The following is a 57,671-nucleotide window of genomic DNA, read 5'->3' as shown; positions in this document are numbered from 1 at the left end:
GGTCACCGCGACCGGCTACAGCCTGCACCGCGACATCGACACCGACGCGGCCCGCGCCCGGTCCATCGGCAACGCCGAGGACCTCGACCTGCTCTTCGACCACTGAACCAAGGACCCTGATGCTCCGCTCGCTGCTCGACGCCCCCCGACAGCTCGCTCGCCCCGCCCGCGACGAGACCCCCAAGCCGCAGATCGTCAAGGCCCACAAGCGCAGGCTCGCGGCCGCCGGCGACCTCGTGCCGGTGGAAGCCATCGACCGATCCGGTCTGGTCATCACCAGCGAAGGCCAATTCGTTCGCGTTCTGGAGGTCCAGCCGCCGAACACCTCCGTAATGCCGGAGACCGACGTCGACATCCTGCTTGAGGGCCTGCGCAACATGATCGGCCGCCTCAGCGCCGGACAGACCGTGCAGATCTACACGGAGTCCCGGCCCGTCGCCCTGGACCGTGTGACGGACCCACTCACCCAGGAGATCGCGCGGATGCACGGCGAACCGCGCGAAGCCGTCGAGCGAGACGACCGCTTGGGCGTTGCGCGCTGGCAGCTCTACAGCGCCATGCACGAGGGCCTTGACCGCTGGTCCCTGAGCGTCGCCGCCGTTCGCTTCCGCACCTACGTGGTGTGCCCGTTCACCCCCAGCGACGGCCGCGTCACCAACGGCATGCGCTACATGCTCACCGGCCGCTTGAGCACCGACCGCGCGCCGCTGAACCGCCGCATCGACACCCACCGTCGCGCCGTGCAAGAGAGCCTGGCGCACACCAACGGCCTGCGAGCCGAGCTCGAAGGCCTTGGTCTCCCCGTCCGCCAGCTCGCCGGCGAGGAAGTCGCCGCGCTGCTGTGGGCCCGCTTCAACCCGTCCATGGCCGACAAGGGCCATGACGCCGGCAGCCTCAGCGCCGAGATCCTCACCGACTTCGACGGGCCGATCAGCGCCGATGCCGCCAAGGAGAGCGCGGAGCGCCTGAAGTCGCTCATCGCCGGCTCCGCCGTGGACTTCAAGCGCAGCGTGAAGCTCGCCTACGTCGACGACGACCTCGAGCAGACCATCTACACCCGCACGACCGCCAGCCAGACCATGCAGCAGTGGCTGACGGCCGCGATGTCCTCCCCGCAGCCGTTCATCAGCAGCCTCTTCGTCCATGCACTGGACCGCACCCGCGAGCAGCGCCGCGCCAACCGCAGCTACAAGGTCCTGTGGGGCGCCAACCGCACCCGTGTCGGCGCGCCCGACGTCGACCGCATCCTCGAGGAGCAGGAGAAGGCCGAGCAGGTCGCGACCATGTCCAGCAGCCCGCACGAGACCAACTTCGAGATCTCCTACTACCACACGGTCCGCCAGCCCGGGCCTCGGCCGAACGCCCAGCAGCTCGCCGCCACCGTCGCCGAAGTTGCCGAGACCATCAAGAAGCACACCAACATCGCCATCGGCAAGGGCGAGTTCGAGCAGTTCGACCTCTGGACCGCCAACCTGCCGCTGGGACGCGACATGCCCCGCAAGACCCGCAAGTACGGATCGACCAGCGCGGCCTCGATGATCCCGATGAGCGCCAGCACCTTCGGATCCCCGGGCGGCTTCCCGCTGGGCTACAGCGAGCCCATGCGCACCATGGAGAACCTCGACCCGTTCGACCGCGCCCACCCCAACCACGTGATGCTCGTCAACGGGCAGTCCGGCACGGGCAAGACCGCGACGGTCAACCTCATCCTGCAGCGCTGCCTGGCGCTCGGCGCCCGCGGCGCGATCATCGACCGCAGCGAGGGCCACTTCAAGCTCCTGACCCAGCTCGTCCCCGGCGCCCGCCACATCACCCTCGGCGCCCCCGACGAGACCGGCCGCATGCCCGCCCTCAACCCCTGGGACGTGGCCGACCCCGCGAGCGTCACCGCGGAGAAGATCGCGTTCCTCGTGCAGCTGCACTCGCTGCTGATCAGCGACCGCTGCAGCGGCATCATCACGGCGTCGGATCGCAGCCATCTCGACCAGGCGATCCGCAACGTCTACGCCATCAGCGCTCGCGCACAGGAGCGCATCCGCCGCCTGCGCCAGGAGTACGGACCCTCCCAGGACTCCGAGGACCTGCGACGCCTCACCGCCCTGGCGCAGCCGCGCGAACGGATGCTGCGCGACGAGCTCATGCGCATGGCCCGCGAAGCCGCCGAGGATCCGACAGGCGGGCAGGCGGCGCGCGAGCTGCGCGCCATCGCCCAGCGCCTGGAGATCTACTGCGACGGCAAGTCCTACTCCTGGCTGGTCGACGAGACCTCCAGCATCGACACGCAGAACCCGCCGCTGGTCGTGTTCGACACCGCCAAGATCCCCGGCGAGGTCCTCACCCCGGCGATGTTCATCCTCGTCGAGTACGTCCAGGAGCTCGTCGCGCGCAACCACGCGATGAGCCGACAGGCGACCGTCGCCGGTCAGTCCGGCGCCTTCGCCGGCAAGTTCTTCCTCGTCATCGACGAGGCATGGCACCTCGCGGCCAACCCGGCCACCGGCGAGTACCTCAACTGGCTCGCCCGCCGCTCCCGCCACACCCAGATGCTGCTGGTCGTCATCACCCAGCAGCTCACCGACCTCACGCGCACCCCGGAAGCGATCGGCCTGGTGCGCAACAGCAGCATCCAGCTGTTCCTGCACCAGACCGCCGACGAGCTCGAGAAGGTCCGCGAGGTCCTCTCACTCACCGACGCCGAGATCGCCCGCATCCACCGACTCAAGACGCTGCGAGGCCACCATGCCCGCGCCTACATGATCAGTGCGCGAGGCCGCGGCGAACTGCTCCTGCTCCAAGGCGAGCGCGAGCTGTGGATGACCACCAGCGAGGTGCCCGAGATGGCGCTGCGCGACGAGATGATCCGCCGCTGCAACGGTGACCCCTGGCGCGCCATCCACGCGCTCGCCAAGTCCCACCCGCTCTCCGCGGCCGGACGCTGAACCCCACCCGCCGCAGCGCGTGAGCACCCCGCCTGCTCCCCCCGGCGCCGCCGGGCGCATCAGCCAGACCGGCGCCACCCCGTCGGCGGGCCGCTCAACGCCCACCGCACACACCGCAGACGACGTCAGCCCCGCCCCACCACACCCGCGCCGACGCACCCGCAACGCGCTGGTCGCCGCCTACCTCAGCCTCAGCGTGCCGGCGTACATCGTCGGCGCGTTCCTGCTGTTCTTCGTCAGCCCGATCCTGCTGCTGGCCTCCAACGAGGCCAGCGGCTCCTGCGGCCCGGGCACCCCGCTCACCGAGGTCAGCGGCGGTGGCCCCGACGACGCGACCGATCTGACCACCGAGCAGATCGCGGCCAAGATCCTCGCCGAGGGGACCGCCCTGGGCGTCTCCGAGCGGCTCATCCTCTCGGCCTTCAGCGTGGCGATGGTCGAGTCCGGCGGCGGCGTGGAGATGCGCAACCTCCCCGCCGAACGCTCCGACAACGGCGCCAACCCCAACCTGCCCGGACGCACCGCCACCAGCGTCGGCGTCTTCCAGCAGCAAGACCTGCCCGAGTGGACCAACGGCGGCATCAACCGCATGAACGTCCGCGAGGCGGCCCGCAGCTACTTCCGCACGGCCCGCCGTCTGGAGAGCCGCTTCCCCGACCCCGGCGCCCTCGCCGCCGCCGTCCAGCGTCCCGCCGCCGCCTACCGCGGCCGCTACGCCGCCGCGATGCCGCGCGCCCGTCTGCTGCTCAAGGCCACCAAGCGCGCCGCCCGCACCGACGGCACACCCGCCCCGACACCCCAGCGCCCTGCCGACACCCCCGCCGACAGCAGCCTCCCGAAGCCGCGCATCGTGCGCGACTTCATCCCCTTCGACCAAGCACGCCGCAACGACATGCGCGCCTACGCCAACCGCCACTACGGCATCAACTCAAGCCGACTGGACCCCAAGGTCATCGTCGCCCACTACACCGCCGGGGGCACCTACCAATCCGCCCGCGACACGTTCCTGCCCAACCGGCCCGACCGCGAGCTCAAGGAGAAGCCCGGCGTCGTCGCGCACTTCGTCATCGACCGCGACGGCACGATCTACCAGCTCATCCCGCTCGACCTCATGGGACGACACACCGTCGGCCTCAACCACGTCTCCATCGGCGTCGAGATGGTCGGCCGCAACACCCAGGAGATCATCGAGCGCGAGGACCAGTGGGAGGCCGTCATCGAGCTCTTCGCCTGGCTCCAAGGACGCTTCTCGATCAGCCCCGAGAACGTCATCGGCCACAACCAGAACACCAGCAGCCCCCTCCACAAGGAGAACAACCCCCGCCTCGCGACCCAGACCCACAGCGACTGGACCGCGCAGGAGATGCGCACGCTGCACCGCGACCTCAACCGCTACATCGACGAACACGGCGGCCTGCGCCTGGGCGATCGCCCAGCGACCAGCAGCGACGAGCCCAGCGGCTGCGGCCCCGAAGACGACGCCCCCGACGACGGGGCAGACCCCGGCGGGCCGCTGCAGATCGTCGAAGGCACCCGAGCCCGCATCCTGGACAACGGCGACGTCGCCGCCCCCGCCGACGCTCCCGACTACGTCAAGGCCATGATCCGCGAAGGCAACCGCATCAACCGCTACCGCTACTGCTGGGGCGGCGGTCACGGCAAAGCCGGCGTGGCCACCAACGGCATCAGCGCCGGCGCACGCCCGCAGTCCAACTGCGCGGCCGGGATCGTCCAAGGCCCCGGCTTCGACTGCTCCGGGGCCACCGGCGCGGTCCTCGCCGCCGCAGGCCTCGGCGGGCCCGCACACTCAAGCGCCTTCGGCCGCGCCCCCTACCGGCCCGGCCAGGGCAAGTGGGTCACGCTCGTGTCGAGCCCCGCCCACGTCTACATCATCGTCGCGGGCGTCGCCCTGAACACCGGGTCCTCGACCGGCCGCGCCGGCAAGCCCGGCTCCGGCCCGCGCTGGGGCTCCAACCCCAGCGGCGGCATGAACGGCATGACCATCACGCACCCCAAGGCCCCCGGGAACGAGCCGTGAATCGCCAACGCCACCAGCGCCAGCTCGAGCTCTTGGCCGCCGTCGCGGGCCTCCTGGCCGCGATCCTCCTGGCGGTCGTCGTCGGCCTCCCGTCGACCTCCCCCGACCAGGCCGAGCGCCGCGAGGCGCGCGCCACCGAGCAGCAGCGCCAAGACCAACGTGCCCGCCAGCAGCAGCAGGACAACCCGCCGGAAAGGCTGCAGGGCACCGGCGGCGTGGGCGACGAGCCCCCCGATCCCATCCCCTCACGAGCCAGCGTCCGCCCAACCGACCTGCGCCCGCTGGGGTACCCCAGCCGCACCGCCGCCGCCCGCGACTTCATCCCCGCACGGTTCACCTACCAGGCGGGTGCGCGTGCCCGCGCGCTTCGCGCCCTGGGAGCGTTCACCGACCGACGCGCCTACCGCGAACTCCAACTCGCCGAGACCGACCCGCTGACCCCGCGCGTCACGCGCCAACGCGTGCGCTGCACCGCCCGCCTCCTCGCCGCCGACCTCGAGCCGCTCATCGTCCGCCAACCGCTGCCCGGCGGCACCTGGGTCTATGCCACGACCATCAGCCGCCGCTGCACACCGCAGGTACCCGAGGAACCCGACAGCGAGTACCTGACGTTCACCGTCGTGGTCGAACGCACCCCCCGACGTCGCTGGATCGTCAGCTACTGGGAGCCCCGCCAGCAGCAGAGCGCCACCACCTTCGACACAACCCGTCTCCGCAATGGGTGACCCAATGCTCACCCCCATGCAACCGTCCCCAACCGTGAGCACCACCGAAGCATCCCCGGACATGGACGCGTTCACCGACAGCCGCCTGACGCTCAAGCCCCGCCGACGGCGCACCCGCAGCGTCAGCGAGCTGGGGCTGGGAAGCGACCGGCCCGGAGGGCCGCTCATCGCCGTCGGCGCGCTGCACGGCGGAACCGGCGCGACGTTCCTGGCCCACACGCTGGCCGCCGCCGTCGCCCGCGAGTCCTCGGTCCCGATCGTCCTGGCCGACGCCAGCGGCCAGCCCGGAGCAATGGAGGCCCGCTGCGCCAGCACCAACCCCTGCGGCCTCGGAGCGATCTCCAACCTCATGGCCACGCGCCAGCCGCTCCCGCGCCCGCTCTACGGCAGCAGCGACTTCCGGCTGCGCACCATCTGCAACCCGTCCAGCAACCCGGACGTGCCGCCACACCCCGCCGCGCTTCAGCACCCGACCCGCGGGCTGCTCGCCACCCTGCGCGCCAACCACGGCGCCACGATCGTCGACTGCGCAACCGTCACGAGCCCCCTGGCCCGCGCCGTGATGCAGGCAGCCGACGTGGCCTTGTGGACCGTCAACCCCACCAACGCCGGGATCCACTCCGCGCGGATCATCTGGGGCCAGCACGTCGCCAGCTCCCCGAGCGCCCGCGTCCTTGTAGCCCGCGAGCGGCTGGGCGGCCCGACCCCCGTCAAGGCGCTGCGCGGCCTCGCCGACGCCATGGGCGCCGCGCTGCTGTCCGTCGCTCATGCGCCTGCGGCCGACCGCGCCAGCACCATCGAGGCGATCACCGAGACGCAGATCGCCCTCACCGCCCTCGCACACCGTCTCCCGATCAACGTCCCCGCATGAGCACCGCCACCGTCATCCTCACCGCGCCGCTGCGCCGATCCCGCCACCTCCTGCGCAGCAGCGTCCCGGCCGCCATGGCCGCCTGGTGGGCCCTCAACCTCAGCGCGGTCGCGATCGGTGCTCTCGCCGCGACGGCGGTCGGCCCCGCCACGACCCGCGACCTCCTCGGCTTCGGCTTCGGCGGCATCGACCACCACGGCATCGTCGGCGCCGCCCAGATCGCCGGGCACAACAGCCGCTTCGTCCTCGCCCCCTTCATCTGCCTGCTCGCCAGCCACCTGGTCCTCAACGCGAACAGCTCACGCCGCGCGCGACGTCGCTGGACCAGCGCCCTGGCCGCGATCACCCTCATCCCGGTGGCGGTCTCCATGAGCGCCGTCGGCGCCGGCATCGTCGCCTACGGCGATCGGATGATCACCTCGGTGATGCCGCACCTGCCGCTCGAAGCGTCGGCCTACGCGCTGGCATGCGCTCTGGCCCTCACCATGCCCACCCGCCGACCGCGCCCCGCGCGCATCGCCGCCGAGATCGGAGCCTGCCTGCTGCTGCTGCTCGCCAGCAACTGGCTCGAGGTCCTCAGCCACTAACCCGCCGGAGGTCCCTGTGCGCCGCATCCTCCTCACCGGTCTGCTCTCCAGCGGGCTTCTCGTCAGCGTGATCGCCGCGATCGCCGCGCTCGGCACGATCTCCAACGGCCTGGATAGCAGCGCCCGCGAACGAGACCTGGCCGCGCAAACCGCCCAGGCCACCAAGCGCCTGACCCTCGACTACGAACGCCGCTACCAGACGCCCGTGACCGTGAGCGCCGACGGCACGATCACCCTCCCGGTCGCGCCACCCGTCGACCCGACCACCCAGCTGCGCGTCGATCCGACACTCGCGGCACCCGTCCAGGCCGCGGCGCTCGAAGCTCGCGCCCGGGCCGACGAACAACGAGCCGCCGAGGACCAGCCCGGGCTCGCCGCGCGCGTCGCCGGCGCGGTCTGGGCCCCGTTCGGCTTCCTGCTGCGCTGGACACTCGTCCCGATCGTCATCGTCGGCGCGGCCGCGGCCGCTCTGGGCATCGCGCGCCTGCGACGACGCGCGTCCTACCCGATCGAGCGTTTCCCGCTGGAGATGGGCGCCGACACCGACGTGGCACCCGACGCGGTCGTGCGACTCATCGCCAACCTCCATGCGTTGCTGCGCCGCGAGTGGTGGGAGCGCGCCCTGACCTTTCAGCCGTGGATCGCGTTGGAGCTGCACCACCGCCCGTTCGACGGCCAGCCGCGCGTCGAGTGGGTCGTGGCCTGCCACCGCAGCCTCCTGCCTCAGGTCGACCGAGCGCTCGCCAGCGTCTACGCCGGCGCCCGCCTGGGCAAGACCTACGAGGGGCAGTACCGCACCCTGCAGCAGTACACGCGTACCGAGATCCACCGGCCTCGCGCCGTCCGTCGCCTGGTGAAGGACCGCTCGCTGGCGTTCGCGCTGCAGCTGCGCGGCGACGTACGCGACGAGGTCTTCGCCGACACCATCGCCCACGCGATGGGCCGCGCCCCCGGCTGCAGCGCCGTACAGCTCATCCTGACCCCGGCCAACCCCCTGGTCGCCCGTTTCGCCCGCTCCCGCTACCGCCGTCACGAGAACAAGGTCGTGCGCGCCGGCACCTACGGTCTGCCCGAGGCCGGACTCCAAGGACCGCTGGACCAGCGCGAGCTCCGCGCCGGCGCCGAACTGCACACCGGGGCCCGCCTGTGCGTCGAGATCCGCGTCGTGGCCGACGACGAGCAGTCCGCGGCCGAGATCGCCGCGACGCTCACCGCTGCCGGCGGCGACAACTCGCTGCACGAGCAGACCTTCTCGATGGCGCCGCGCCAGGGCACCCACCTGGACCGCTTCCTGGACGCCACCCCAGCGCCGCTGCCCAACGTGGTGCGCGGTGTCTACAGCGCCGCCGAGGTCGCAGTGCTGTGGAGCCTGCCCAGCAACAACCCCGAGGGCGTCCGCCACCACCGCTCGACGATCCCGCGCCTGGCGATCCCGGCCGAGATGCTGCACGTCGACCCCGAGCGACCGCCCGCGACCTTTCCCGCCGATCCGACCCGCGTCAGCCTCCCCGATCTCGGCGAGCGCCTGCGCCGCCGCATCCAGCCCGCCCGCGGGTGAACCGACCTACCGAGCGATGCTCGGGGCAGTCCCTAAGGTGGCCGGCATGCTCGCCCCGAACGCCACCGCCAGCCTGCCGGTCCCGCCCGCCGATCACCTCCCGGTCTTCTCGCAGGAGTGGGTCAGCGAGCTCGCGCGCGGCGTGGCGCCGCGGTCGATGCGCCCTCTGCGCGAGATGGCCGTGCAGATGTGCAACCTGCCGATCGCCGAAGCCGAGGACAGCGTCTTGGTCCTCGAGGACATCAAGTACCGGCGCCTCGGCACGATGCTCCCTCGGCGCCCAGGGCTCCGGCAAGACCGCCGTGATGCTGCGGCGGATCATGGCCGACTCCGCCGACCCCAACGCCGCGCTCGTGGTGCTCGACCCCAAGAACGAGGTCAGCGTCCGAGCGATGGAGTGCATCGAACGCGTCACCGGCAAGCGGGTCTGGTACCTGGACCTCGCAGACCCCGAGTTCGGTCTGTCGCCCCTGCTGATGACCGACTCTTGGGACGCGATCGCCGACAACGTCGTTGAGATGCTGCGCGACATCAACGGGCAGGACGCGCTGCAGGCGAGCTCCGCGCGGTTCCTCAAGCTCGCAACCTACGGCGTCCTGGCCTTCGCCAAGGTCAACGGGGACCGGATCCCCACGATGGAGGAGCTCTACTACCTCCTGCAGCCGTCGATGACCAACCTGCGCTCGGCCGTCGCCGACTCGCTCGCGCACTTCCCGCACCTCACCGAGGCGCACGTCTTCTTCGGCTCGCTCATGGCCGACGAGGTCGACCACTCGCGCTCCTTCCGCGACAAGCTCGACGCCCCGTCCAACAAGCTCGCCGCCGCCGTCCTGCTCCCCGCGGTCAAGAAGGTCCTGCAGCACCCCGTCCAGATCTCCCTCGAGGAGATCATCCGCCGCCGCGACATCCTCATCGTCAACGGCCGGCTCGAGTCGGTCGGCGAGAACGCCGCCCTCACCGTCCTGACCGTGATCATGCGCATGCTCAACGCCGCGATGAGCATGCAGCAGAACCTCGCCCGCGGCGACCGATTCGCGCCGATCGAGGGGGAGAGCTGGCACGAGCGGCGCGCGCGCCTGGCGGTCGCCCGCCCCCGGGTGTGCCTCTTCGTCGACGAGGCCCACATGCTCTTCACCGAGAACTTCGCGCGCATGCTCGCCGTGCACCGCGAGGCCGGCCTGGAGGTCACGGCCGCCTGGCAGTACATGGGCCAGATCCAGGAGGACGTCATCGCCGAGGGCATGTGGCAGCTGCTGCAGACCAAGTACATCTTCCGCCTGGGCGGCATCGAGGACGCCGAGAAGGTCGCGAAGTTCGCGATGCAGACGCTCTCCACGCAGCTGCGCAACGACCCGCAGAGCCGAGCGCAGATGCGCGTCGGTGCCGAGACGCTCCTCACGCTCGCCCAGCACCACGCCCTGAAGTTCGCGCCGACCCCGCGCGGGCGCAGCGCCGTCGCCGTCGTGCGCACCTTCCGCATGGACAACGCGCAGATCCACGGCGGCTACCACCGGGCGATGCAGCGCGCCCACGGCTGCTTCCCCGTGGCCCACGCCCCGCAGTACATGGATCCCAAGTTCCTGCCGTACTCCACCGACGCCTCCGCCCAGACCCACGAGGACCTCTACGAGGACCTCGACCGGCCGCTGGACGACGGCACGGCTGCCACCCTCGTGCAGAGTCTCTCCGGGGAGGGCAAGTTCGTCGCCGACGTGAGGGAGATCGCCAAGGGCGTCGCGATCGCTCCCGACTTCCGGCCGCACAACCCCTACAGCGTCGAGGACCGCGCACTGGAGCTGCAGCATCCCGAGCTGGTCCTGGCCCCGGACGCGCGCGCGACGCCGTCTCCGAGCGCCCCTACGGCAGATGCGAGCTCGACCTCACTCGGCGAGGACCTCACGCTGTCGGCACCCCCGGTCCTGACACCACCGACGCCTCCCGCGTCGATCGACCCCGCGGCGGGACCGACCGAGCCGTTGCAGGACCCGCCACTCGACTACGACATCGATCTCGGACCGGCCCCCCAGATCCCCAGCCAGCAGGCCGAGGTCCTCGTGCCGCTGCCACCAGCGCCCGAGCCAGGCCCTGCACACGTGGCCGCGCACGAACCCCGGGTGCCCACGGACCCGTCCGACGCCGAGGACCCGGTGGACTCCGTCGCCGCGGCACCGCTGCCCGCGCACGACGCCGAGCTCCCCGCCGCCTTCGAGGTCCCCGCGGCGAGCTCACCGTTCGATGACCTCGACCGGCCCGCTGCCACGACCACCCCGCCCGCGCCCGCCCCGGAGCCCCTCGCGCCCGAGCCGCTCGCGCCCGAGCCGCTCGCGCCCGAGCCGGTCGCGCCCGGGTCGCTGGCGCCGGAGCCGGTCGCGGCCGAGCTCGAGGTGACCGCACTGACCACGCCGGTCGAGCCCGAGACCACAACGCCGTTTGCCCCCGCCTACACCGAGGTCGACATCCTCGACGGCCCCGAGCCGTCATCCGGCGACGCACCGATTTCGCCGCCCGAGGCAACCACGACACCCCCGCCGTCGCCGCACACGTCGTCCGTCCCTGCGGTGAGCGCCCCGGCCGAGGATCTCCAGCAGATCGTGATCGAAGGCCTCGAGGCAGACAGCGACGCGGACCGGCCGCGCCTTCCCGAACCCGACGACCTGGCCCCGACATCGGGCGAGCTGGTGCGCCTGAGCCCGCGCCAGCTGCGCCGCTACATGGCACTGCAGCCCGACACCTACACCACCGGCGCCAGCGAGACCCTCGGGGACTTCGTCGTCGCCGACCAGCCCCCGACCGACCCCACCGCGGTCCAGCTCGGCGACCGCGACGTCGACGTCCTGTTCCTGTTGCACCGCCTGCGGTTCCTCACGATGGAGCAGATCCAGGTCGTCTTCTGGCCCGGCCGCAAGCCGGACGCTCCCGCCAACCGCATGCGCGCGCTGTTCAACGCCGGCTACGTGCAGCGGTACACCTTCCCGGTGCTGGCCGACGGCCCGGCGAAGGGATTCACCCTCACCCGGACCGGCTTCCGCGCCCTCAAGACCGCGCTCCCAACGGCCATCACCTCGCGCGAGGAGTACACGCCCTACGAGCCCAACCGCGGCTTCTGGCACACGCTCGGCGTCGCCGGCTGGATGACCGAAGCCATCGAGCACTTCGGCTGGGGCGGGCGCATGTCCCGCGCGACCAGCAAGGCCGCGCGTGCTCCGAAGGGCCAGCTGCCCCCCGGGTCGGTGAAGGTCATCGAGACCCCCAGCGACCCGCGCGGTGTGCTCGAGCCGCCGCGCGGCCCGCTGGCGACCTACGAGACGGTCCGCTCCAGCTACGGTGCCGCCAGTCGCTCCCCACTGACCGGCCCGCTGCGCGCGATCGCCCCCGACCTCACCCTCGGCCTGCGTGCCACCCCGGCCGGCAGCGACCCGATCGACCTCGACGTGCTCGTGGAGTTCGACCGCAGCACCGGCGCCCGCTCCCGCAACGGCAAGCACAACCGCGAGAAGTTCCAGAACTACGACGTCTTCTTCTCCACCTGGTGGAAGCAGCTCACCGACCCGCAGGCGACCCGCCGCCCGCGCCCGTGGAAGGTCTGCCCGCGCGTCCTGATCGTCGCCGAATCACGCCGCGCGATGACCACCCTCATGAACATCGCCGACCAGGAGATGACCATCCACGTGGTCAATCCCTCCACCGGTGTGCGCCGCTACTACGGTCGCGCGCACGTGCGCTTCACCACCGTGGAGGCCATCTTCAACGGCGAGCTGAAGTCGTTCAGCCTGCCCCAGGTGCCCCCGGCGATGCGCGACTCCCCAGAGCTCGAACCCATCCCGTCGCTCTGGGCCCCGACGGCGCTCCTGCGCGAGCCCCGATCCCCGCAGGACGCCTGAGCCCGACCCCGTCGGGCTCCCCGGCCGCCGCCGGCCCACCGTCCACCGTCACGCGCGGACTCCGCCAACGAGCGCCAGGGGCCCGCGCGTCGCGACGCCCCGCACACCCCACTGGGACGCCATGTCAGCGCGACAGTGAGGGTGTCGTGGGAAATCGGGGTTGCTCGGGTTTTGGGGGTGCCGGGCCCTGATGAATGCTGGGTTTTTTGAGGCACGACCTCGCGCGGGGTCGTGCGTGGGGTCGTGCGTGAGCGCGGGTGCTGGGGGCGAGATCCCGCATGAACACTGGTGCTCGGGGGGCTCAGGCACGAATCGACGCTGCGGAGATAACTAGGGACCGAACCCACCCCCAGGGGGAGACCAGCAACGACAGCTGCTCCACGACCGCCGCTGACCCTGCGGCGCTCCTCCACACCCGTCGCCCGCCTGCGCCCTTCGCGACTGCACCGCCACGCGAGCCGCTCACCGCCACCTTCGACACCAGACGCCAGAACGTCGGCACGTCGCCGGCTTGCACCCGTCAGCCTCCCGAGCACCAGGCCCCCTCGCACCGCACGCGACCTGGAGCCCGTAGATCCGATGGCCCTGCGCCCCGCCTGGCCTTCGCGTCTCCAGAGCTTCCGGGACGCCGAGAGAGCGGGTGGGGTTCGGTCCCGCATGCGAGCTCACGGCCGAGCTCAGGCCGCGCGGCCCTGCCCCGCTACCGACCGCTCCCCGATGCCGCGAGCTCGCAGCGCCTCCTCCTGGTGCAGCCGCCCACCCCGGAGCAGCCAGCCGTCAAGGAGCGCCCAGGCGAGGGCCTCCAGGCCGCGCAGGCGGCCCGCAAGCGCTCGCGCCACCGAGAACCACGCCGGGCCCGCAGACGGCGCCAGAGCGGCCGCAACGCACCGGCAGGGCGCGCCGGCGCACCCATGCGGAAGGCCGCCACGGCAGGCCGCTGGCCCCGGCCCCGGCGGCGGGCTTGCTTCCCGCCGCCGCACGCCCTAAAGTCGCTGGCCTATTCACACATGCATCGCTTGCGAGCGACGCTTCAGCTTTGCCCCGGAGCGAATCGGGGACCGGACATTCGGCACACGCCTACTCCGGCCGACATAGCCTCACGCTCACGCACCAGGCGCCACAAACCCTCGGCCCGCGGACCAAAACGACCAGCTTTCTGGCTGGACAACTGCGGCCAAAACCAGGGTGTCGGATCGAATAGCTCTCCACAGCGCAAGCCACAGCCACCGGGACACGAGACCACCTCGAACCCCGGACCTGAGCGCCCATCGGAGAGAACAGGAACGCGAGACTCTGATCACTGCACTGGGCGGTGAAGCGGAGCGACGAACACACCACCTGCGGGTCGAATCAGTACGTGCTCGTCGTCCACCCGATCTCGCCATCTCCACCTGGACTGTGCCTGCGGGCCACACCCCAACAGCGACCGAGTACATCGCTGCCAACGTCCAGACGGACACCTGTCACACGAGCGCACGCGACGCTCACCACCGCACCCGACCCAGACCACCCCGAACGCCGGCACCTGTACCGGCACCCGGGGTGCGAGGGTCGCGACCACGATGACGTCGTGGCCATCCCGCACGGCCCCTCGAACGCCGGCCGCCCAACCCGGGCGCACCGACAGAGCAAGGGCGCCGCATCGCCGGAGGTGCATCGCGAAGGTCCTCGCCCCTGGCAGGGCGAGGACGGCGGACCGAACCTCCCGCCGACCTCGGGGCACAACGGACTGAGGTCACCCGGCACATCCCGGGCAGCCCCAACGGACCGACCACCCCAGGGACGACCGGACCCGCCTCCCGGCGGCCCGGACGCCCCTCGGGGACACGGCCGGTCCAGACCACCACGGCCGCACGGCGCAAACGCGCGCCAGGCCAAGGGATCCACCTCGGGATCCCGCCCCCCGGCAACCCCGGGCGGGCACGTTCCTCAGACCCGGCAAGCTGCCGACGCGTCGCGTATGCGATCGGGTCAACGCAGAAGGGACACCGACCTCCACCATCAACCGGTCACGCCTCACCCCGGGAAACCCGGGGAACGTCCCGTGGGGGACGCCCACCACTGGGAGGCACAAGTCACGACCGACCGATGCCCTGGACACGGAACCAGCAGGACCCGGTACCCGAACTCCTGAGACGGAGCGCGTACCGCAGGGACCCCCGGCCGCACCCGGCTCCCTGAACGGCGCAAGACCCGTGCGACCGCCGCAGCCTCCAGCAATCGAGGCCGTGCGACGCGTCCAGTACCGCTCAGACCCAACGAGAGACTCGAGACTCTCGGTGCCACGCCCCCCGAGGACGGCTTCCTCACCGGGCGCAGCTGAGAACGGACGCGGTCCCCGACGACGGTCCCCACCCATGGGGACGCGACACGGGGAGCGGAGCATCCGGTGGAAACGCCAGCGGCGACAACGCTGGCTACCGAATGCCCCTCTGCGGTGACACCCCGCAGAACACCCCCCGCACAGCACCAGCTGTGGGGTCCCGGCTGACCTACGCCCAAGGGCGTGCACAGCCGCTGAACAGGCACCACCACCTCGACCGGATCGACGCCCGCAAGCTGACCGAGCGACGTCCCACCGGAACACCACCGTCAGCCCGCCCCGAGAGACCGCTTCCACGAACACCGGAAGGCCTCCCGCGGCGCCCCACACCGTCACGCACGCAGCGCCGACTTCGCTGCGGCACGACACCGCCATCACCAACCGCCCGGATCGCGACGCCCACGATGGGACCAACCGGCATCGCCTCCGAGCCCAACCCGACCCCGGCCCGTCCCGTGCACCCCGCCATCCCGGCGGCCACGCACCGGACCAGGCCCGGGGGCGTCCGCGCCTGACGCCGGCGCGCTGACGACTGGCACACGCCAGCTGACCGGCACCTCGGTGCCACGTCACGGGAGCGGCAGCTCCGAAACGCAGTGGGCGGCACGAGCACCCAACCGAACCCCTCAGACGCGTAGCCGCGCGCCACTACGAGGAGAGCGGACGGAGCGCTCGCACCGCCCAACCACCGTGACCGGGACGCGTCCACGGTCACCACTCATTCCATTGGAGGGTACCCCACGCCATGCGGGGTACGGACGCGCCTCCCCGACCTTCCCGAAAGGAAGGTGCCCCATGGCCACGACGTACACCACCACCACCGCGCCCGACACCGACATCACGGTGACGCGCACGGACCGCAAGGTCCGCCCGATGCGCAACGAGGACTGCCGCGAGACCCGGCAGACCGACAAGCAGCGCGCCCGCCAGCGCAAGCAGGCCCGCGCCGCGAAGCAGCGCACGGTCGGCATCACCGCCGTCCTCGTGATCGGCGCCCTGAACGCGGGCGCGACCACCCCCGAGACCGCCCAGGCGGCGACCTACCAGGTCCACCGCTGCCAGCTCGCCGGCACCACCGGCATCACCACCAGCAGCACGGGGGAGGGGAGCACCAACCTCCAGTGCACGACCTCGAGCGCGGGCACCGCGACCGCGGCGTTCCCGACCAACAGCACCCCGTCCAGCGCCGGGCGGGTCACCTTCGTGGCCCCGACCGCCCCCGGCGTGACGCTGCAGGGCTGGGAGGCCCGCCGCAGCACCACCGGCATGACCGCCGGGTCCTACGCCCGGCTCACGGTCACCGCCGGCGGGTCCGCGGTCGAGACCCTGGACGCCCGGCTGGGCGACCGCGACACCGACCGCACCATCACCGCGCCCGCGGGCGACCTCGCCTTCACGATGGGGTACGCGATGGACAAGTCCGGGCCGCGGGCCGCGGCGACCGCGCGCGTCAGCGTCCCGTGGGCGATCGCCGTCATGGACGACCCCACCAGCCCGGTGCTCGGGGGCACCGCGACCGGCCCGGTCACCCGCGGGCAGACCGGCACGCTGACCCTGCCGGTCACCGACCAGGGCTCCGGCATCAGCCGGATCACGCTGACCGTCAACGGCAGCGTGGTCGACGCCACCGTCCCGGCCGGCGAGTGCGCCGACCAGGTCCCGGAGACGACCCGCGGCGACTACCGCACCGCGGCGCCGTGCCCGCTGGAGCAGCGCGTCACGCTGAACACCGGGCCGCTGGACCCCGGCACCCACACGTGGGTGGCCGAGGCCCAGGACGCCGCCGGCAACACCGGGTCGCTGAGCAGCGGGACCATCACCGTCCCCCGGCCCACCACCCCGACCCCGACCCCGACCCCGACCCCGACGACGCCCACGGCCCCGCAGGCCCCGACGACCGCGACCCCCGAGGAGATCGTGACCCCGACCGGGCCGCTGGTGGTGCCCGCCACGACCCCGCAGAACTCCCGCGACCTCGCGCTGCAGGAGTGCGCCTCGCCGCGGCTGACCGTCTGGCTTGACCAGACCGTCCAGGGTCGCACCCCGACGGGCCGCTGGGTCGTGCTGACCCGGCACGGCCGCACCACCGTGACCCTGCCCTCCAAGACGACCTCGGCGAACCTCCGCCGGTTCCGTCTGCGGGGCAAGCTCACGTGCGTGCGAAACGGTCGCCGCGTCGGCGCCCGCGCGGGCCTGCGGGTCGAGATGAAGAGCCGCCGCGACGGCGTGACGCGGATCAAGACCGGTGCCACCACCCGCCCGGGCGGCCTGTTCACCTGGTTCAACCCGGTCACGCAGAAGACGGGCAGCGCGAAGTTCGTGTTCCGCCACGACCTCGCCAAGTCCGCGATCGCGGCCAGCCGCACGATCCGGTACCGGGTCGCCCAGCGGGTCACGTTGACCCGCACCAAGTAGCACCCGCTGACCTGTAGCACCCACCGCCTCACCCACAGGCCCCCCGCGTCCCGGTCCCGGACGCGGGGGGCCTTTCTTGTTCTCGGGACCGAAACCAGAAGGAGCACCACCATGACCATGTCCGAGCGCCTGGGCTTCACGATCGACTGGCAGGACGGCAGCGAGCCGACCGACCCCGACCAGACCCGGCTGCACGAGCCGACGGTCGTGACCGGCACGCCGGAGGACTTCCGCACCGCCCGCCGGCAGCACGCCCGCGGCGACCTGCTGGAGGACCAGCACATCACCCGCCGCTACCGCCGCACCCGGCCGTGAGCTACGGCCTGCAGTGGGCCACGGCCGACACGGCCGGGGACATCGGCCGGCTGCCCGCCGACCTCTCCCGTGAGGGGCTGACCGACCGCGCGAAGATCGCGGTGGTCCACCTCGCGCGCGGAGACCACGACAAGCAGCTCATCGGCCAGACCTTCCCTGCCCTGGCGGGGATGCTCGAGGTCAAGTTCGACCTCGACCCGCAGCACCGCTCGCGGCGCCCGACGATGGGCCAGCGGCCGCATGGCCCACGGTTCCGGATCATCGCCGAGCTCGACGCCGACATCGAGCAGGTCGCCATCTGGGCGATCGGCCCGAAGGACCCGCGGGCCTTCGCCGGCCAGCACCTCAGTGCCTTCGACCTGGCCGAGCGGCGGCTGCTCTGCGCCCGACCGGACCTCTGGAACGAGGCCTCGGCGAGCGCCCGGCGCCGACGCGCCGCCCGCAGCCGACGATGACCCTGCCCGACCTGGTCCGCCAGCTGCTGGCGGCCACCGCACACACCCTGCGCGCGAGAGGCAACCGCAGCCGCGACGAGATCAGCGACGAGTACCTGATCGACGGTCGGCCGCGCACGCCCCACGACCAGGCGCTGGAGACCCTTCAGGGCCTCCTGCACGCACCGCCGCTGCACTACCTGCCCGCGCCGGTGAACAGCAACGACCCCGGGCCCGACGGTCCGACGGTCTCCGACCGCTACCTGCGGACGGGGGTCGTGGTCACCGACCACGACCGCACGGTCCAGCAGCTCGCTCGACGACTGCACGACCAGCCCTGACCGGACGCCCAAGCCCACCGGGCTCGAGCGCTCCACCCCGACACCCAACCCCGGCCACCGCCACGGCGGACCGCGGGCCAGCCACGCGACGACCCGCTCGCGCGCGCCCACCAGCGCACGCGTCGTGACCCGCACGCGCACTCCAGCCGCCTCACCGCCTCCGCGTCGCCGGCCCGAGAGCCGGCGTGCCGCGGTGCACGGTGGCGCCCTGGAGACGCGTGCGGGCGCGCTCGAGCAGCTCGACGCTGGCTGAGCCCCGGCACGGCGTGGCCTCGGCCACCACACGAAAGGCACCACCATGACCATCGCCATCACCGACATCGCCACCGTCGACGGGCCGCAGCCGCGCCCCGAGCCCCACCGCCTGGCCCGCCGCGAGCGGCAGGCCCGCACCGCCCGGCACCGCACCCAGCAGGAGCGCCGCGCCCAGCGCGACGCGCGGCTGGCGATCCACCTGGCCCGCCGCGGCCACTCCGTCGCGTACATCCTGGACGCGTTGACGGCGCCGATCACCGACGCGCAGTTCCGCCTGGCGCAGGCCGCCCTCGCCGCGGATGCCATCTGGGCGACCGTGCGCAAGGAGTGCCCCAACGGGCGCCCGAACCTGCACCCGCTGTTCGCGGTCGTCGACGAGCTCGACCAGATCGGCCACGACGCGGCCGCCGCGGCGCTGGAGGCCGCGTGAGCACCGCTGCGACGCGGTCGCGCTCGGCACGACGTGCCACCAGGCAGCACGCCCTGGGCGTGCTCGCACAGCCTGACGGGCAGACCCCGCAGGAGCTCGCCGCGCGGATCCGGGCCGCGAGCGACCTGATGGGCGGCCGTGAGACCCTGACCGTCGAGGGCACCGTGCTGGTCGGCCGTCCGCGGCAGATCGCGCGCGCGGCGTTGCGGCACGAGATCCCGCTGCGCGCCGTCAGCTTGCAGGCCCGCAACCAGGGCCGCCCGGAGATGGCGGCTTGGCTGCGCGCCTGCGCCAGGCTCGCGCGCAGCCCGCAGGGACGCGCCGCGCTCACCGCGGTCCTCACGGACTGACCGAGCGCCACGCCCACGACGTACCGCGCCGGCCACCTGCCAGGGGCCGGCGCGGGGCTGTCGATGCTTCCCCACCGCTCCACCACCCCCGCCGTGCGGGCGTCCCGGACTGCGCTGCCCACGGCGGCAGCGCAGCCCCGGACGTCCACACACGGGGGAGAGGAGTCCGCGGTGGGCCGAGCGTCGGGCCACGCCACTCCGTGACCAGCGCCCCAACCCGCGGGCGCACCGAGGTCACCGGCAGGCTCCTTGCGTCGCTCAGGAGCCGCCAGGCGAACACGCGAGTCCCCACCAGCCTCACCGGGGGACCTCAAGCGACCAACGCAGCACGTTCCCGAGGGGGTCACCGCCGGTACCCGGGACGCCCCCGACAGGGGGAGGGTGGCTGGGGGAGGGCATGGCAGCCCCCGCCGACACGCCGCGCGCGCCAACGCCCCCACATGCGCGCCGCTCACCCCGGGTCCGGGCGTGCATGCGCTGCGCGCCGCGCTCCCCTCGCCAGGCCCCAGCGGGCGTCACGGCAGCCGCGGGCGCCGCGCCCCACGACGGTGCACGACCCTCACGCCGGGTGCTCCCGCCTGATCGGAGGACTGCTGCCGAGCTCCCGTGTTCGCCGTGGTGCCGCAGGGCACCGAGGACCCAGCGCCGTGCCGGGCCGGCCTGGCCGGCAACCGTGGCGCGCCCGCTCGAGGGCGTGCCACAGATCCACCCCTTGGATCTCCCCGCCTATCGCCGGCGGGCTGACGATCGGTTCGTCACCGACTCGGGCACGGCAGTGCCGAAAGATCCACCGCCTCACCTGACCGTGAGGCCAGGCCACCTGAAGGGAGGCCATCGCTTGACCACCACCACCCCGGCCAGGCCGCCCCGCTCGATCGCGGCGCGGCCCGCCGCACAGCCCTTGGGCCGCACCGCCTGCGGCGGGGCGATCTACGCCACGAGCGTCGGTCGCACCCGCAGCCGCCGGCACTTCGCCCGCATCTCCCAGGTCCCCCGCCAGGACGTCCGCGTGCGCCTGGTCTGGGCCCGCCCGGACCGCCGCGGCGGCTGGGCGATCACCTCGCTGCAGGACCCCGCCAGCCGCGCCGTCCTGCACGCCGCCCCGCGCACCTAGCGCCGCCCCCTCGCGCCGCCCCCTTGAGCGGGCGTCGCTGCCTGCGCCCGCGCGCGGGCGCAGCGCTGACCCCTGACCGCCACGGTGCGCACCCGCGCGATGGCGGGGGATCGCGCGCCGGGCCCGTTCACCGATTCCGAAAGGGACCCTCCTTCATGCACATCCTGATCTCCCTCGGCCGCCTGGCCGATCGCCGCCTGGTGCGGCTCAGCGAGAACGCCCTGATCGGCGCCCTGATCCTCACCGTCACCCTGCCCGCGCTCGCCGGCGTGGCGTTGCTGATCGGGCAGCCCGAGTTCGGGCTGCTCTGGCCGCTGTGGCGGTCCGTGCCCGTGGTCGGCATGGTTCTCGGGGTGCCCGCGCTGATCGTCGGCGCGGCGGCGGCCGCCGAGGATCTCTGTCGGGCCCGCCGATGAGCCGGTCGCAGGCGCGCCTGGAGCTGCGGACGGCCGTCTGTCGGTGCCCGCGCACCGGGGCGGCCCTGTACCGCGCCAGCGGACGGCACTTCGCGACGGAGGCCGCGCGCGCGTACAGCCGCCAGCACGGCATCCCGCTGTCGCACCTGGAGGTGCGGCTGGTGTACGCCCACCCCGCAGGGGGCGGGTGGCAGGTCGGTCGCGCCGACGCTCCGGGCGCGGAGCTGTTCGCCGGCGTCCTTGCGACCTGAGCGCAATAGATCAGCGAATCCAGAAAATAAGCCCCCGAGCGTTGGCGCGCTCGAGGGCTTGGGCCCCATGGCGAACCTTGAACACCGGAGGCGCGGCGGAACGTAGCAGGGATCCCTGACGTATCCAGCGGGCAGCGGGCCGACAGGACCAGTCAGAGAGGGGAGTGCGCGGCTCGTGCACAGGCGTCTGCTGCCCTGCCGCGCATGAGATCTCGCTTTCCCCTATCGCTGTTGGCCGCCGGCATGACGCTGGCCGCCGCAGCCCCGGCAACGCAGGCCGCTCCGGTCAACGTTCACCTCTGCCACATCGCCGGGACCACGACGCCGCTGGGCACCCCCAGCGGCCTGACGCCGGAGGCCTTCGACGACGCGACCGCGACGTTGGTGAACGGTGGCTGCGACTCCGCGCAGGGCCGCCTGCGCGCGGAGACCACCCGGCCCGACGCGGTCGGCGGAAGCGCCGGCGTCTGGCGCTACACCGCGCCCGCCGACACCACCATCACGGCGCTGCGGATGCGCCGGCAGACCTTCGGGCTGTCCGGGGCCGCGGGCAGCGGCGCGGCGTTCGGCCGCTACACGCTGCAGACGCACGCCTCCACGCTGGAGCTGCGCGAACCCGGTGCGGCCACCGGGGACGTCAGCGGCGAGGTCGAGTTCCCGGGCCTGTCGACCAGCAGCGTGCGGTTCACCGCGGGCTGCGCGCTGGACGGGTTTGACCGCTGCCAGAACATCGTCGCCGCCGAGGTCCCGTGGATGCGGATCACCCTCGAGGACCCGGCGGCGCCGACGGTGCAGAACGCGGCGGGGTCGCTGCTGCAGGACGCGGTCCTGAGCGGCACCGTGCGCGCCAGCTACGACGGTGCCGACGTCGGTACCGGTCTGCTGGAGAGCGTCGTCGTCGTCGACGGCGTCGATCACGCCCGCCAGCCGCTGAGCCCGGGCGTGGCCAGCTGCCAGGAGCTCACGAGCTCCGACAGCACGCGCGACTACCGCACCGGTGTGCCGTGCCTCACGGCACGCGACGGGGCGACCGTGTCGCTGGACACCACGACGATCGCCGACGGGACGCACACCGTCTCGGTGTTCGCCGTCGATGCGGCCGGGCAGCGCACGCCGCTGGCGGCTGCGCGGTCGGTCACCGTTCGCAACGCGCCGCCCTGCCGCGACGGGGTCGACAACGACGGCGACGGTCGGGTCGACACCGCGGACCCGGCGTGCCACACCGACGGCAACCCGGCCAACCCCGGCTCCTACGACCCGGGCCGGGCGGAGTCCCCGGACCCCGAGTGCGCCGACGGGCAGGACAACGACCGCGACGGTCGCGTCGACACCGCGGATCCGGCCTGCCACAGCGACGGTGACCCGGGCAACCCGGCCACCTACGTGCCTGGGGGCAAGGAGTCCCCGGACCCGGCGTGCAGCAACGGGCAGGACGATGACGGCGATGGCCTGGCCGACAGCGCCGACCCGGGCTGCCGTAACGCGCTGAACGTGTACGTGCCCGGTGACGGGGACGAGCGCAACCCCGGCCCGGTGCAGAGCACCGCCCCGGGCCCGGTGACGGTGCCCTCGCAGGGGCAGCCCAACGGTCCGGCGTGCCAGCAGGCACGGCTGCGGGTGTGGCTGGATCAGTCGGTGCGCGGGCGGGACGCCAGCGGCCGGCTGCGGGTCCTGACCCGGGCCGGGCGGTCGGTGCGCACGGTGACGCTGCCCGACACCGTGGCCTCGCCGAACCTGCGCCGCTATCGCCTGCGCGGCACGCTGCTGTGCAAGCAGGGCCGCTTCTGGGTTCGCGCGTCGCGGGCGAAGGTCGAGCTGACCAGCACCGACGCCAACGGCCGTCGGTTCAAGTCCGGCTCGACGACCCGCACCAACGGGGCGTTCACCTGGTTCAACCCGGTGAACTACCGGCCGCGGACGATCACGTTCGTGTACCGGCCGGACCTGTCCAGCAGCCGGGTCGTGGCGCGGATGTCGGTGCGCTACCGGGTCGCGCCGGGCGTGCGGTTCGTGCGCTAGGGACCGCAGCCCGCCGCCCGTGCCGCGTGGCGTGGGGGGTGCGGGTTGCAGCAGGTGTTGTGCGAGAGCGGGGCGTGCCGAGTCGGCGCGCTCCGCTCTCTTCGTTTCTCCAACCAACGAAAGGATGGGAGCCCTCGATGGGATCTCAGAACCGTCGTCCGCGGCAGCCGCTGCGGGTGACCCTCAACGACCTGGCCAGCACCGGGTCCCCGGCGCGGCTGCGCGTCGCGCACCGGGCGCTGGCGCTGATCGCCACGGGGACCGCCGAGCCGGAGGCGATCGCCCAGGCGGCCCTGGCGGAGCTGCAGGCCACGGTGGCCCAGCAGCTGCGCGACGCGGCCGCCACGCTGACCGGCGGGATCGGACAGGAGGCGCGGATGCGCAGCAGTGCGCTCTGCCGCCCGATCGACCCCACCGTCCTGGGGGACCTGGCCTGGCTGCGCCGGTCGCTGCCCGGGCCCGCGACCCGGGCCGCCGCGATCGACCGCCTCGCCCACGTGGCGCCCCAGACGATCGAGGACCTCGAGGGCACGCTGGAGCTCCTGGCCGCCCAAGACCCCGACCACGAGCACGCCGCCCACGACGAGCCGGCCACCGACCAGGCCCCCTCCGACACCCCCACCGCGCCCAACACCCCCGACACCCCCGACGCGGCCGATACCCCCGACACCCCCGACACCCCCGACGCGGCCGACATCCCCGACGCGGCAGCGGTCCAGGAGCTCGAGCGCGCGCCGGACCCGGAGGGCCAGCGGCCCGCCGCGCTGGTCACGATGGTCGGTGCCCCCGAGCCCGTCGTGCTCGCCACCCCGACGCCGCCGCCGGCCGACGCGCCGGTCATGGTCCTCGACGCGGCCGCCCCGGCCGCGCCCCAGCCCGCGGTGACCGAGCCGCTGATCGTCTCGCCCGCCCCCGCCCCCGTGGTGGCCGGGCCCGACGACGGACCGGCCAGCCGCCTGCTCGACGCCCCCGTCGTGGTCGACCTGCAGGCCCTGGCCGTGCCCCAGCCGGCGGCGCCCCCGGACCCCGCCGGCCCATGAGCGCCCCCACGCCTGGCCGCGCGGTCACCAGCCGCACCGTCGCCCAGGCCCTCGCCGCCCGCCTGCACGGCGCGCGACGCGACGCGCGTGAGGCCGCCTGCCGCGCCATCACGCGCAGCCCAGAGGACCTCCGCGCCCTCGTGCCCAAGCCCACCACCACACCCCAAGGAGCCGCACCGATGGCCAACTACTACGGCATCGCCCGCACCAACTACGTCCGCGTCACCGACGCCGACGCGCTCACCCGCGCGTTGGAGCCCTTCGACGTCAAGCTCGTGCGCCGCCCGGACGCCCCGGACACCGTCGCCATCCTCGACGACAGCGACGGCGGCGGCTGGCCCAGCGTCGCCTACGACAGCTTCGACGAGAACGACGAGGAGCTCGAGTTCGACCTCGTCGCGCTCGTCGCCCCGTTCCTGCTGGACGGCGAGGTCATGGTGGCCATGGAGTCCGGCCACGAGAAGCACCGCTACGTCAGCGGCTGGGCGCTGGCCTTCAACAACCGCGGCGAGACCAAGAGCGTCTCCCTCGAGGACGTCTACGCGCTCGCCAGCGAGCTCGGCAGCACCGTCACCCGCGCCTCCTACTAGCCCCCGGCCCCTCGCACTTCCCGAGGGCGTTGCCGGACGGCATGGCCTGTTCTAGGCTCCCGCAGCCGATGGAGTCCGACCGCGCGCAGGAACGTCAGCGGGAGTACGAACTCGCCGAGCTGCGCGAGGAGGTCGCCTGGTACCGGGGTGCGGAGACCCGGGTGCGGTCGATGGCCCGCCTTCTCGCCTCGGGCGCGGTCTCGCTGCTGATCGTCGCCATCTGGGTCTCGCCGCTTAGCGGCGACTCGGCCTACAGCGGGCGATGGATCGAGCTGCTCGCCGCCATCCCAGTGCTCGCCACGGTGTACGCGGGCTTGTCGGTCTGGTCGGAGTCCAAGGCCCCGACGAGGGCCAGGACGTTCGTGCTTCTCGGGGGCGTCCCGCTGCTGCTCATCGCCGCCGGCGCCTATCTGCAGCCGCACCACCGGGCCTACGACGAGGCACGCCGGGCCTTCGACGCCTACACGGCGAAGTTCCCCCGAGCGCGCCTCGCCGACCCCTACGTCCTGGACGGGGTGCGCTCGGGCGTCGTCACGGTGTGCGCCCCCGAGCGGCCGTCCGAGCGGGCCTCGTTCTGCGTGCAGACCGCCACCGACCCCGGCGACGAGGTCGACGGCGACTACGACATCCTGGGCAGCTTCCGCTACCGGCCGAACGACGACACCGAGATCGTCGTGGAGAAGCCGTTCGACTGCGCCGGCAGCACCTCGCACTGCCCCGGCCGCTAGGCCCGCGCAGCTCGAGTCCCGGCGGCTGATGGCCGCGGGGTGGGGGAGAGGCCGGTCCCCGCGATCCGCCGCGACCGCCACAGGCCGGGTGCACCATGACGCCATGCCTGCCACCTCCCCGCCCAGGACCGCGCCGATGCCGTCGACCCCGGTGTCCTTCGGCTGCCCGACCTACGAGCAGCTCTCGGACCGCTTCGAACGCAGCAACGGCGGCGCACCGGTCCAGATCCAGACCAGCATCCCCGAGGTCATGCAGCTGCTCAGCGAGATCCTCGAGGACCCGGGCATCGTGCTCACCACCGTCGAGGGACTCAACAGCGCCTCCACGGTCACCGAGTGGAACGTGCAGCGCACGCCGATGCTGATGCTGCTCGACGCGCTGGAGGATCGCTGCCACCCCGACGGACGGCCCTCGGCCCGCACCGCGTTCGCGGTGCGCGGCGACCTGCTGGGCATGCTCGGCTTCCGCGAGGCACCGCCGACCTGCTGGCAGATGTCCCCCACCTGAGCGTTCACGCGCCAGCATTGCGGGTGGGGCAAAAAGTTGCGCCCCACCCGCGCCCGCGGTCCCTCTCAGCACGTCATGAGCACGCTGACCGAGACCGCGCCGAGCACCCCGTACGCCGTCGCCCCCGTCGCCCCCGGCCGCACCTGGGTGGTCGTCAGCCCGGAGCCCTCCGCCGGGCGCCGGCGGCGGCCCTGCTGCGTGGCCCACACCCGGCGCGGCTTCTGCCCGGTCTGCGAGGACCGCCGGTACCACCTCGAGCTGCTCGACCGCTACGACGCGTTCGTCGACCTCTGCGACATGGACCTGGAGGACTTCACCTCCAGCTTCGGCCTGGACCAGCGCGAAGCCGCCCGACTCATCAACGAGTCCAGCCGCTACGCCGAGCTGCAGGCCGCGCGCGCCGCACTGGAGACCGTGCGCCGGGCCCCCTTCCAGCAGGCCTGGCAGGCGCTGCAGGAGGGCGATGAGCCCGTCACCGCGTGCGCGCTGGCGCGCGCCAGCGGCCTGGCCGACCACACCACCGTCAAGCGGCTGCTCGACGGCGACCCCGACAGCGGCATCCCCTACGAGCGGGCGCTGCGGCTCGCCGAGGGCCTGAGCTCCTACACCGGCCAGATGCTCAGCGACTTCGGGCTCTAGCCCACCTGCCACCGACCACACACGACCGCACCCAAAGGACCTGATCACCATGAACGCCACCACCGCCAAGGAGCTGAAGATCCCCGGCACCGAGCTCCTGGGCAGCTACACCGACACCGTCGACGGGCGCCGCCAGCGTCGCGTCGTGTTCCAGACCCAGACCGCTGACGGCCAGTGGCTGATCGCCGACGCCGCCGAGGACGACCTCTACACCCGGCCCGTCAACGAGGCCCGCTGCGTCGTCGTCTACGGCCCCGAGGACTGCGACCACGGCACCACCGTCATCGCCAGCGAGCTCGAGCAGATGGCCAGCTCGGTCGCCCGCGACTACCTGGAGGCCTTGGAGGGGATCGCCGCCGGCGAGCCCAGCCCCCGCTCCGCGCACTGGCCCCAGGTTCACGTCCCCGCCCAGGTGCTCAGCCTCGCCCGGGGCCTGGACGTCACCGAGCCCGCCGCGATCGACGAGGACCCTCTGCTCGCCGGTGACCACGACCTCACCGTGACCGTCTCGGAGGCCGGCTTCGTGCGCATCGAGGCGGTCCCCGCACCGACCGACCGGCAGCCCGGCCCGCTCGTGGCACTGGACGAGGACCTCGTCCAGCTGCTCTTCTAGCCGGCCTGTGACCCGGCGCCCACCCCCGAGGGTGGGCGCACCTCGTCTCACGGAGGTGATGACCGATGACCGCCAGCACCATCTCGGAGCTGGACCGGATCTGCGTCGGGCTCACCTGGCCCGACACCCGCAAGCTCTGCTTCCCGCAGCTGCCGATGGACCTGCGGCTGCCCAGCGGCGAGATCCTGCGCGGCCCCCAGCCCGCCCACGTCCACGCGCTCTGCTGGCTGACGCTGCTGCACGGTGACCACGACGGGCTCGTCGAGCTCGCCGCCGGCCGCCGCGCCACCGTCCCCAACGACAAGGGCAAGCTCGCCCTGGACATCTACACCCGCAAGTTCGCCGACTGGTACCTGCCCGTCGGCACGCTCGCGTGGCAGGAGCCGATCATGCGGCGCCTGCACACCGCGATGACCGTCCGTCGCGAGGAGATCTTCGCCGGGGTCACCGAGCGCACCGCGCCCGGCGGCACCAAGAAGACCTGCGAGCGGTCCAGCATGCTGTGGCTGGACGTCGACGAACCCGGCCGCGTGGAGGACATGGGCCGACTGCCCTGCCCGCCGCACATGGTCGTGGAGTCCGGCGGCAGCGGCGGCATCCACGCCTACTGGAAGCTCGACGCGCCGCTGCCCGCCCTCGAGACGGTCCATCAGCCCGACGGGTCCACGACCGAGATCCACTGGATCGAGCGGATGAACCTGCGGCTGATCCACCGCTTCGGCGGGGACATCGTCGCCCGCGACCGCACCCGCGTGATGCGGATCCCCGGCAGCCCCAACTGGAAGACCGGCGCGTTCAGCCGCATCGTCTTCTGCGACCTGCACCGCCCCGGCGTCCCGGTGACCGACGTGGTCGCCGGCATGCCCGACGCGCCCGCCGACCACGCCAGCCGCTGGGAGAAGACGGTCGTGCCCGCCCCGCAGGCCCGTGTGCGACGCGCCGACGGCGAGGACTGGCTGGAGACGCTCAAGCGCGACATCGCGCCGCCGACGTACTTCCGCGACCTCCTGCGCCTGGACGTCAACCCCGGCGGCAAGGTCTGCTGCCCCAACCCCGCCCACGACGACCGCCACCCCTCCTGCCAGGTCTTCCCCGGACCGGGGGAGGGCTGGCACTGCTACAGCTGCGGCGCCGGCGGAGGCATCGTCGACGCCGCCGCCATGGCCGCCGGACTCAGCGTCTGGGGCACCGCCCTGCGCGGCGAGACCTTCAAGGTCGCCGCCCGCCAGCTCTGGGCCACCTACGCCCGGCTGTTCCCCACGCTGGACGAGCCCCGCGGCCTCACCTAACCCGCGACCGCGACCGCCGCCGCGGCCGCCACGCGAAACGCCACACCGACCGCTCCCACCACCAGCACGGGGGAGGGGCGGTTCGCCGCACCCGCACCAGCGCCCGCCACGCGCCCGCACGAGCGCCCCCGGGAGGACCGGGGGCCGGGTGCGCTGGCGCGTTGCGCGCACACCACCACCAACACAGGAGGGCAGGCCCCGCATGGCCGACCTCGACGAGCTCAGCGACCCCACCATCGTGGGCGAGCCCGCCATCGACCGGCAGCTGCCGGACGGCGTCGAGCTGCACTACGACCCCGACACCGAAGCGCGGCTGGCCGCGCACCACCCCGACGACCCCCAGACCCCCGAGGACTACGCGGCCCTGTGGGCCGACCTGGTCATCGCCGGCCCGGCCGACCACGAGCTCGGCCAGCCCCTCACCGGAGGCCTGACCGACCTCGTCACCTTCGGCGACATCGACCTGGACGCCGTCGTCGCCCAGGCCCTGACGATCACCGACTACCGCCAGGACGCCGGACCCGCCCTGCTGGCCGGCCTCACCGACGCCCAGCAGCGCGTCGTGCGCCACGACAGCGGACCGCTGGCGGTCACCGCCGGCCCGGGCTCCGGCAAGACCCACGTGCTCGTGCGGCGCATCGGCTGGCTGCTGCTGGCCGGGGTGCCGATCGAGAAGCTGATCGTCGCCACCTTCGCCCGTGCCGCCACCCTGGAGATCCGCGGCCGCCTGCACCAGCAGCTCGAGCCGCTGGTCGGCCACGGCCGCGCCCGCGAGGCCGCCGCCAACCTCAAGGTCACCACGCTGCACGCGCTCGCGCGCGAGATCGTGATCGAGCACCCCGAGACGATCGGGCTGCGCCCCGGCGTGGCGATCATCAGCCACCAGGAGCACGACCACGGCGAGGAGGACGCCTACAGCCCGCTGCGGTTCATCGCCGCCGTGCTGGAGCACCCCGCGATCGCCGAGCTCAACCAGGAACTCAGCGACCCGCTGACCCCCCAGAGCGCCTACCGGCAGGTCGCCGAGGTCCGTCGCCAGGGCCTGGGGCCCGACGAGGCCCTGGCCAACGCCCAGACCCGCACCGACACCGTCGTGGCGCTCGTCTACCGCGGCTACCGGCAGGTCCAGCGCCGCCTCAACGTGCTGGACCTCGACGAGGTCATCGCCGCCGCCAGCGCGATCATCGACGCCGACCGCAGCCAGGTCCGCCTGCTGCACCCCGAGGACCCCCACCCGGTGCACGTCCTCACCGACGAGGCCCAGGACCTCTCCGTCGAGCAGCTGCGGCTGCTCATCCGCCTCGCCGGCCCCGAGCTGTGCCTGTCGATGGTCGGCGACACCGACCAGGCGATCTTCGGCTTCCAGGGCGCCGACCCCGACCTCTTCAGCCGCGTCTTCGGCGAGATCTGCCAGCAGGCCGGCAAGCCGCTCACCACGATCGAGATGACGCACAACTTCCGCAGCGCCAACGCGATCGTCCAGGCCGGCGAGCGCCTGATGCGCCACCAGACCGGCCGCGCACCGCGCAACCCCGTCGCCGTCGCCAACGGCAGCGGGCACCTGCACGCCTACCTGTTCGGGTCCGACGAGGAAGAGGCCGACTTCGTCTGCCGCGAGATCGCCCACGCCGTGGACAGCGGCACCCCGCCCGGCGAGATCCTCGTGCTCTCCCGGATCCGCACCCGCACGATGCAGCTCATCGCCGACGGCCTGCAAGCCCACGGCGTCCCCTACGAGGCCAAGCGCACCCAGCGCCTCTCCCAGACCGCGATGGCCCGCGGCCTCGTCGCGCTGCTCGGCGCCCTGACCGACCCGCACGACCCCCGCTGGCTCAACGCCCTGCTGATCGGCCTGGTGCTCACCAACAAGCACCGCCACGACCGCCACAGCATCGCCCAGGACATCACCGACGCGGCGATGACCCAGCGCACCACCACCACCGCCGCCATCCTCGCGCTCGGGCACGCCGAGAACCAGACGCCCGGCACCCGCCGCAACGCCCAGCAGATCGGGGAGCTGCTCACCCAGACCCTCGCACTGCCCAGCACCGCGCACGCCGTCCCGCAGGTCGTCAAGGCGCTCATCGACACCCCGCAGCTGGGCATCCGCACCCGCGCACGCAGCAGCGAGGACCACACCCGGCTCAACGACATCCTCAGCGTCGCGTGGACCTACCGCGAGGTGCGACCCGGCGGGTCGCTGCGGGAGTTCACCAGCCGCCTGGACGACGAGCTGGCCCACCGCCCCGACAACGACGTCGTGCGGCTGGACTCGATCCACGCCGTCAAGGGCGCCGAGGCCTCGCTGGTCATCGTCGCCGGCGCCACCAAGGACATGCTGCCGCTGGCCAGCAGCGTCCGCGAGGGCAACCTCGACGAGGAGCGGCGCGTGATGTTCGTCGGCCTCACCCGCGCCAAGGACCGGGTCCTCATCACCAGCTCCGAGACCACCCGGACCACCAAGCCCGGCGGCGCGACCACCACCCGCCGCACCGGCGGCGCCAGCAGCTTCCTGCGCGAGATCGGCGTGCCGCTGCACGCCGGCCTGGACCTCAGCGCTCCGTCAACGACCCCGACCACCGTGGAGACCCCATGACCACCGTCCCCGCCCACGACCCCACCACCACGACGAGCTCGACGGCCGCCAGCCCGGCCCCCGACCCCGCCCCCGCCCCGGACCCGGTTGCGGTGGTGGGGCCCGTGCTGCCGTCCAACGCGCTGCCCGCCCGCCTGCTGTCCGACGTGCTGGCCCACGCCCGCCGCCCCTTCGGGCCCGGCGAGGTCCACTGGCGCGTCTTCCGCGAGACCCGCACCGACGACGGCCAGCCCGGCGGCGTCGTGGTCCCCTACATCACCGCCCGCGCCGTCACCGCGCGCCTCAACGCGATCTGCCCCGGCAACTACCGCATCGAGCGCGGCCCGCTGCCCCCGGAGTGGCTCAGCATGCTGCGCAGCACCCGCTCGCGCGAGTTCAACGGCGCGCTGCTGGGCGCCCCGCACGCCCACTGCCGCATCACCATCACCCTGCCGGTCCTCGAGGGCGGCCCGCCGACCCCCTGGGAGGTCCAGGACGTCGGCTTCGGCCCCGACATCAAGGCCGCCCTCAGCGACGCGCTCAAGCGCGCCGCCAACCTGCTGGAGATCGGCCGCTACCTGTTCACCAGCTTCCCGCCGGTGATCCTGCCCGTCGGCACCGGCCCCTACGAGCTGCGCACCGAGGTGCGCGACGGCGGCGAGCGGCAGCTGCACCTCCCCACAAGCTGCGGCGAGCACCTCCACGAGCAGTACCTGCAGTGGACGCGCCTGCCGCACGTGCGCGCCGACCTGGGCGACCCGCTCACCCACGGCGGCCCCGCCACCCGCGCCTGCGTCATCGACGTCGAGGACGCGGCCGCCCCGACCCCCGCCGACACCGCCGGCCCCGTCCCCGTCCCGCACGGCCCGCCCACCGACCCCGAGCACCACACCGCCACCCCCGCCCACCCCGCCGCGGCCACCGCCGCGGCGGGCAAGCCGCACGGCATCAGCGGCCTGGTGCGCGACATGCCCGTCGCCCGTGACCTCATCTAGCCCCGCAGGAGCCCCCGCATGACCACCACCACGACCCGCGACCCCACCCGGCCCGCGACCCCGGCGACCCGCCAGCAGCTGCAGCGGCTGCTCGAGCAGCTCGCCCAGGAGCTGCAGTACACCCCCGCACAGCAGACCCTCGCCGCCGCGCTGACCCTCAACGCCCAGTGCGGCGCCGACCAGCACGGCCGCCTGCTCACCCGCACGCGGCCCGACGCCCCCTGGACCGCGCTCACCGACCGCCAGCTGCACACCGTCTGCGACGCCCTGCACGTGCTGGCCTGCGCCCAGATCACCGGCACGCAGCTGCACGCCCTGCACGCCCAGAGCCCCGACACGCAGACCTTCTGGCGCGCCCACGCCCTGCCCATGGCCGCCCTGCACGCCCGCAACCAGCCGCTGCCCGCCACCACCGACCTCGCCCAGGAGCTGACCGCATGACCCCGACCGCACGCACCGCCGCCCAGACCGAACTGCCCACCCAGACCGACAGCCCGGTCACCGAGGCGCCGTCCCCGACCACCCCGGGGGGACGCTGCCCGAGCTCGACGCCGTCCACGAGCAGCTCGCCCGCCTGGACGACAGCACGATGGACCTGGCCGCCCGCGCCGACAAGCAGGCCCAGGACGCCCACGCCTTCACCGACGACGCCCTGTGGGCCGCCAGCGACGACCCCGGCGTCGACCGCGACCGCGCCAAGCAGCTCAAGGCGCTCAACCGCGACGAGCACGACCGCATCATCCGCCTCCCCGCCGAGGTCGCCGACCTGCTCAGCCCCAGCGACCGGCTCGCCCAGCTGCTGGACCGGCTGCCCGAGCGCCTCCCGGTGCGCCTCAACGGCATGCGCAACATGCACCTCTCGCCCTCCGCGGCGGCCGCCTTCCAGGCCTGCCCGTGGAAGTGGCAGACCCGCTACCTGCACGGGGTCAAGTCGCCCAGCGGCGCCGCCGCGGTCGTCGGCTCCTGCGTGGAGACCCCGGTGGAGTGGTGGCTGTCGCAGATCAACGACGACACCGCCCCCGACCCCAGCGACGAGCACGTCCTGCGCGCGCTGGTGGCCTCCGCGCTGCTGACCTTCCAGCGCAAGGCCGCCGCCGAGGCGATCGAGTTCGGGCACGAGACCCCCCAGGAGATCCTCGCCCAGATCGACGCCTGCACCCGCGGCTGGTTCGCCGCGCACGCCGAGCGGTTTGAGCGCTACCGCGGCACCGGCCTGCTGGAGCTGCAGTCCAACTTCAGCTTCCGGCTGGCCGCCCACACCGACTGGTACGTGCTCGGCAAGGCCGACATCTACGCCCGCGGCGGGCAGGACCGCGACGGCACCGCGGTCGGCCCGGTCCTGTGGGACACCAAGATCAAGGCGCGCATGCTCTCCAAGAGCAGCGCCGCCAAGGAGTTCCAGCCCGTCGCCTACGGGCTCGGCGCGGCCATCCAGAACCCCGACAGCCCGCTGCCGAGCTTCGAGTTCCTGCAGGTCCGCCGCCCCCACACCGACGCCGGCGGGCGCACGGTCAGCCTCGGGGCCAGCCGCGTCCCGGTGAACGTGACCCGCGAGCAGTTGCGCGCCGGCCTGGAACGGTTCGCCACCGTGGCCGTGCAGATCGACACCCTCTACCGCACCCTCGGGCCCGACCTGCCCTGGGGCTACGCCGCCAGCGACCACACGCTCTGCGACCGGCGCTACTGCCCGGTCTGGGACCACTGCCCCCAGGGCGGCCGCCCGTGACCGCCGCCCAGACCCTCGCCCTGCGCGCCCTGGAGACCGAGGCCCCCGACACCATCACCAGCCGGCTGCTGGCCATCTACCTCAGCCCCTGGGAGATGGCCCGGCTGCTCGAGCACGCCCGCCGCGACCGCCAGCCCCTGGAGCAGCCCATCGCGGCGCTGTCGGCCGCCACCCGCCGCTGGCTGACCGAGCAGCTCAGCCAGCCGCCGACCCAGCCCACCACCGACCCGCACACCGACCCGGGCCCGCAACAGGGCCCGGGCCCGGTGGTGTGGCGCGCCCCGCCCCGACCGTGAAGATCTTCGCCATCGGCGACCTGCACCTCCCGGGGCGCAGCGAGTACCACGCGTGGATGCGCCCGTACGGCTGGGCCGCCCACTACCAGCAGATCGCCGCGCGCTGGCGGCAGACGATCGCCCCCCAGGACCTCGTCATCGTCTGCGGCGACACCACCGCCGCCCCGACCACGGCGGCCGCTGTCCCCGACCTGCAGTGGCTTGACCGCATGCCCGGCATGAAGCTGCTGACCCCCGGCAACCACGACGGCTGGCTCAACCACGCCACCCGCACCCGGCTGACCGCCACCCTCGCCGACACGCCCACGATCCAGGCCACCCACCACGGCGCCCGCATCATCAGCCACCAGCACCAGCGGATCCTCATCGGCGCGGTCATCGGCCCGCCGCCCACCAGCGGCCCGCCGAAGGCGCTGGCGCGCGCCCGCCGCGCCCTGGAGCACCTCGACGCCGACCTCAGCGACCTCGCCAGCATGGACCCGCACCTGCGGATCGTCGCCAGCCACTACCCGCCCTGCGGCCCCGACCAGGCGCCCACCGAGCTCAGCGAGCTCCTGGAAGCCCACCGCATCGACCTCTGCGTCTACGGCCACCTCCACGGACGCGGCCAGCACGCCGCCGGCCCCCACGGCACCCACCGCGGCGTGCGCTACCTGCTGTGCAGCAGCGACCACCTGCGCTTCACGCCCGCGCTGCTGCACGACACCACCACGACCACGCACTGGAGCCCCGCACCATGACCCCGGACACCCCGGACCGCCGCGCCGCCCGCGTGGTGGCGCTCACCGACCGCGACCGCGGCCTGGGCGCGCTGCTGGCCGAACAGCCCGCCCAGCTGGAGACCAGCAGCGGCCAGATCGTCGACCTGCAGCACCCCGCCCCCCGCACGATCGAGCTCGTCGACCTCGCCCGCGGCCAGGCCTACAGCTGCCGCTTCGGCGGGCACGTGCGCCGCTACTACAGCGTCGCCGAGCACGCCGTCCTGGTCCACGACCTCCTCGAGCACACCGGCGCGGACCCCGCCACCTGCAGGGCGGGCCTGTTCCACGACGCCGCCGAAGCGCTGCTGGGCGACCTCGTCGCGCCCTTGAAGTGGGCGCTGCGCGCCGAGACCCTGCAGGCGATGGGCATCACCCCGACCCCCGAGCAGATCGCCGCGGCCCGCAGCAGCTACGACGTGCTGAGCGATCGCATGGACGCCGCGATCGCCGCCCGCCACCGGATCGACCTGGGCGCCCTGCACTCCCGCGCGGTGTGCGCGGCCGACCTCTGGGCGCTGCAGATCGAAGCCCGCGCCCTGCTGACCTCCGGCGCCCCGATCTGGCGCGGCACGAACCCGCCCCGCCGCGACCTGCCCGACACCGTCACCTGGCAGGCCGGCCTGGCCCCCGACGCCGCGGCCGCCCTGTGGCTCGAGCGCGCCCACACCCCCCAGGCCCGCCCGCCCCACCCCGACACCACCGGCGCCCTGGTCACGCTCAAGCGCGCCTGCCCGTGAGCGACCCCGACCAGCCCGAGCGCGTCTGCCGCACCCGGCCGTGCCCGGCCTGCCCGTACCGCTGCGACGTGCCGTCGGGCGTCTGGGGCGCTGAGGAGTACGCCAAGCTGCTCGCGTATGACCGGCCCACCGGCGAGCAGCCGCTCGCCGCGTTCGCCTGCCACGCCACCCCGCAGCGCCTCTGCCACGGCTGGGCGGTGACCCACAGCAACCGCGGCCACGAGCACGAGCTCCTGGCGTTGCGCCTGCTGGGCCTCACCCCACCCGACGGGCCCGGTCCCGTGCCGCTGTTCGAGTCCGGCCAGCAGGCCGCCGAGCACGGCCTGCGCGACCCGCTGCCCGGCCCGGACGCCATCCGGGCCATCCGACGGCTGCGCCGCTACCCGCGCCTGGCCGCCGACCCCGACACCCCCTAACCCGCCGCGCACCCCGCGAGCCTCCGCTCGCCGCGCCGCCGCACCCCGCCCGCCGGCCGCGCCCCGGCCGGCCCACCCCCGCACCCCCGCACCCCGCGGCCCGCAGCGCGCAGCGCGCGGGCGGCGCGCGGGCGCCTGGGCCGGGGCCCACCAACGACCCTGACCGAAAGGACCGTGCCCGATGCACGACGATCCCGACAGCCGACCCATCCCGCCGCACAACCTCACCGCCGAGGAGTGGCAGACCCGACGCACCACCACCCCGGTGGCGCTCTCCGAGCGCATCCGCCAGGAGGTCGAGCAGGAGCAGCGCGACCGCGCCGCCCGCCGCGCCCACACCGACGCGCAGATCGCCGCCAGCGGCCCCGCCCAGCTGTGGAGCGCCGCGTTCGGCAGCAGCGTGCTGCACAGCCACGACATCCCCCGCAGCACCCGGGAGGCGCTGCTGGCCGGCCAGCCGGTCAACCCCTACGAGCCCGGCGCCTTCAACCAGCGCGACAGCATCGCCGACTGGACCTTCGCGCGGTTCGAGCACCTGCACGCCACCAAGCTGCAGCTGCGCTCCCACGAGCTCACCGACGAGGCGATCAGCACCGTCATCTGCGCCCAGCGCGACCGCGACACGCTCGCCCAGCTGCCCTGGAACGACCCCGACCCCGACCTCACCGACATCACCGACCGGCTGCGCGCCGCGACCCCGCACCCCGGCCACGACCTCGACCACCGCGCCTACAGCGACCTCTTCGATCGCCGCCGCGCCCTGGCCCGCGCCCTGCAGCTCAGCGACCGGGAGATCACCTCGGTCAGCCGCTGGCTGACCGAGCAGCCGCTCGCCGACGCCGACCTCCAGGACCCCCGCAGCTGGCGGCTGGGCTCCCCGCGCTGGCAGCAGGCCGTCGCCGACCAGCTGCCCTACCCCGAGCGCGTGGAGCGGCCCGTGGGCGTGTTCCTGGCCCCGCACGGCCGCAACGGCTGGGCGCTGCTGCCGTGCGTGAGCATCGAGCTCATGCGCCTGGCCCACCAGCTCGGCGGCACCGTCAGCGAGAACATCGCCGAGGTCCGCATCCCGCGCAGCCGCACCGACGAGCTGCTGGCACGCATCAACATCAACGTGCTCACCGCCGGCTACCTCAGCCGCGAGGACCTCGACGACACGGCCAAGCAGGCCCGCCAGCTCAGCGACCTGCTGGGCCGCCAGCTCGTCCTGACCGCCCCCGCCCTGCCCATCGAACGCTGGGGCCGCCTCAGCCTCCGCTACACCTACCTGGACCCCAACGACTACGCCAGTGACAAGCGCGACGCGATCGCGCTCACCATCAGCACGATCGCCCACAAGCGCCTGCCGGCCCGCCGCTTCGGCAGCGCCGGCCGCGACGGGCTGCGGCAGGCCAGCGTCGCGATGGACATGGGGGAGGCCATCGACCGCGCCACCAGCGTCGGGCTGCCGATCGTGCTCTCCAGCGAGGCCAGCGGCATGGCCGGCACCGTGCGCGTGGGCCGCATGCGCGGCCAGCCCGGCCGGCTCACGATCACCGCCATCAGCGGCTTCGAGGCCACCACCACCACCCACTACGTCGAGCAGGCCGTCGGCCGCCTGCGGACCCTCGCCGCCACCAGCGGGGCGAAGGTCAGCGCCGACGCCGCCGCCGCCCAGACGCTGCGGATGTTCAACGCCCGCCCGCTGGAGGGCGACGAGATCCTCTTCGAGCCCCAGCAGGCCGCCGCCGCCGCGATGATCCAGGGCTCCTGCCTGCAGGCCTCCGACACCGGCTGCGGCAAGACCGTGATGAGCGGCCGCTCGCTGCACCACCTCGTCGCCGCCCACCGCCGCTTCCGCGGCCTGCTCGTCTGCGCCGACGGCCTGCTGGGCCAGTGGCGCGAGGAGCTCAGCATCGGCGCCCCCGGCCGCAGCATGCCGCCGCTGTGCCCCGACGCGCGCGTGGAGATCCTCGACGGCACCCGGCCGCTGGACGGGCAGCTGCGCCGCTGGCACCGCGAGGCCGGCGACCAGGCGCTGCTGGTGCTCTGCGGCGAGGGCACCCTGGACGCGCACCCGCGCACGCTGGCCGCCCGCCCCTGGCACCTGCTGCTGGCCGACGAGGCCCTGCGCTACGTCAACCCCGCAACGGTCGCCCACCAGGCGCTCAAGCAGGTCCGGTTCGCCGCGGTGGACCAGTGCTGGCTGCTGACCGCGACCCCCAAGGGCAAGAACGTCAACGGCCTGGACATCCTCATGGGCCTGGCGCTCGGGGACGAGAGCCTGCTGCGCGAGCAGCTGGCCACCAAGGAGGCCGGAGACCTCACCGACCAGACCGTCGCGCACCGCCTGCGGCTGGGCTACGGCCCGCACTTCCAGCGCGTCACCAGCCAGCAGATGAACCGCTACCTGCCCAAGGCGATGCCCGCCAAGGCCATCGCCGTGGACCCCGACCCCGCCACCCAGGAGTGCCTGGAGCTCGTGCGCGAAGGCGGCCGCGACGCCTACCGGCAGCTGCTGCGGGCGCTCAAGGCCCTGCGCGCCTGCGACCAGGTCGACAAGGCCGCCTACAAGGCCGCCCTGGCGGAGGTCAGCCGCGCGCAGGCCACCGTCCTGTCCAACGTCGCCGCGTTCGTCGACGTCAGCGTCGACCCGCTTATCACCCAGCACAGCGAGGCGGCGATCGCCGTCGCGCTGCGCGACCACCACGTCTTCCAGGAGGCGATGGTCGCCGGCGGCCAGGGCATGCCGCTGCTGCGCAGCTACATCGCCCGCGCCATCCGTGACGCCGTCCACGCCGACCGGCAGGTCCTGGTCTTCGCCCAGCGCATCTGGGGCCTGCGGGGCCTGGCCGACTCCCTGCGCACCGTCATGGGCATCGACGCGCGCGTCATCACCGGCCAGAACACCGCCGAGGAGATCGACCAGCTCAAGGCCGCGTTCCAGGCGCGCGAGTACCCCGTCTGCCTGCTCTCCCCGGTCGGCGAGCGCGGCCACAACCTCCAGAGCGCCAGCCAGATGGTGCACCTGGACCTCCCGTGGACCGAGGGCCAGCTGCAGCAGCGCATCGGCCGCGCCGTGCGCCCCGGATCCCTGCACGACCGCGTCTACACCGCCACCCCGTACCTCAAGGGCGGCGGCATCCCGCACGTCGTCGGGATCCTCGCGCCCCGCGCCGCCGCCCACCACCAGCTGCTGGACAGCTACGACGGCATCCGCGCCGAAGACTCCGCGCTGGCCACCCAGCTGGTCGAGATCACCGCGCAGGTCGCCGACCAGGCCCAGGCCTCCGGCCGCACCGCCACCAGCGCCCGCATGCGCGTCGCCGCCGCGATCTTCGGCGACTAACCCGCCCCGCCCCCCCGGGGCGCCCACCCACCACCACACCCCCCGGGGGAGTGAGGCCCGTGCGGCCTCGCCGCCGCCTGCCCGCACCCGCGGGTGCGGCGGCCCCCGGGACGTTCCGACCACGACCGCTTTCCATCGAGAAGGAGCACCACGCTATGGGCACCGCCCTCACCGCCGTCGTCCAGGCCACCACCACCGTCAGCGCCGACGGCGACCTGGACGCCACCCCGCAGGACTACACCATCGACCTCGACACGCTCGGCGCCCCGGTCGAGCTCCCCGACGGCCGCCAGCTCTACGTGCCCACCGTGCTGGGCGTCCCGCTGGACGAGCTGATCGCCAAGCTCATCGACCGCCAGCAGCCCCACCGCAGCAAGTTCAGCCGCCTCACCGGCCCGCCCGGCACCGGCAAGAGCATGCTCGCCCGCGCCGTCGCCTGGCGCCTGTGGCAGGCCCAGGGCCGCCCCGTCGAGCAGCGCCACGGCCGCCCGTTCTACGGGTACGTGGAGATGCAGCCCGGCCCCAGCAGCGACGAGATGTTCTTCCGCTACGAGTTCACCCCCGTCGACGACGGCGCCGGCGGCGTGCGGCTCATCGACAGCGCCTTCGTGCAGGCCATGCGCGAGGGCTGGACCGTCGTCATCGACGAGGCCAACACCGCCCGCGACGTCGCGCTGCTGAGCATCAACGGCACGCTGGACGGCCGCGGCACCCTGTACCTGCCCGCCACCGGGGAGACGGTCACCGCCCACCCGGCGTTCTGCCCGATCCTCACCTACAACCCCGGCCTGGTCGGCGCCACCGACCTCCCCGACGCCTGGTTTCGCCGCTTCTCCGGCGCCTTCGAGGTCGCCAGCAACTGGCCGGCCCTGATCGCGCTCGGCGCCCCCCGCCCCCTGGTGCAGGCCTTCGCCGCCCTGGACCGCCGCCGCTTCCAGCGCGACAGCGGCCTGGCCTGGACCCCGCAGTTCGGCGACGTCGAGGCGCTCTGGACCCGCATCGAGGCCTACGGGCCCGGCATGGAGCGCCTGGCGATCGCCAACTGGATGAGCGACCTGCTCGAGCGCGAGCACTCCGGCCAGCTCACCGCCGCGGAGACCGCCGCCGTCTGCCGCGCCCTGGACGAGGCCGGCTACGCCGCGATGAAGGTCAGCGAGACCGGCCCGATCCCGACCCTGCACGGCTACCCGCGCGCGGTGACGCTGTGAGCGACAGCTTCGCCCGCTCGATCGCGCAGGCCGCCGCCACCCGCGGCCAGCTCGACCCCTTCTACCGCGCCATCAGCGACCACTGGACGCTGATGGCGCTGCGCCTGTGGCCGGTCGGCGTCGTCGCCGCCCCCGACCTGGCCGACCCCGCCCACATCGACATGCGGTCCCGGTCGATCTACCTCGACACCGAACGGCTGCTGGGAGCCGACCGCGACCTGCGCGCCGGCCAGATCACCGACCGCGGCATCTGGCGCACCTGGGGCGCCTGCGCCCACGAGGTCTTCCACGCCATGGAGACCCGCACCTGGGCGATCGACCAGATCGACGCCCACGCCACCGCCAACGACCGTCCCCAGCTGCTCCAGGACGCGCTGCTGCTGGAAGAGCCCCGCATGGAGCACCAGGGCCTGCAGCGCTTCGACCCCGCCACCGCGCGCGGCCGGTTCCTGCGCGGCGCGCTGGCCGTCGTGGCCCAGGACATCCTCATCGACGCGCTCAGCGAGCACCTCGCGACCACCGCCATGACCGACCCCGCGGCGCTGCGCGACGCCGCCGGCCGCGCCGCCGTGTACGTGCTGGGCCGCGAGCGCTACGGCGTGCTGACGGCCACGGACACCCGGCTGCTCAACCAGGCCGTCCGCGCCGTCCTGGGCGGCACCGACCACCAGGCGCTGATCGACCTGCTCGACGAGCTCATCTGGATCCCCAGCGGTGAGCCCGAGCAGCTCATCGCGATCGCCGAGCGCTACCGCACCATCATCGGCGACCCGCCGCCCCCGCCGCCCACCAGCGGCCAGGGCCCGGGCAGCCCCAGCCAGAGCACCCCGTCCCAGAACCCCGGCAACGACCCGACCCAGAACACGGGGGAGGGGCAGGCCCAGAGCGCGGGGAACGACCCGGCCCAGAGCAGGGGGAGGACCCGGCCCCGAGCAGGGGGGAGGGGCCGGCCCAGAGCGCGGGGGAGGGGCAGGCCTGGAGCCTGGGTGAGGCGCTGGCCCAAGGCATCGCCGCCGCCCAGCAGGCCACCGGGCCCGCCGACCGGCTCACCGCCGACCCCGCCGCCCAGCGCATCACCCGCAGCAGCGACCCGACCGCGCCCGCACCGCGCGCCCGCGGACCCCTCGCCACGGCCGCCGGCCTGCCGTCCGGCCGGATGCCCGACCTCGGCGTCAACCGGCCCCCGACCGCCGACGAGCGCCGCATGGCCCGCCAGTTCGCCGACCGCATCCGGCGCGCCATGGCCATCCAGCAGCGCCAGGTCACCAAGACCACCCCGGGCGGCCGCTTCGACGCCCGCCAGCACATGCGCGCCGTCGCCCAACGCGCCCGCCGTCAGCCCGTCACCGCACAGCCCTGGAGCTTCACCGCCCAGCGCACCCAGCCCATCCACGAACCGCACATCTGCCTGATCATCGACACCAGCGGCTCGATGCGCATCCACGAGTACGCCCTCGGCCCGATCTGCTGGGTCCTCAACGAGGGACTGCGCGTCGTCGACGGCCGCATGCCCGTCAGCCTCTTCGGCGCCGGCCACGAGCTCCTCACCGACGGCCGCGCCCCGATGCCCCTGGTCCCCGGCATCCGCACCGGCGGCGGCACCGCCCACGCCGGCGACGCCCTGCTGCTGGCCAGCGACCACATCGACCGCCACGACGCCAGTCGCCCGCGCGCCGTCTGGTGCATCAGCGACGGCGACTGGTCCGACACCGCCGCCGGCGTCACCCGCATCCGCGAGATGCGCGACCTCGGCATCCCGACCCTGCACATCAGCATCGGCCGACCGCCCCTGGCCGTCGAAGCCGACGCCATCACCACCATCACCGACCCCGCCGACGCGATGACCCTCATCGCCGACCACACCGTCGAGCTGATCGCCGGGCAGGCCCGCCGCCGCGGCCGCCGCTGACACCCCCCGCGCACCCCCAGCCCCCGAGGGGCACCAGCACGACAGACAGCAACGAGGCCCCGCGCGCGATCGCGCGCGGGGCACACCACCAAGCCACCACCAAGGAGCAGCACATGAGCCCCACCAAGACCACTGTCCGCACGCCCGAGCGCTACCTGCGCTCGCCGCTGTTCGACGTCACCGCCGTGGACGCCGAGCGCACCTTCCAGGGCGAGGTCGAGCGCGTCCCGCTGGAACAGATCATCCCCGCCCGCAACCCCCGGCGCACCATGGACGCCGACGGCATCGACAACCTCGCCCGCATGCTCATGCAGCACGGGCAGCTCGTCCCCGCCATCGGCCACGTCAAGGACGGCCAGGTGCTCCTCGCCGCCGGCCAGCGCCGCTACCTCGCCGCCAAGCGCAGCCACGACCTCGCCGGCACCGACGGCTACGAGCAGCTGCGCCCCGTGCAGACGCTCATCATGATCCTGCTCGACTACGAGCCCACCCCCGACGACCTGCGCCGCATCCAGGCCCAGGAGAACGCCCGCGAGGAGCTCACCCTCGCCGACCAGCAGGCCCAGTTCGCCGAGGCCTGGGCCGCCTACCAGGGCATCCCCCACGAGGACCGCATCCGCATCATCTGCGACGAGCTCGGCCTGGCCCCCAAGAAGGCCCACAACCTCCTGCGCCAGACCACCCTCCCCGACCCGGTCCGCGAGCGCGTCGCCGAGCGCCCCAAGGGCGACGAGCTCAGCATCGGCCTGGCCAACGAGATCGCCCGCATCCACGCCAAGTCCCCCCGCCTGGCCGAGGCCGTCGCCGCCCGCGTCAGCAGCGACGAGCTGCGCGAGAAGGCCGAGCGCAACATCGGCGCGTTCGTCGGCGCCACCGCCGTGGAGGACGAGACCGCCTACATGGTCAAGATCGACCCCGGCACCGTCCTGACCATCGCCCAGGAGCTCCAGCGCGCCCGCAACGCCATGGACTCCGCCGCCCTCGCCGCCTGCGCCGAGCGCCACAACCAGCAGCCCGAGGAGTTCGCCAAGGCGATCCAGCGAGGCATCGAGCAGGCCAAGTCCACCGCCGCGATCCTGCGCCTGGACGACCTGCTCTACCAGCAGCTGCGCGAGGACCAGAGCACCCTCGTCTACGAGAGCCCCGACCCCGACGTGCGCGCCACCGTCTTCCTCACCGACCCCAGCCTGCTGCTCGAGCTCCTGCTCGCCGACATCCACAACACCGACCGCGACCGGGTCGGCAACGAGGCGTTCTTCGCCGCCAACCGCGTCCAGGACTCCGACATGGCCGCCGCCGCCCAGGAGGAGGCCGCCGCCCGCGCCGCCCGCCGCGAGCGCCGCCTGCGCGCCGCCCGCGCCAACCACAGCCTCGGCCAGCAGATCGACCAGGCCGCCTACGAGATCACCGACGCCCAGCAGGACGCCCTGCGCCGCCTGCTGTGCCACCTGCTCGCCGACCGCTTCGGCGAGATCATCGCCTACGGCGCCGGCTGGACCCTCACCGCCATGCAGCAGCCCGTCGGCGACACCAACAGCACCGAGCCCAAGCCCGTCGACACCATCGTGGACCTCCAGCTCAAGCAGGCCCTGGCCGAGCCCGACGCCCTGCGCGGCCTCACCACCCTGACCATGCGCCTGGCCAGCGCGTTCGTGCTGGACCCCGACGGCGTCACCCGCACCAAGACCCTCGGCAGCGAGCGGATCTCCCGCAAGCTCGCCGAGATCGCCCCCGGCGGCCCCGGCGACATCCGCGAGGCCATCTGGCAGCTCATGCGCCCGCTCATGGGCCCCCACAACGTCCAGGCCGTCCGCGACGAGTTCGTCTTCACCGACGAGGAGCACTTCACCGCCGGCCAGCCCGACAGCGACGAGGACATCGACATCAGCGACATCCTCAGCAGCTGACCCGCACCCCCGGGGGTCGGGCCGCCCACCGCGGCCCGACCCCGGCAGCGGCCACCGGCCCGTTCACCCCGGGACCGTCCCCGCCGCGACCGGCCGCCCAGCACCCTGGGCGGCCGACATGAAACCCGACCCCGGCAGCTACATCGCCGCGCTGGCGTTCCCCACCGAGCAGCAGGCCCGCACCGCCCGGATCACGCTCTGGCTGGCCGTCCCCGGACTGCTGCTTGAGCCCGTGCACTCCCGCCCGCACCGCGCCTGGCTGGTGGGCTGGGAGCACCCCGCCCGCGGCCCGCGCGCCGCCGAGCTCACCTGCGAGCAGCTGCGCACCCATGCCCGCATCGCCCACGTCACCCACCACGGCGTCCTGGCGATCCCCTACGACCGCGCCACCCACCGGCCCATCTGGCCGCCCGGCGCCCCGGAGCACCCATGACCCACACCCTGCAGATCGTCCGGCTCAGCCCCGGCAGCTACGCCTGGACCCTCACCGACCACGGCACCCCCCGTGCGCAGCGGCACCGCCACCAGCCCGCACGCCTGCACCCTCGCCGCGCGCCCATGAACCCGCTCACCCGCGCCCTGCAGGAGCAGCACCCCGGCGCCGCGCGCGTGCACGCCCAACTGCTGGCCCTGCGCGCCGTCCCCGACCCGCCGCGCCCGCTGCCCACCGTCAGCCGCGGCCTGCCGCTGCCCGCCAACACCCCGCCGATCCTGATCCTCTACGGGCACCCCGCCAGCGGCAAGAGCACCATCGCCGAGTACCTGCAGACCGTCTACCGCGGCGTGCACCAGGTCAGCTTCAGCAGCCACCTCATCGCCTGCGCCAACGCGCACCTGGCCCGCCACCAGCAGCCCGCCCGCCTGCGCCCCGAGGGACCGCTACCAGCCGGCCGTGCGGCGCGCCCTGCAAGACCTCGGCGGCCTGCTGCAAGACCACCAGCCCGACCTCTACGCCACCTGGGCCCTGCAGGCCCAGCGGCGCATGCGCGCCCGCGGCGCCCGCCTGACCGTCATCGCCGGCGCCCGGATCCCGCTGCGCCCCGACGGCACCCTCAACCGCGCAAGCCACGACCAGCTCCGCGCCCACGGCGCCCACAGCTGGCGCGTGGACCGACCCGACAGCACCTACCACGCCCCGCACCCCGTCGAAGCCGGCATCGACCAGCTGCCCGCCCACGAACACGAGCACCACCTGCGCAACCGCGACCAGCTCCCCGACCTCTGGTGGCAGGTCGAGCTGGCCCTGCACGCCCGACCTGGCCGACCGTCACGCCCGCGCACGGCCGACGCCTACCGTGCGCGCCCATGACCACCACCCGCCCCGACCCCAACCCGGCACCGACGGCGCCGGCGACGATCCCCGACCCGATCGTGCTGGCCTTCGGCCGCTTCGTCGCCGCCGCCGTGCGCCACGTCGACCGCCCCGACCTGCCCCAGGACGTCAACCTCGTCGCCGCGCCCAACCGCCGCACCGGCCAGACCGACTACCTGATCGTCATCGACGGGCACCCCGACCCGATCCCGTTCGCCCGCCTGCTGCGCAAGGCCGACCTGGAGGACTACGACACCGCCCAGCTGCCCAGCCTCACCCCGGCGTCGCCGTGATGCGCTGCGTGGAGATCAGCGTCCGCGTACGCACCGACCTCGCCCACGACGCCGTCCAAGCCGCCGTGCACGCCGCCACCGGACCGCTGCTTGAGCTCCTGGACCCCGAGGTCTTCCGCACCGCCGGCGACCCCGTCGACGTGCACCTCATCGACCGCACCGCCGCGCGCGCCCACTACCGCGAGTTCGCGCGCATGTACCCCGCCTGCCCCGCCACCGTCCACACCCACGACCGGCAGCTCAGCGCCACGATCAACCTCGCCCCGGTCCTGCACCGCCTCAGCGAGCCCGAGATCCGCCACCTGCTCGCCAACCCCACCGGCCCCGACGTCCGCGGCCTGTGGCAGCACGACGAACTGCTCTACGCCGTCCCCGCGCTCGAGGCGATCCTCGCCTACGTCAGCATCGACACCCCCGACGAGCACGGCTACGCCACCGCGCACATCGACCCCGCCCACGTCGCCGCCTGGTGGGAGACCCACCACCAACGCCCCGGCGCCCTCACCGCCTAACCCCCACCGCACCCCCGCAGCAGACCGCGCAAGCCGGGGAGCCGGGAAGGGGGGGAGGGGGCGGTTCACCTCCCGGCCCGCCAGCGCACGCGGCCGCCAAACGCGCACCGGTCGCGCACCCTCCCGGTAGCTGTTCGTGGCGTGACCGTCGCCCAACGCACCCGACTGCACGCCCTGCTCGGCGCCCGCGCCCTGCGCGAAGCCGCCAGCCGCCACGTGCGGCTCGGCGCCACAGAGTCGCAGCTGCACAGCACCACCGACGGCGTGCACCTCACCGCGCACGGACCCCAGCACGCCAGCCGCGACACGCTCCCGGCCACCGCCCTGGCCCACGGCACCGTCCGCGTCGCCTCCCGCAGCCTCAAGGACGCCGCCCTGGCCATGCCCGACTGCGACCTCGAGCTCCGCGAGGTCGACCACGCCGCGCTCATGCTCAGCGGCGCCGGCAGCAGCATCACCCTCACCGCGCCCGCGACCGCGCCCGCGCCCGCCATGCCCGACCCCACCGGCCGGCCGCTCAGCCGCCTGCACGCCGGCGCCCTACGCGACAGCCTCACCGTCGCCCAGACCATCACCACCGCCGGGCGCCGCCACAGCGAACTGCTCGGCGGCGTGCACCTGCTCACCACCGACGGCACCACGCTGCTGTCGGCCACCGACCGCGCCCGCGTCTGGCTTGACCGCTACCCCGCCAGCAGCACCGGACACGACTGCCGCCTGACCCTGCCGCACCCGATCGTCGGCGACCTCATCGCCTCCACCCACACCGACAGCATCGACCTGCACGCCCTCCCGGACCGCCGGCTGCTGCTCAGCCACCCCGGTCACGACCTGCTCACCACGATCCCCTACGGCACGCTCCCCGACCTCCACGCCACCTACGCGCCCGGCGCCTACGAACCGCGCTACCGGTTCACCGTCCACGCCGGCGAGCTGCTAGCCACCACCACCCGGCTGGCCGCCATGATGGGCGAGCAGCTCCCCGAACGCGCCGCCACCCTGCGGTTCACCGCCCACCAGCTGCAGCTGCAGCTGCGCACCGGCAGCCACCGCACCCGCGACGAGATCGACTGCGCGCTCAGCGCCAGCCAGCCGCTCCCCGCCCTGGCCGAGCCCGGCACGCTGCTCGCCGACCCCGACGCCCACGACCGCGGCGTGCAGCTGCTCATCCGCGCCGACCACCTCAAGACCGCCGTCGCCGCCCTGGCCCACGGCGACCTCACCCTCGGCGTCAGCCACGAGCTGCAGCCGCTGCTGCTGCACAGCCCCGCCTTCCCCAACGGCCGCTACCTGCTCTGGCCCCTGCGACCCGCCTGACCACCAACCACAAGGACCGCCATGCTCACCCACCTGGAGCTGCGCATCCGCGCCGCCACCCCCGACCTCCCCGACGCCGCGCCCAACCTCCCGGCCCGCGCGGCGATCGCCCCCGACCAGGAGCCGCTGACGGTGCTCTGCGCCACCATCAGCGACGACGCCCTGCTCGAGGCGGTCAACGCCTACTGCGACACGCTGCGCGACGCCGGCCTGGCCTACGCGCTGCTGCTGCTCACCGTCCCCGCCCGCGAGCGCACCTGCGTCTACTGGACCCCGCAGCTGCGCCTGCCCGTCGCCTGCGGCCTGAACCTCGACGGCGACGTCGTCCTGGACCGCGCCGACTTCCACCGCCTCACCCGCAACCCGGACCCCGCCGACAGCCTGCAGCAGCTCCACGAGCACCTGCGGGCCCTCGACGCGTTCACCCCCGCCGCCTACCCGCACACCCCGACCCGCACCCCCGCATGAACCCGCTCCTGCAACGCCAGGACGCCCTGGCCAACGCGCAAGGCAACCGCCTCGCCATCGCCCAGGAACTGCGCCGCATCCAGCAGCTCCCCAGCCGCGCCAGCCACCAGGCCGCCGCGCGCGCCCTGAACCCCGACGCCCCCCACAGCGGCGCGCCCGTCCTGCGCCTGCTGCGCGCCGTGCGCGGCATCGGCACCCTGCTGGCCCCCAAGATGCTCGAGACCGCCGGGATCGGCGACCACCTGCGCATCCGCGACCTCACCGCCGCACAGATCGCCGCCCTCACCGGCCAGCTGCTCGTGCGCGCCGAACGCGTCACCGACCGCCGCCCGCGGCCCGCCACCGGCAGCGACCCGCACATCGCGCTGCGCGCCGCCAACGCCGCCCGCGCCCGCCGCCGCGCCGCCCTCGCCACGATCCGCCAGCTCCCCGAGGACCAGGCGCGCGCCCACGTCGCCGACCGCCTCGAACCGGGCCCGACCGACGAGCTCACCAGCCTCACCATCGGCCAGCTGCTCACCGAGATCCCCGGCCTGCGGGACCGAGACGCCCAGCTGCTGCTCGCCCACGCCGGCCTGCACCGCGCGCGCACCGTCGGCCGCGTGCGAACCGTCCCCGCCACCCGCCTGCTGCTGGCCAGTGCCCTGACCGACAGCCCCTACACGCCCACCAGCGCCACCGAGGCCCGCCCCGGCGTCCCGCTGGCCCGCTGGGGCACCGCCCCGCACACCCACACGCTGGCCCTGCGCCCCAGCAACGGCGGCTGGACGCTGCAGCACCACCACCACGACGACACCGTCCGCGACCTCCACCACCAGCAGCGCCCGTTCACCAGCCGGCAGATCACCCAGATCCTCCGCACCCTGCGGGGAAACTAGCCGCCCAGGCCGCGCCCCAGAACATGCGTCAGGTGCCCGCGCAATCCTTGCCGGGTCATGACCACTCTCGCGCCCACCACCGCGACGCCCCCGACGCTCAGCGACCAGCTCGCACGCCTCGGCCACGGCGCGCACCTCGGGCTGGCCGCGCTGCCCGCCCCGTCACGACAGGGCGAAGTTCTCGGATCGCGCCTGGCGCTGCTGCGCCGCCTGCGCCCCCCGGCCGAACTCGCCGTCACCAGCAGCGACGCCCCGGACATCGTCCGCCGCGTCATCGTCAGCGTCCGCCGCCTCGACGGCGCCACCGCCATCAACCTCGACAACGACCGGCACCTGCGCATCCAGGTGCCCCTCGCCCGCGACCTCGTCCTCCTGGACCACCACACCTTCGGCTGGATCTACCCCTCCGGCGGCTGGCGGATCTGGCGGTTCGTCTACGACTCCCGCACCGAGGTCCCGATCTACAAGCGGCCCTACCACCGCCGCACCCCGCAGGAGCTGGCCCTCGAGCGCGCCCGCAAGGCCCGCCGCGCCGCCTCCCCCGGCCCCTGGTACTAGCCCCCCAACACCCGCCCCCAGCAAGCCGGGGGCGGGCAGTCCACACCGACATCGCAGCGCCCGGCCCGCACCCGCGGACCGGGCGCTGCGTCGTTGACCCCTCGAGCAGAACGGAGCACCCGAAACGTGCACCCCACGGCCAACACCCGACCCCGACCCAGCCTGCCGCTGACCTGGGAGGTCGGCGTCGACAACACCTTCGGCTGGCGGATCACCCCCGACGGCCGCCAGCACCTCACCGAACCCCGGTTCTTCATCGCCGACGAGGTCATCGTCGTCGACCTCCTCGACGGCCGCCCGCGGTCCCTGCCCGCCGACGGCACCCACCGCTACCAGCACCTCGACCCCGAGGAGGCCTGCACCCTGGCCGGCCTCCCCGCACCGCTGGTCGACGGCGCAAGCGAAGTCCAGCGCCGCCTGGACCCCTTCCACGTCGAACGCCACCGCGACCCGCTCTGGCGGGCCATCTGCGCCGCCGCCTACCGCCACCGCCTGCCCTGCGGCTTCGCGCTCTACGCCACCCGCATGGGCGTCTGGGACCAGCGGTTCACCAACGCCAGCGCCGAGCGCCCCGAGGTCTTCGCCCTGCGCGTCTGCCTGCGCGCCACCGACACCGGCGAGCCCATCGACGTCGCCCTGCTGCACGAGCTCGCCAAGGACGCCGGCCTCACCGACCACGACTCCGACCAGCTGCACACGATCGCGACCGCCAGCGGCTGGCAGCAGATCCTGCGCCTGCTGCCCGAGCTCTGCGCCGAGCAGCACGCCTGGCTGCAGGAGCGCTGGCCCACCCCGCACGAGCTCACCCCGCACCGCGCCCCGACCCAGCTGGCGCTCCTGCCCTGACCCCATCACCCCCCGACCGAGAAGGAACCCGCCTCCTGTGACCACCACCACCCGCGCCCCGATCCGCGCCCACAGCGCCCACCTCTTCGCCGGCGCCGGCGGCGACCTCAACGCCGCCGAGATGGCCGCGGTCCGCCCGCTGGTCGCCGCCAACCACGCCACCGACAGCATCCGCACCCACCGCGTCCACGGCGCCGAGCTCTGGCTCGGCGACATCGCCATCAGCGACCCCCGCCGCCTGGACCTCTCCCAGGTCGACATCCTCTACGGCTCCCCCGAGTGCGACGCCCACAGCCCCTCGCGCAACCAGCGCGAGATGATCCGCAACCTCGGCCCATGGAACCCCGACCGCGCCATGCAGCGCTCCCGGGTCACCATGTACGACCCGCTGCGCTTCGCCATCGCCTGGCCGAACATCAAGGCCTGCATCCTGGAGAACGTCACCGAGTCCGCCACCCGCTGGCGCGGCTTCCGCGACTGGGTCCAGGAGTGGCACAAGGCCGGCTTCACCCTCCAGGCCGCCAGCCTCAACGGCGCGTTCATGCGCTACCGCGGCCTGGAGCCCAGCGCCCAGGCCCGCGACCGCGTCTTCTACGTCGCGACCCGCAAGACCATCCCCGTCCCCGACCTCACGATCACCGTCGAGGGCCTGTGCCTGGACTGCGACCTGGTCGTCGACGGCGTGCAGACCTGGAAGCCCGCCGCGATCCGCAACGCCGGCCCGCTGGGCCCGATCGGCAAGTACGGGCCGCGCGGCCAGTACCAGTACACCTGCCCGCGCTGCACCGCCCCGATCGCCCCGTTCATCACCGCCGCCGCCCAGGCGCTGGACTGGAGCGACCTGGGCCAGGTCATCGGCGATCGCGCCAAGCCCCTGGCCCCCAAGACGATGGACCGCATCCGCCGCGGCCTGGAGAAGATCCGCGCCGACCAGCTCGTCCCGCTGGACCGCCTCGGCTACCCCAAGCGCACCCGGCCGGTCTGGCTGGCCCCCGCGTTCACCCAGACCGCCCGCCGCGACCAGGGCCTGCTGCTGCCCGACACGCTCGGCGCCGCACAGATCGCGCTGCGCCAGAACAGCGCGCCCCGCTCGATCACCGACCCCGCGATCACCGTCGCGGCCACCGGCAACCACCACGCCCTCGTCCTCTCCAACATGGCCAACAACGTGCCGCGCCTGGCCGGCAGCGAACCGGCCGGCACCGTCACCAGCGGCAACCGCCTCGCGCTCGTCAAGCCCGACGAGGCGATGCTCGTGCAGACCGGCGCCAACACCTACGAGCGCCCCGGCTACACCCGCGCCTGGTCGGTCAGCGAGCCCGCCAAGACCATCAACGGCACCCTGGACCGGGCCCTGGTCACCGGCCCGCCCCGCGAGCCCGGCGACGGGGTCGTGGTCGGCAACTACGGCGGCAAGGGGGGAGGGCACGTGACCTGCACGCTGACCAACCCGACCCGCACCATGACCGCGGCCGGACAGAGCGCCCTGGCCCGCGTCGACGACGGCCGCCTCACCCAGGCCGACCCGATCACCGACGAGGACGTCGCCCGGTCACGGTTCCGGATGCTGCGCCCCGACGAGATCCAGCGCCTCATGGGCCTGGAGTACCGCCTGCAGCCCAACACCGACGGCACCTTCACCAAGGTGCCGTTCGTGCTCATGGGCCGCTCCAACCGCTCCAACGTGCGCATGTCCGGCAACGCCATCGTGCCCGCCTGCGAGGCGATCCTCACCGACCGCGTCCTGGACGCCATCGGGCACTGAGCGCCGGCGCTACCAGCCCGTCGCGCACCGGCGCCGCAGTCCGTCCGGGCACCGGCCGATCGCCGGCCGCTGCCCGGGCCGCCCCTACCGTCCACCAGCCAAGAGAGCACCCCTGCCTATGCCCCGACAGAGCAACTCCTTCCACCTCACCGGCAACCTCACCGCCCCGTGCGAGCTCAAGCGCAGCTCCGGCGGCACCACCTACCTGCGCGGCCGCGTGGGCAACCACCGGCCGCTGAAGACCGACGACGGGTGGACCGACCAGACCTGGTTCTTCGACTTCGTGCTCTTCGGCCGCGACGCCGAGGAGTTCGACCGCCTGCAGCCCATCAAGGGCCAGGAGATCGTCCTCAGCGGCCTGCTGGAGACCCGCGACCGACCCGTCACCCGCGACGGCGACCTCGTCGCCGAGATCCCCGTGATCGAGCTGCGCGTGACCGCCTTCGTCGTCGGCCAGCCGCCCAACCCCAAGCGCCCCGCAACCGACGACACCGCCCCCGCCGCGACCGCCGCGCCCCCGGCCGCACCCACCGCGCCCGCGCCCACCGCGCCCGCGCCCGCGCCCGCCGCGCCCGCCGCGCCCGCGCCCGCGGTGCCCGCGCCCGCGGTGCCCGCGCCCGCGCCGGCCGTGATGCGGGTCAACATCGGCACCGCCGAGCAGCCCGAGGTCATCTCCCTCACCGCCCAGGACGGCCACCGCCACACCCTGCCCGACGGCCGCGAGCTCCTCGTCACCGCCGCCGCCGACGGCAGCCACACCGTCTCCTGGGCCCCCGCCGACCCGGCCCCCGCCACGACGGCGGCCAGCGCCCAGAGCGTCCCGTTCTAGCCCACCACCAACCAAGGGAGCACCACGATGCCCGCGTACACCGTCCGCCTCATCGCCGAGGGCGTCGGCACCAAGCCGCACGAGACCACCATCACCGCCGCCAACGCCAGCGGCGCGATCGCCCAGGCCCGCCTGGAGCACCCGACGCACACCGGCCTCGTCCAGGCCGTCAACGTCCGCAACGCCAACGACCGCCTCGTCACACGATGAGCTTCGGACAGGTCTACGACCACGCCTACCAGCTCATCGGCGCCTGCCCGATCGAGTCCGGGCACCTGCTCAAGCTCGCCGACAACGAGTGCCGCCACGGCCGCCTGCCCTACGACCGCAGCGCCCCCTGCGGCTGCTTCCCCGAAGAGGGAGCCACCATCCACGCCCTCCCCGCACCCGCCCAGCCGGCCGCCGACCCGGCCCGCAAGGCCGCCTGACCACCGGCCACAGCCCGGCGCGCGCACCCCGCCCGCGCCCACATCACACCGCACCCGAGGCCCCGGGAAGACACCACGTCTCCCCGGGGCCTTCCCGCGCCCGAAAGGAGCCCCACCGTGCGCAGCATCCTCACCACCCTGATCGCCGCGATCGCCCTCACCGCCACCCCCGCCCTCGCCCAGACCACCGACCCTCAGACGCCGACCCCCATCACCCAGGAACCCGCCCCGCCTGCCGACGCCCAGCCGGCCGAGCCGCAGCCGGCCGAGCCACAGCCGGCTGCGCCCGCCGACAGCCCCCCGCAGTGCTCCTACGCCGACTACGTTCCTCGCGAGGACAACGCCGAGCAACTGCGCACCGCGATGCTCTGCCTGGCCAACATCGCGCGCGGGCGGGTCTCCCACCCGCTCGTGACCCGCGACCAGCGCCTGGACCTCGCCGCCCAGCGCCACGCCAACGACATGGCCGAGCGGAAGTACTACGACCATCTCGCGCCCGCTCCCTCGCCCTACGGCGCCGAGCCCGCGCAGCGCGCGAGGGCGGCCGGCTACCCGCACTACGCCGCCGAGAACATCCACCAGCAGTTCACGCCGCGGCGCGTCGCGCTGGACTGGCTCAACAGCCGCGGGCACTGCGTCTTCCTGCTGACCGCATCGGTCACCGATATCGGCATCGGCGTCGAACACTCCACCGTCAAGTGGGTGCTGCTCGGCGGCTACGGCAGCAAGACCGCCAACAGCAGCGACATCGCCACGCTCTGCAAGGCCGGTGCCGGGCATCTGCTCGACGGTGTCAGCGACCCGGCGCCCCCGCAGCCGCCCCGCAGCTACCCCGAAGCGATCACGCCGAAGATCCCCAGCGCGCCGACCTGGACCACACCCGTCCGCCCGGCCCCCGCCGCGCGCCCGACCCCGCGGTTCACCGTCGCGCCGCGGATCCGCCCGGCCCGGCTGCGCCCCGGAGTGCGGCTGCGACTGCGCTGGAGCGCCGAGCACGCGCGCTCGGTCCAGTACCGCTGGCACCGCAGCACCGGCGACGGCTGGACCCCCATCCCCGGCGCGACCAAGGCCACCTACCGCCTGACGCGCTTCGACGCCGGCCGCCGCATCCAAGCGGCTGTCACCCTCATCGGCAGCGGCAAGCACACCCGCATGACCCCGCCGCTCCCCGTCCGCCGCTAACCGGCCGCCCGCCGTGCGCCACGCCAGCCTGGAGGGCCCGCGCAGCAGGGCGCGGTCCCTGCTCGTGGTCACGGTCGCGCGGCCATGCGCTGGTCCACGATCCGGCGCTCGACGTCGAGCTCGTCGCGGTAGTGGGCCTCGTCGCTGTGCCGGAACGCGTGGTCGGTGCCCCGCAGCACGCGGTGCAGAGCGTCGACGACCGCCGGGTCGAACTGGCGTCCGGCGTGGTCGCGCAGCTCCTTGAGCGCCTCGAGGCTGGAGCGCCGCGTCCGGTACGTCCCGGGTCCGGTCATCGCGTCGTAGGCCTCGGCCACGTGGACGATCCGCGAGGCGAGGGGGATCTCGTCCCCGACGAGCCGGTCGGGGTAGCCGCGCCCGTCGACCCGTTCGTGGTGGTGCAGGACGATCTCGCCGACCGGGCCGAACTCGGTCATCTCGCGCAGGAGCTCGTAGCCGACGCGGGGGTGCTCGCGGATGCCCCGCCAGTCCTCCGGCGAGGGCGAGGCGCCGTCGACCACCACGCGATCAGCGCTGGCGAACTGCCCGATGTCGTGGAGCAGGCCCGCGGTGTGCACGACGTCCTGGTCGTGCTCGGAGAGCCCGAGCTCTGCGGCGATGCGCCGGGAGAGCCGGGCGACCGCCGCGCTGTGGCGGGCGAGGTTCGGGTTCCGCGCGTCGAGCGTGCCCAGCAGCGCCGAGATGATGCCCCACGACAGGGCGGTCTTCGCCCGGGCCAGCGCCTCGGCCCGCAGCCGCTGGTCGTTCGCGCGCGCGACGAGCGACCCGCCGTGCAGCTGCAGGCCGGCCGCCACCGCGGCGATCGCGCCGCCGGCCCAACCGGCCTGCGCGATGAGGTACGCGAGGCCGATCGCGAAGCCGAAGTCGATGAGCACGGCCAGGCGCGCCGTCTGGAGCACCGAGGCGGTCTGGACACGGAACCGCTCGCCGGTCTCGGCCGACACGATGACCCCGAAGAGGAGCGGGCTGCTCGTCACGAAGACCGCACAGGCGGCGGCGAAGGCCGCTGCGCCGGCGCCCGTGTCGGCGGGACCTGCTCCCAGTGCCTCGAACGTCAGGCCCGCCAGGGCGATCGGCAACACGGTGACGGCGAGGTTCGTGGGCAGCGCCCACGCCCGGTAGCGCTCGACGACGTATCCGCCGACCACGCCGAGCAGCGCGATCGCCACCGCGCTGCGGGCGTCGAGCAGCGCGATCGGCGCGAGAAGCAGACCGCTTCCGGTGGACAGGTGCACGGCCGGCGCCATGCGCGGGACGAACGACTCCCCGATCGCGACCGCGACCGCGGCGACGAGCACCCATCCCAGTTGGGCAACGGGATCTCCGTCGAGCGCGACGACCGCGAGAACGCCCCCGAGAAGAACCGAGACAAGGGCCAAGACCCGGGAGAAGACGATGCGTCGCGGCAGGTCTGCCATCACGGCGCATTACACCGGCAACGTCCGAGTCGCGCCAGCCCGCGGGTCCGCGCGCCGACTCCCGCCGCCCCGCGCCGTCGCCGAACGACGCCGCGTAGACCGCAGCATCGCCGCCGCCCGTCGATCGGCTCATCAACCCATCCGCAACAGCGACCGGGACCAGGCCACCGCGGCCTGCCCTCAGCAGACACACCCCGACACCCCGGAGGACTCATCCATGCATACCGCCACCGACGCGCTCAAGCAGCGCGTCCTGCAGACGCTCACCGCGCCCCAGGTCGCCGCCGAGCTCGCCGACGCCAGCACCAGCGAGCAGCTGACGCGCGTCGGCCTGCAGGCGCTGGACCGCAACACGATCAGCGACACCCACGCCGCCCTCATCGGGCTGCTGGCCGGCATGGTCGCCGCCCGCACCGAACCCGAGCAGCGGGTGTACGCCACGGGCCTCACCGCCCTGCTGGACCGCCTCACGCCCCTGCGCGTGGAGGTCATCGACGTCGACCGTTTCGCCGCGATCGTCCAGCAGCATCAGATCCCCGCACCCTCCCTGCACGACCTCGAGCCCGCACAGGAGCTCGCGTCCGCGCTGCAGACCCTGGTGATGCACCAGGCCATCCTCAGCCCCGACGGCGCCTTCGTGGGGTTCGAGGGCGAGGACGACGAGGACGGCAGCTACGTGCGCATGACGCTCGCGCGCACCGGCGGCGCCGAGCTCAGCGGCGGATGGCAGAACGTCAAGACCGTCCTGGCCGACGCCACCGGCCCCACCGATGCCGCCCGCCTGCACGCCGCCGCCATCGCACTCGCGGGCGCGCTCAACGCCGCCCTCGCCCAGGCCGCCAGCTAGCCGCATCCCGGGCCCCGCCCGTCCGACCCGGGCCGCGCCGCCCGCGCGGCTGGCCCCCGGGCACCACCGCCCCGCGTCCCGCCCGCAACGACGCGGCGATCGCCGCCGCCCCGCGAACGCGCGCCCCGGGCGCTCCGTCAGCCCGCATCTCTGCACTGCACCTCTGCACCCGATCACCCGAAAGGACCGCTCATGCCCAACCAGACCAGGCGCGATGGCTAAGCCGCTCGTGCACGCGCGCTCCAGCGCCCGCCGCTTCCTGCCCGCCGCGCACCTGCCGCCCGAGCAGCTCGAGCAGGCCGCCGCGGAGATCCTGCCCGTCCACCAGCTGATGGACCGCAGCAAGGGCGCCACCGGCCACAACGGGCACCGCGCGCTGCTGCACCACGCCGACGCCGGGTTCCTGCTGGAGGCGATCTACGGCCACGAGCTCACCCTCAGCTGCGGCGCGCGACTCTCGGTCCGCGCGCTCGTCG

56 protein-coding genes (2 of these 56 cut by a window edge) are annotated in these 57,671 nt (G+C 73.8%); 54 read left to right on the top strand and 2 right to left on the bottom strand.

Features of this window, described 5'->3' with window-relative positions:
* From GKE82_RS23785 to GKE82_RS23750, 8 genes are all read left to right on the top strand, one after another.
* Window positions 1–106, top strand: the end of a protein-coding gene (locus GKE82_RS23785; protein WP_154735431.1) for a hypothetical protein. Its footprint begins 296 nt before the window's first position; the window shows 106 of its 402 coding nt (coding positions 297–402); its start codon lies off the left edge, out of view; its stop codon occupies window positions 104–106.
* Between the two features lie 13 nt (window positions 107–119).
* Window positions 120–2,939 (top strand): VirB4 family type IV secretion system protein, encoded by a 2,820-nt coding sequence (locus tag GKE82_RS23780; RefSeq protein ID WP_154735430.1) that lies wholly within the window; start codon window positions 120–122, stop codon window positions 2,937–2,939.
* Between the two features lie 19 nt (window positions 2,940–2,958).
* A complete protein-coding gene (locus GKE82_RS31045) occupies window positions 2,959–4,977 on the top strand; it encodes a peptidoglycan recognition family protein (RefSeq protein WP_154735429.1) in 2,019 nt (672 codons plus the stop codon).
* Complete coding sequence (locus tag GKE82_RS23770; protein ID WP_154735428.1) at window positions 4,974–5,702, top strand: hypothetical protein; 729 nt, start codon at window positions 4,974–4,976, stop codon at window positions 5,700–5,702. The genes GKE82_RS31045 and GKE82_RS23770 overlap by 4 nt, the downstream gene beginning before the upstream one ends.
* 34 nt (window positions 5,703–5,736) lie before the next feature.
* Window positions 5,737–6,573, top strand: coding sequence for a hypothetical protein (locus GKE82_RS23765; RefSeq protein WP_154735427.1), 837 nt, complete (start codon window positions 5,737–5,739; stop codon window positions 6,571–6,573).
* Window positions 6,570–7,160 carry a hypothetical protein gene (locus tag GKE82_RS23760; protein ID WP_154735426.1) on the top strand — a complete coding sequence of 197 codons (591 nt, stop codon included), beginning with the start codon at window positions 6,570–6,572 and terminating at the stop codon, window positions 7,158–7,160. The genes GKE82_RS23765 and GKE82_RS23760 overlap by 4 nt, the downstream gene beginning before the upstream one ends.
* 16 nt (window positions 7,161–7,176) lie before the next feature.
* Window positions 7,177–8,718: a hypothetical protein gene (locus GKE82_RS23755; protein ID WP_154735425.1), complete on the top strand. Its 1,542-nt coding sequence runs from the start codon at window positions 7,177–7,179 to the stop codon at window positions 8,716–8,718.
* Window positions 8,719–9,038: 320 nt separating this feature from the next.
* Complete coding sequence (locus GKE82_RS23750; RefSeq protein WP_154735424.1) at window positions 9,039–12,599, top strand: type IV secretory system conjugative DNA transfer family protein; 3,561 nt, start codon at window positions 9,039–9,041, stop codon at window positions 12,597–12,599.
* A gap of 677 nt (window positions 12,600–13,276) precedes the next feature.
* Here the strand turns inward: GKE82_RS23750 and GKE82_RS23745 are convergent.
* Window positions 13,277–13,438, bottom strand: coding sequence for a hypothetical protein (locus tag GKE82_RS23745; protein WP_154735423.1), 162 nt, complete (start codon window positions 13,436–13,438; stop codon window positions 13,277–13,279).
* A gap of 2,279 nt (window positions 13,439–15,717) precedes the next feature.
* Between GKE82_RS23745 and GKE82_RS23740 the strand changes: the two genes are divergently transcribed.
* The 44 genes from GKE82_RS23740 (at window position 15,718) to GKE82_RS23535 (ending at window position 54,912) form a co-directional block, all read left to right on the top strand.
* On the top strand, window positions 15,718–17,337 hold the full coding sequence (locus GKE82_RS23740; RefSeq protein WP_154735422.1) for a hypothetical protein: 1,620 nt from the start codon (window positions 15,718–15,720) through the stop codon (window positions 17,335–17,337).
* Between the two features lie 111 nt (window positions 17,338–17,448).
* Window positions 17,449–17,652 carry a hypothetical protein gene (locus tag GKE82_RS23735; RefSeq protein ID WP_154735421.1) on the top strand — a complete coding sequence of 68 codons (204 nt, stop codon included), beginning with the start codon at window positions 17,449–17,451 and terminating at the stop codon, window positions 17,650–17,652.
* Window positions 17,649–18,107, top strand: a complete 459-nt coding sequence (locus GKE82_RS23730) for a hypothetical protein (protein WP_154735420.1) — start codon at window positions 17,649–17,651, stop codon at window positions 18,105–18,107. The genes GKE82_RS23735 and GKE82_RS23730 overlap by 4 nt, the downstream gene beginning before the upstream one ends.
* Entirely contained in the window at window positions 18,104–18,427 is a 324-nt protein-coding gene (locus tag GKE82_RS23725) for a hypothetical protein (protein WP_154735419.1), read from the top strand. Before GKE82_RS23730 ends, GKE82_RS23725 begins: the two co-directional genes overlap by 4 nt.
* Window positions 18,428–18,725: 298 nt before the next feature.
* On the top strand, window positions 18,726–19,112 hold the full coding sequence (locus tag GKE82_RS23720; protein ID WP_154735418.1) for a hypothetical protein: 387 nt from the start codon (window positions 18,726–18,728) through the stop codon (window positions 19,110–19,112).
* 59 nt (window positions 19,113–19,171) lie between these two features.
* Window positions 19,172–19,462, top strand: a complete 291-nt coding sequence (locus tag GKE82_RS23715) for a hypothetical protein (protein ID WP_154735417.1) — start codon at window positions 19,172–19,174, stop codon at window positions 19,460–19,462.
* Window positions 19,463–20,300: 838 nt separating this feature from the next.
* On the top strand, window positions 20,301–20,576 hold the full coding sequence (locus GKE82_RS23710) for a hypothetical protein (protein WP_154735416.1): 276 nt from the start codon (window positions 20,301–20,303) through the stop codon (window positions 20,574–20,576).
* A 155-nt stretch (window positions 20,577–20,731) separates the two neighbouring features.
* Complete coding sequence (locus tag GKE82_RS23705; RefSeq protein ID WP_154735415.1) at window positions 20,732–20,992, top strand: hypothetical protein; 261 nt, start codon at window positions 20,732–20,734, stop codon at window positions 20,990–20,992.
* Window positions 20,989–21,243: a hypothetical protein gene (locus GKE82_RS23700; protein WP_154735414.1), complete on the top strand. Its 255-nt coding sequence runs from the start codon at window positions 20,989–20,991 to the stop codon at window positions 21,241–21,243. The genes GKE82_RS23705 and GKE82_RS23700 overlap by 4 nt, the downstream gene beginning before the upstream one ends.
* Window positions 21,244–21,474: 231 nt before the next feature.
* Entirely contained in the window at window positions 21,475–23,262 is a 1,788-nt protein-coding gene (locus GKE82_RS23695; RefSeq protein ID WP_154735413.1) for a hypothetical protein, read from the top strand.
* A gap of 137 nt (window positions 23,263–23,399) precedes the next feature.
* The gene (locus GKE82_RS23690) at window positions 23,400–24,302 is read left to right on the top strand and encodes a hypothetical protein (protein WP_154735412.1); all 903 of its coding nucleotides are present in this window, start codon (window positions 23,400–23,402) and stop codon (window positions 24,300–24,302) included.
* Complete coding sequence (locus GKE82_RS23685) at window positions 24,299–24,892, top strand: hypothetical protein (protein ID WP_154735411.1); 594 nt, start codon at window positions 24,299–24,301, stop codon at window positions 24,890–24,892. The genes GKE82_RS23690 and GKE82_RS23685 overlap by 4 nt, the downstream gene beginning before the upstream one ends.
* Before the next feature lie 68 nt (window positions 24,893–24,960).
* Complete coding sequence (locus tag GKE82_RS23680) at window positions 24,961–25,620, top strand: hypothetical protein (RefSeq protein WP_154735410.1); 660 nt, start codon at window positions 24,961–24,963, stop codon at window positions 25,618–25,620.
* Between the two features lie 103 nt (window positions 25,621–25,723).
* Window positions 25,724–26,128, top strand: a complete 405-nt coding sequence (locus tag GKE82_RS23675) for a hypothetical protein (protein WP_154735409.1) — start codon at window positions 25,724–25,726, stop codon at window positions 26,126–26,128.
* 75 nt (window positions 26,129–26,203) lie between these two features.
* Window positions 26,204–26,767 (top strand): hypothetical protein, encoded by a 564-nt coding sequence (locus GKE82_RS23670; protein WP_154735408.1) that lies wholly within the window; start codon window positions 26,204–26,206, stop codon window positions 26,765–26,767.
* A gap of 49 nt (window positions 26,768–26,816) precedes the next feature.
* Window positions 26,817–27,380 (top strand): hypothetical protein, encoded by a 564-nt coding sequence (locus GKE82_RS23665; protein WP_154735407.1) that lies wholly within the window; start codon window positions 26,817–26,819, stop codon window positions 27,378–27,380.
* Between the two features lie 65 nt (window positions 27,381–27,445).
* Complete coding sequence (locus GKE82_RS23660; RefSeq protein ID WP_154735406.1) at window positions 27,446–28,669, top strand: hypothetical protein; 1,224 nt, start codon at window positions 27,446–27,448, stop codon at window positions 28,667–28,669.
* Between the two features lie 202 nt (window positions 28,670–28,871).
* A complete protein-coding gene (locus GKE82_RS23655; RefSeq protein WP_154735405.1) occupies window positions 28,872–31,265 on the top strand; it encodes an ATP-dependent helicase in 2,394 nt (797 codons plus the stop codon).
* Window positions 31,262–32,239, top strand: coding sequence for a hypothetical protein (locus tag GKE82_RS23650; RefSeq protein WP_154735404.1), 978 nt, complete (start codon window positions 31,262–31,264; stop codon window positions 32,237–32,239). Before GKE82_RS23655 ends, GKE82_RS23650 begins: the two co-directional genes overlap by 4 nt.
* An 18-nt stretch (window positions 32,240–32,257) precedes the next feature.
* Window positions 32,258–32,680 (top strand): hypothetical protein, encoded by a 423-nt coding sequence (locus tag GKE82_RS23645; protein ID WP_154735403.1) that lies wholly within the window; start codon window positions 32,258–32,260, stop codon window positions 32,678–32,680.
* Between the two features lie 148 nt (window positions 32,681–32,828).
* Window positions 32,829–33,965 carry a PD-(D/E)XK nuclease family protein gene (locus GKE82_RS23640; RefSeq protein ID WP_154735402.1) on the top strand — a complete coding sequence of 379 codons (1,137 nt, stop codon included), beginning with the start codon at window positions 32,829–32,831 and terminating at the stop codon, window positions 33,963–33,965.
* Window positions 33,962–34,261 carry a hypothetical protein gene (locus tag GKE82_RS27445; RefSeq protein WP_196189439.1) on the top strand — a complete coding sequence of 100 codons (300 nt, stop codon included), beginning with the start codon at window positions 33,962–33,964 and terminating at the stop codon, window positions 34,259–34,261. Before GKE82_RS23640 ends, GKE82_RS27445 begins: the two co-directional genes overlap by 4 nt.
* Complete coding sequence (locus GKE82_RS23635; protein ID WP_196189438.1) at window positions 34,258–35,001, top strand: metallophosphoesterase; 744 nt, start codon at window positions 34,258–34,260, stop codon at window positions 34,999–35,001. The genes GKE82_RS27445 and GKE82_RS23635 overlap by 4 nt, the downstream gene beginning before the upstream one ends.
* Entirely contained in the window at window positions 34,998–35,759 is a 762-nt protein-coding gene (locus tag GKE82_RS23630) for a hypothetical protein (protein ID WP_154735400.1), read from the top strand. Before GKE82_RS23635 ends, GKE82_RS23630 begins: the two co-directional genes overlap by 4 nt.
* Window positions 35,756–36,175: a DUF6283 family protein gene (locus GKE82_RS23625; RefSeq protein ID WP_309233836.1), complete on the top strand. Its 420-nt coding sequence runs from the start codon at window positions 35,756–35,758 to the stop codon at window positions 36,173–36,175. Before GKE82_RS23630 ends, GKE82_RS23625 begins: the two co-directional genes overlap by 4 nt.
* 181 nt (window positions 36,176–36,356) lie before the next feature.
* Entirely contained in the window at window positions 36,357–39,500 is a 3,144-nt protein-coding gene (locus GKE82_RS30220) for a DEAD/DEAH box helicase (RefSeq protein ID WP_154735399.1), read from the top strand.
* Window positions 39,501–39,655: 155 nt separating this feature from the next.
* Window positions 39,656–40,708 carry an AAA family ATPase gene (locus GKE82_RS23615; RefSeq protein WP_154735398.1) on the top strand — a complete coding sequence of 351 codons (1,053 nt, stop codon included), beginning with the start codon at window positions 39,656–39,658 and terminating at the stop codon, window positions 40,706–40,708.
* On the top strand, window positions 40,705–42,120 hold the full coding sequence (locus tag GKE82_RS23610; protein ID WP_154735397.1) for a hypothetical protein: 1,416 nt from the start codon (window positions 40,705–40,707) through the stop codon (window positions 42,118–42,120). Before GKE82_RS23615 ends, GKE82_RS23610 begins: the two co-directional genes overlap by 4 nt.
* Window positions 42,121–42,140: 20 nt before the next feature.
* Window positions 42,141–42,617 carry a hypothetical protein gene (locus GKE82_RS27440; RefSeq protein WP_196189437.1) on the top strand — a complete coding sequence of 159 codons (477 nt, stop codon included), beginning with the start codon at window positions 42,141–42,143 and terminating at the stop codon, window positions 42,615–42,617.
* 113 nt (window positions 42,618–42,730) lie between these two features.
* Window positions 42,731–44,524 (top strand): ParB N-terminal domain-containing protein, encoded by a 1,794-nt coding sequence (locus tag GKE82_RS23605; RefSeq protein WP_154735396.1) that lies wholly within the window; start codon window positions 42,731–42,733, stop codon window positions 44,522–44,524.
* Between the two features lie 118 nt (window positions 44,525–44,642).
* A complete protein-coding gene (locus tag GKE82_RS23600; protein WP_154735395.1) occupies window positions 44,643–44,957 on the top strand; it encodes a hypothetical protein in 315 nt (104 codons plus the stop codon).
* Window positions 44,958–45,416: 459 nt separating this feature from the next.
* Window positions 45,417–45,833: a hypothetical protein gene (locus GKE82_RS23595; RefSeq protein ID WP_154735394.1), complete on the top strand. Its 417-nt coding sequence runs from the start codon at window positions 45,417–45,419 to the stop codon at window positions 45,831–45,833.
* The gene (locus tag GKE82_RS23590) at window positions 45,830–46,129 is read left to right on the top strand and encodes a hypothetical protein (RefSeq protein WP_154735393.1); all 300 of its coding nucleotides are present in this window, start codon (window positions 45,830–45,832) and stop codon (window positions 46,127–46,129) included. Before GKE82_RS23595 ends, GKE82_RS23590 begins: the two co-directional genes overlap by 4 nt.
* A gap of 8 nt (window positions 46,130–46,137) precedes the next feature.
* Complete coding sequence (locus tag GKE82_RS23585) at window positions 46,138–46,641, top strand: hypothetical protein (protein WP_154735392.1); 504 nt, start codon at window positions 46,138–46,140, stop codon at window positions 46,639–46,641.
* Window positions 46,642–46,782: 141 nt separating this feature from the next.
* The gene (locus tag GKE82_RS23580) at window positions 46,783–47,958 is read left to right on the top strand and encodes a hypothetical protein (protein ID WP_154735391.1); all 1,176 of its coding nucleotides are present in this window, start codon (window positions 46,783–46,785) and stop codon (window positions 47,956–47,958) included.
* A 21-nt stretch (window positions 47,959–47,979) separates the two neighbouring features.
* Window positions 47,980–48,426 (top strand): hypothetical protein, encoded by a 447-nt coding sequence (locus tag GKE82_RS23575; RefSeq protein ID WP_154735390.1) that lies wholly within the window; start codon window positions 47,980–47,982, stop codon window positions 48,424–48,426.
* On the top strand, window positions 48,423–49,304 hold the full coding sequence (locus tag GKE82_RS23570; protein ID WP_154735389.1) for a hypothetical protein: 882 nt from the start codon (window positions 48,423–48,425) through the stop codon (window positions 49,302–49,304). The genes GKE82_RS23575 and GKE82_RS23570 overlap by 4 nt, the downstream gene beginning before the upstream one ends.
* Before the next feature lie 57 nt (window positions 49,305–49,361).
* Window positions 49,362–49,862, top strand: a complete 501-nt coding sequence (locus GKE82_RS23565) for a hypothetical protein (protein WP_154735388.1) — start codon at window positions 49,362–49,364, stop codon at window positions 49,860–49,862.
* Window positions 49,863–49,988: 126 nt separating this feature from the next.
* Window positions 49,989–50,708, top strand: coding sequence for a hypothetical protein (locus tag GKE82_RS23560; protein WP_154735387.1), 720 nt, complete (start codon window positions 49,989–49,991; stop codon window positions 50,706–50,708).
* A gap of 37 nt (window positions 50,709–50,745) precedes the next feature.
* Complete coding sequence (locus tag GKE82_RS23555; protein ID WP_154735386.1) at window positions 50,746–52,473, top strand: DNA cytosine methyltransferase; 1,728 nt, start codon at window positions 50,746–50,748, stop codon at window positions 52,471–52,473.
* 118 nt (window positions 52,474–52,591) lie between these two features.
* A complete protein-coding gene (locus tag GKE82_RS23550; RefSeq protein ID WP_154735385.1) occupies window positions 52,592–53,302 on the top strand; it encodes a single-stranded DNA-binding protein in 711 nt (236 codons plus the stop codon).
* A 27-nt stretch (window positions 53,303–53,329) separates the two neighbouring features.
* Window positions 53,330–53,512 carry a hypothetical protein gene (locus tag GKE82_RS23545; RefSeq protein WP_154735384.1) on the top strand — a complete coding sequence of 61 codons (183 nt, stop codon included), beginning with the start codon at window positions 53,330–53,332 and terminating at the stop codon, window positions 53,510–53,512.
* Window positions 53,509–53,730 (top strand): hypothetical protein, encoded by a 222-nt coding sequence (locus GKE82_RS23540; RefSeq protein ID WP_154735383.1) that lies wholly within the window; start codon window positions 53,509–53,511, stop codon window positions 53,728–53,730. The genes GKE82_RS23545 and GKE82_RS23540 overlap by 4 nt, the downstream gene beginning before the upstream one ends.
* A gap of 117 nt (window positions 53,731–53,847) precedes the next feature.
* Window positions 53,848–54,912 (top strand): CAP domain-containing protein, encoded by a 1,065-nt coding sequence (locus tag GKE82_RS23535; protein WP_154735382.1) that lies wholly within the window; start codon window positions 53,848–53,850, stop codon window positions 54,910–54,912.
* 68 nt (window positions 54,913–54,980) lie between these two features.
* Here the strand turns inward: GKE82_RS23535 and GKE82_RS23530 are convergent, their stop codons facing one another.
* Window positions 54,981–56,348, bottom strand: a complete 1,368-nt coding sequence (locus GKE82_RS23530) for an HD-GYP domain-containing protein (RefSeq protein WP_154735381.1) — start codon at window positions 56,346–56,348, stop codon at window positions 54,981–54,983.
* 217 nt (window positions 56,349–56,565) lie between these two features.
* Here GKE82_RS23530 and GKE82_RS23525 point away from each other — a divergent pair, with 217 nt between their 5' ends.
* Together GKE82_RS23525 and GKE82_RS23520 are read left to right on the top strand one after the other, a co-directional pair.
* A complete protein-coding gene (locus GKE82_RS23525; protein ID WP_154735380.1) occupies window positions 56,566–57,195 on the top strand; it encodes a hypothetical protein in 630 nt (209 codons plus the stop codon).
* Between the two features lie 214 nt (window positions 57,196–57,409).
* Window positions 57,410–57,671, top strand: the 5' portion of a protein-coding gene (locus GKE82_RS23520; RefSeq protein WP_154735379.1) for a DUF6915 family protein. Its footprint extends 473 nt past the window's final position; the window shows 262 of its 735 coding nt (coding positions 1–262); it begins with the start codon at window positions 57,410–57,412; the stop codon falls past the right edge of the window.

The organism is Conexibacter sp. W3-3-2 (assembly GCF_009707605.1).
GTDB classification, from domain to species: domain Bacteria; phylum Actinomycetota; class Thermoleophilia; order Solirubrobacterales; family Solirubrobacteraceae; genus Paraconexibacter; species Paraconexibacter algicola.
The sequence above is the reverse complement of the archived record's forward strand: the minus strand, read 5'-3'. Positions and strand labels throughout refer to the sequence as shown.

What these genes read in the sequence shown, in the direction of transcription:
- GKE82_RS23780 (WP_154735430.1), top strand. Translation starts at nt 120, where the DNA reads ATGCTCCGCTCGCTGCTCGACGCCCCCCGACAGCTCGCTCGCCCCGCC.
- GKE82_RS23760 (WP_154735426.1), top strand. Translation starts at nt 6,570, where the DNA reads ATGAGCACCGCCACCGTCATCCTCACCGCGCCGCTGCGCCGATCCCGC.
- GKE82_RS23750 (WP_154735424.1), top strand. Translation starts at nt 9,039, where the DNA reads ATGGCCGACTCCGCCGACCCCAACGCCGCGCTCGTGGTGCTCGACCCC.
- GKE82_RS23740 (WP_154735422.1), top strand. Translation starts at nt 15,718, where the DNA reads ATGGCCACGACGTACACCACCACCACCGCGCCCGACACCGACATCACG.
- GKE82_RS23735 (WP_154735421.1), top strand. Translation starts at nt 17,449, where the DNA reads ATGACCATGTCCGAGCGCCTGGGCTTCACGATCGACTGGCAGGACGGC.
- GKE82_RS23725 (WP_154735419.1), top strand. Translation starts at nt 18,104, where the DNA reads ATGACCCTGCCCGACCTGGTCCGCCAGCTGCTGGCGGCCACCGCACAC.
- GKE82_RS23720 (WP_154735418.1), top strand. Translation starts at nt 18,726, where the DNA reads ATGACCATCGCCATCACCGACATCGCCACCGTCGACGGGCCGCAGCCG.
- GKE82_RS23705 (WP_154735415.1), top strand. Translation starts at nt 20,732, where the DNA reads ATGCACATCCTGATCTCCCTCGGCCGCCTGGCCGATCGCCGCCTGGTG.
- GKE82_RS23700 (WP_154735414.1), top strand. Translation starts at nt 20,989, where the DNA reads ATGAGCCGGTCGCAGGCGCGCCTGGAGCTGCGGACGGCCGTCTGTCGG.
- GKE82_RS23690 (WP_154735412.1), top strand. Translation starts at nt 23,400, where the DNA reads ATGGGATCTCAGAACCGTCGTCCGCGGCAGCCGCTGCGGGTGACCCTC.
- GKE82_RS23685 (WP_154735411.1), top strand. Translation starts at nt 24,299, where the DNA reads ATGAGCGCCCCCACGCCTGGCCGCGCGGTCACCAGCCGCACCGTCGCC.
- GKE82_RS23680 (WP_154735410.1), top strand. Translation starts at nt 24,961, where the DNA reads ATGGAGTCCGACCGCGCGCAGGAACGTCAGCGGGAGTACGAACTCGCC.
- GKE82_RS23675 (WP_154735409.1), top strand. Translation starts at nt 25,724, where the DNA reads ATGCCTGCCACCTCCCCGCCCAGGACCGCGCCGATGCCGTCGACCCCG.
- GKE82_RS23670 (WP_154735408.1), top strand. Translation starts at nt 26,204, where the DNA reads ATGAGCACGCTGACCGAGACCGCGCCGAGCACCCCGTACGCCGTCGCC.
- GKE82_RS23665 (WP_154735407.1), top strand. Translation starts at nt 26,817, where the DNA reads ATGAACGCCACCACCGCCAAGGAGCTGAAGATCCCCGGCACCGAGCTC.
- GKE82_RS23660 (WP_154735406.1), top strand. Translation starts at nt 27,446, where the DNA reads ATGACCGCCAGCACCATCTCGGAGCTGGACCGGATCTGCGTCGGGCTC.
- GKE82_RS23655 (WP_154735405.1), top strand. Translation starts at nt 28,872, where the DNA reads ATGGCCGACCTCGACGAGCTCAGCGACCCCACCATCGTGGGCGAGCCC.
- GKE82_RS23650 (WP_154735404.1), top strand. Translation starts at nt 31,262, where the DNA reads ATGACCACCGTCCCCGCCCACGACCCCACCACCACGACGAGCTCGACG.
- GKE82_RS23645 (WP_154735403.1), top strand. Translation starts at nt 32,258, where the DNA reads ATGACCACCACCACGACCCGCGACCCCACCCGGCCCGCGACCCCGGCG.
- GKE82_RS23640 (WP_154735402.1), top strand. Translation starts at nt 32,829, where the DNA reads ATGGACCTGGCCGCCCGCGCCGACAAGCAGGCCCAGGACGCCCACGCC.
- GKE82_RS23630 (WP_154735400.1), top strand. Translation starts at nt 34,998, where the DNA reads ATGACCCCGGACACCCCGGACCGCCGCGCCGCCCGCGTGGTGGCGCTC.
- GKE82_RS30220 (WP_154735399.1), top strand. Translation starts at nt 36,357, where the DNA reads ATGCACGACGATCCCGACAGCCGACCCATCCCGCCGCACAACCTCACC.
- GKE82_RS23615 (WP_154735398.1), top strand. Translation starts at nt 39,656, where the DNA reads ATGGGCACCGCCCTCACCGCCGTCGTCCAGGCCACCACCACCGTCAGC.
- GKE82_RS27440 (WP_196189437.1), top strand. Translation starts at nt 42,141, where the DNA reads ATGCGCATCCACGAGTACGCCCTCGGCCCGATCTGCTGGGTCCTCAAC.
- GKE82_RS23605 (WP_154735396.1), top strand. Translation starts at nt 42,731, where the DNA reads ATGAGCCCCACCAAGACCACTGTCCGCACGCCCGAGCGCTACCTGCGC.
- GKE82_RS23600 (WP_154735395.1), top strand. Translation starts at nt 44,643, where the DNA reads ATGAAACCCGACCCCGGCAGCTACATCGCCGCGCTGGCGTTCCCCACC.
- GKE82_RS23590 (WP_154735393.1), top strand. Translation starts at nt 45,830, where the DNA reads ATGACCACCACCCGCCCCGACCCCAACCCGGCACCGACGGCGCCGGCG.
- GKE82_RS23575 (WP_154735390.1), top strand. Translation starts at nt 47,980, where the DNA reads ATGCTCACCCACCTGGAGCTGCGCATCCGCGCCGCCACCCCCGACCTC.
- GKE82_RS23570 (WP_154735389.1), top strand. Translation starts at nt 48,423, where the DNA reads ATGAACCCGCTCCTGCAACGCCAGGACGCCCTGGCCAACGCGCAAGGC.
- GKE82_RS23565 (WP_154735388.1), top strand. Translation starts at nt 49,362, where the DNA reads ATGACCACTCTCGCGCCCACCACCGCGACGCCCCCGACGCTCAGCGAC.
- GKE82_RS23550 (WP_154735385.1), top strand. Translation starts at nt 52,592, where the DNA reads ATGCCCCGACAGAGCAACTCCTTCCACCTCACCGGCAACCTCACCGCC.
- GKE82_RS23545 (WP_154735384.1), top strand. Translation starts at nt 53,330, where the DNA reads ATGCCCGCGTACACCGTCCGCCTCATCGCCGAGGGCGTCGGCACCAAG.
- GKE82_RS23540 (WP_154735383.1), top strand. Translation starts at nt 53,509, where the DNA reads ATGAGCTTCGGACAGGTCTACGACCACGCCTACCAGCTCATCGGCGCC.
- GKE82_RS23530 (WP_154735381.1), bottom strand. Translation starts at nt 56,348, where the DNA reads ATGGCAGACCTGCCGCGACGCATCGTCTTCTCCCGGGTCTTGGCCCTT.
- GKE82_RS23525 (WP_154735380.1), top strand. Translation starts at nt 56,566, where the DNA reads ATGCATACCGCCACCGACGCGCTCAAGCAGCGCGTCCTGCAGACGCTC.